Origin of the sequence: Lactococcus sp. (assembly GCF_036648155.1) — a bacterium.
GTDB classification, from domain to species: Bacteria; Bacillota; Bacilli; order Lactobacillales; family Streptococcaceae; genus Lactococcus; species Lactococcus cremoris.
On record NZ_JAVXIY010000007.1, the window covers coordinates 115,343 to 172,798 of the forward strand.

Consider the following 57,456-nt stretch of genomic DNA (forward strand, 5'->3'; position numbering starts at 1 on the left):
AAAATATTATGAAGATTATTCAATCAGAAAATATGGGGCACATGGGACTTCACATATGTATGTGGCGCAAGAAGCAGCAAAGGTCTTAGGAAAACCACTGGAAGAATTGAAGATGATTACGGCCCACATTGGAAATGGAGCTTCAATTACAGCGATTGAAGGTGGTAAATCTGTTGATACTTCAATGGGATTTACACCACTTGCTGGTGTAATGATGGGAACGCGTGCGGGGGAAATGGATGCTTCAGTCATTCCTTATATGTTGGAGAGCGATCCGAGTCTTAGAAATGCTCAAGATGTGATTGACATTCTCAACAAAGAGTCTGGAGTGCTTGGGGTATCTGAACTTTCTAGTGATATGCGTGACCTTTCAGAAGCAGTAGCCAAAGGAAATCCTAAAGCGATTCTTGCCTATGAAATGTACGTTGACCGTCTCAAAAAATTTATTGCCCAATATTTTGGCGTATTAAATGGAGCTGATGCACTTATTTTCACTGCAGGTGTCGGAGAAAATGATACGGCTGTTCGGACGGATGTAGTTAATGGACTTTCGTGGTTTGGAATGGAAATTGATGAAAGTAAAAATGTTCGTGGAGCTTTTGGCATCATTTCTAAGCCAGAGTCTAAAGTGAAAGTACTTGTTGTGCCAACAAACGAAGAATTGGTTATTGCTCGTGATGTCGAAGCGGCTAAATAATGAAATAAAAATTACTGACAAGGCTGTCAGTAATTTTTTATTTAAGAAAAAGCTGTCAGTAAAATTTGTCCAAAAGCTTGTCATCTATAAAAGAAAGCGCTATAATTATTGTGAGTAGAGGTGGAAATTATGGAGAATTTACCAAAAGTTATAAAGGCTGAAATGTTGCCGGGAGTGCGTTTACGCTTAGAATTTGATAACGGACAAGTTCGATATTATCCTGTTCATGAGCAAATTGATCTGTTGATGAACCCTTTTGACGTGAGCAAATTAAAAAAGACTTACGGAGCAAACTTGTTTCTTGGTGGAATGGTTTCATGGATAGGAAATGAAATTAAGATTGAACCTAATGGGGATTTATTACTCAATGATTCAGTGATTCCTGCTGAGCTTCTTTGGGAACATAGTTTAAAACATATAGATAGTATGGACCCTGAAAAATTGAAAGAATTGGAAGAAATTAAGCATCCTTTTTGGCAAGGGGTAAAAAGTCTTAATTTGATTTTTTGGATTGCCGGAATTCTTTTTGTGATTTACTTGCTTATTCAATTATTGGGGCATCTTGGTTTATTGACATCTTAACAGTTTTTATAAAGGCTTTTATTAGTCTTTTTTTCGTGAGCATTTTATGGTAAAATAGAGAAAATATAATAGAATAGGTGCAATATGGCTGAAATTAAATATAAACGCGTACTATTAAAACTTTCGGGAGAAGCTCTCTCAGGCGAAAAGGGATTCGGATTCGACCCTGAAACAGCAAAAGCTGTTGCTGAAGAACTTAAAGAAGTCCATGATTTGGGTGCAGAACTTGCGATTGTTTGCGGTGGTGGTAATGTTTGGCGTGGAGTTACTGGTGAAAAAGCCGGGATGGAACGTGCTCAGGCAGATTACATGGGAATGCTTGCAACAATCCAAAATGGATTGTTCATTCAAAGCGCACTTGAAAACATTGGAGTTGACACACGAGTGATGACGGCCATTGAGATGAAAGCCGTTGCTGAACCTTATATTCGTCGTCGTGCTGAACGTCATTTAGAAAAAGGGCGTGTTGTTATTTTTGCTGGTGGAACTGGCTCACCTTACTTCTCAACTGATACAACCTCTGCTTTACGTGCTGCGGAAATTAATGCTGATGTCATTTTGATGGCTAAAAATGGTGTTGATGGTGTTTATAACGCAGACCCTAAATTAGTTGCTGATGCTATTAAATTTGAACATTTGACACATATGGATGTTATTACTAAAGGCTTGCAAGTTATGGACAGTACAGCTTCAACAATGTCAATGGATAATCATATTCCACTTGTTGTTTTCAACATGAATGAAGCTGGAAATATTACACGCGTCGTTCGCGGTGAAGAAATCGGAACAACTGTTGAATAAGATTTACTTACAAAGCTGTCAGTAAATCTATCTATTCAAGAAATACTGATGGGAATACTAGTGTATTCGTAAACGTCAAAGGGGCAATGGCTAGCCTTTGATAGAATTTCTGTCAGTAAAAATAAAAGAATTAATAAAGTAGAAAAAGGAAATAAAATGGCAAACGAAATTGTTACAACAGCTCAAGAACGGATGAAACACTCATTAGCAAGTTTACAACGTGATTTGGGACACCTCCGAGCTGGTCGTGCCAATGCAAGTCTTCTTGACCGTGTTCAAGTTGTTTACTATGGTGCACCAACACCACTTAATCAGTTAGCGTCAATCACAATTCCAGAGGCTCGTGTCTTGATGGTCACTCCTTTTGATAAATCAATTTTGAAAGACATTGAAAAATCATTGTATGAATCAGACCTTGGAATTACGCCAGCGAATGACGGTTCTGTCATTCGTTTAGTTATCCCAATGTTGACAGAAGAACGTCGTCGTGAACTTGTCAAAGAAATGGGTAAATATATTGAATCAGCAAAAGTAGCGATCCGTAATATCCGCCGTGATGCAATGGATACTGCTAAAAAATCAGAAAAAGCAAAAGAAATCACAGAAGATGATCTTAAAGATCTTGAAAATGAGATTCAAAAAGTGACTGATGATGCTGTAAAAGAAGCTGACAGATTGGCGTCAGTTAAAGAAAAAGAATTGTTGGATATCTAAGTAGACTAATCTAACAAAAATATAATCTGAAAAGCATTGACGGCTCCATTGAGCCGTTTTTACATCAAAAAGCTGTCAGGATGGATAAAATTGAGAGAACTAATCAAACTTAGAGAGCAACCGTCTTATTTAAAGAAGCAATTCGTTTTTTTCAGGAAAAGTGGGGGAGTGCTGAGAGTAATTCTGTTTATGAAGACTGTTTGAAGCACAGTTTGGATAGTCAAAATTCTATTCCTCAGTGGTACCTGATTGTTGATGAAGGAAAAATTATTGCGGGTTGCGGACTGATTAGCAATGATTTTATTAGTCGAATGGATTTATATCCTTGGCTCTGTGCACTTTATGTCGAAGAAGAATTTCGTCAGCAAGGGCTCGCTCGTTTGCTGATTGAAGCTGTCAAAGAAGAATGCAAAGCTTTTAGTTTAAAAAAACTTTACTTAGCAACAGATTTTATTGATTTTTATGAACAGTTTGATTTTCATTATCTAGCTGACGGATATCATCCTTGGGGTGACAAGTCACGGATTTACGAAGGAAATATTAATTAAGAGAGACTAGAAGTCTCTAAATTACATTTAATAAAGAGGAACAAATGAGTATTATTGGACAAACAATCTCTGCGATTATCGTGGAAGAAAGTGAACGTTTCTATTTTCTCCAAAAAGGAGAAGATTTATTACGATTAGACAAAACAGAAGGTGAACATGCTATTGGCGATGTGGTGACTGGTTTTGTTTATGTGGATAAAGATGAACATCGTCGTCTGACGACTTTGGAACAAAAAGCAACAAATGAGCAATATGGTTGGGGAACAGTAACAGCTGTTCGTAAGGACCTCGGTGCCTTTGTTGACACAGGTTTACCAGGGAAAGACGTGGTTGTCTCTCTTGATGATTTGCCACTTGAAAAAGACCAATGGCCAAAAGTTGGCGATCAACTTTATGTGAAATTAATTGTTGACAGAAAAGAACGGATTTGGGGTCATTTGGCTTGGCATGAAGATTTTTGGAACCTTGCTGGACCTGGTTATGACAATATGCAAAACCAAGATTTACGTGCTATTGTTTACCGAAATAAAGAATCAGGAACTTTTGTGTACTTGCCTGACAACAATATGCTAGGGTTTATTCATCCTAGTGAACGCTTTGCTATTCCACGCGTTGGTCAAGAACTGCAAGTTCGTGTTATCGGATTTAGAAAAGAAGACCGTAGTCTAAATCTGTCAGCAAAACCACGTGCTTATGAAATGCTTGATGCTGATAGTCAAATGATTTTGGCCTATCTTCAATCAATGGGTGGTAAAATGGCTTTTAATGATAAATCAAATCCAGATGAAATCAAAGCCACATTTGGTATTTCAAAAGGACAATTTAAAAAAGCGCTCGGTGGCCTGATGAAAGCAAAAAAAATCAAACAAAGTCCAGAAGGCACAGAATTAATTGGAGAATAATTTACTGACAGCTTTACTCAAAGAGAGAAGCTAAGTTTAAAGACTTTGTCAGCAAATTCTATCAGTAAAGACGACTTATAAAAATTTCTGTCAGTAAAAAAAGGTAGCTCTAAAAGCTACTTTTTTTTGAGCTATGCTATAATATTTCACAAGACAACTAAAGCAAAGGAGAAATAATGGCAACAGAAAGAGCAATATTTGCAGGTGGATGTTTTTGGTGTATGGTACAACCATTTGAAGAACGTGAAGGAATTTTATCGGTCACGAGTGGTTATACAGGTGGAAATGTTGAAAATCCAACTTACGAACAAGTAAAAATGCACCTGACCGGCCACACAGAAGCAGTAGAAATTATTTTTGATAATAGTAAAATTAATTATCAGACACTTGTTGAACTTTACTGGACACTGACAGACCCCACAGATGCTTTTGGTCAATTTGAAGATCGAGGGGACAACTATCGTCCAGTTATTTTCGTTGAAAATAATGAACAAGAAAAGATTGCCAAAGAAAGTAAAGCACAATTGCAAGCCAGTGGAAACTTCGACTCTCCAATTGTGACAAGTATTGAGAAGACTCAAAAATTTTGGCCAGCAGAAGACTATCATCAAGGATTTTACAGAAAAAATCCAGAAGATTATGCCCAATCAAGCAAAATCCGCCATGATTTTTTGGAAAAACAATGGGAAGACAAATAAAAAATCCTGTGAATTACTAGATAGAAAGAGAAAATGACATTTTATAATTACCTCATGCGCCATCGCGCACCAGTAGAGAAAGACGATGCGACTCGTCTTGCAAATCTTGTTTTTCAAGATCCACTTTTTCCGAAACAATCGAAAGATTTCGATGAAATTTCGACCTATTTAGAAACAGAAGCACCTTTTTATTTTAATCTCACCCTTTTTGACAATGTTTGGCTAAGTTATTTGGAAGCCTAATGATTATCATAAATTTTTCTTAAAAAAAGACAATAAAATGATATAATAGACGCAAAGGAGAGATTTATGCAAATTAAAGTAGAAAAACTTAAATTCTCATATCAAGCTAGACAAATTTTGTCTATTAGTGAAGGGGTCTTTGAATCAGGTCAAATTTATGGAATTGTTGGGAATAATGGTGTGGGGAAAACCACCTTTTTCAAAACTTTGACCAATATTATCACAAACTATGGAGGACATCTCCAACTTGATGGTCAAGAAATCAAAGAAAATCCGAACCTGCTCACCAAAGTTGGCATCATGCTTGATGATATGGAACTTTACAAAAGTTACACGGGGCTATTCAATCTACACTATTTTGGTGGTTTACGTGGAGAATTTGATGAGGACAAAGCACTCAGTATAGCCGAAAAGCTGGATTTAACCCCAGAAATGTTATCCAAAAAAGTCGCTACTTATTCACTTGGAATGAAGAAAAAGCTGATTCTACTCATTTCGGTTATGAATGATGCAGAAATTTTGATTTTCGATGAGCCTTTCCGTGGAATTGATGCAAAATCTGTTGAGTGGTTTAGAGATTATTTGCTTGAACTCAAAGGAAGAGGACGATTGATTCTCATTTCAAGCCATGTCCAAGAAGATATTGAAACAATTTGCGATAAAGTTTATCTTCTGGCTAATGGCGATTTCACAGCTACTTTTGATTTGAAAAATCAACAAGAAGTCTTGACTTATACGGTTTCTGTGACTGATGTCCAAGTCTTAGCCGACTTCTTGACAAAGGCAGGTGTTCAAGTAGAGATTAAAGAAAATACAATTAAGTTTGACAGTAACCCTGAAGACTTCCAAATTGCTTTCCGTCATGCTGTTGAAGAAGGTGTAAACTTTGATAGTATTAAAAAAGAATCGAAATTTGCTGAATTTATCAAGAAAGGGGTCAACTGATGAACGCAAAAAATATATTTAAAATGGAGTTTTACCGAAATTTTCGTGATAAAAGCTGGTTGATTGTCATCGGAGTTATGGCGATTCTAGCCTTAATTGATTCAATTTTAATCATCAATCTTATCGGACAAACAGTTTCTGGATACAGCCATAATAGTGCCGGAACAGCAGTCTTAGCAGCTTTAACGATTTTCTTCACTTTGGCTTTAGGGCTTGGAATTTGGGCTTTTCAAATCATTTATCCATTCCATCTATTGTCAGTGGATTATAGTAATAAAGTTTTAGGCTTAATGATTGCTTCTGGAGTAAATCGAATGACTTATTATTTTATTAAATTAATTTCGACAATTCTTTCGACTTTACTGGCCCTATTTACAATTTTGATTATTCCATTTTTCCTAATTTTAGGCGTTTATGCCCGACAACTAAGTGAATTTTTGAGTATGGTTTCCCGCTCTCTTTCTCTTAGCAGTGTTTGGATGGTCTTGCTTAATTCATTTGCAGGTGCTTTGGCCTCTATTGTTGTTTTATTTTTCGTTGTCATTATGACCCGAGGCAAATTCTGGGGAGTTTTCGTTTATTTAGGGATTACAATGGCAGTAGGAATTGTTCTCACCATCTTTACTAGCTCAATAAATGTAGTATCCACTGAGAGTCAAAATATGATGTCAAATAGTAGTTTGATTGGGATTCTCTTCTCAGTAGTTGAAATCGTTGCTTTTGGATTACTCGGACTCTCTCTCATCAGAAAACAAGATTTATAAACTAAAGAGTACTTGACAGAGTGCTCTTTTTTTGATAGAATACTCGGGTATGTGAATTTTCACATATAAGGCGTGGAAGCTGTAAAATACAGCATCATACCACATCACGAAAACAAAATATAAGGAGAATTTATCGTGGCTAAACAAGTAGAAAAACTCGTTAAATTACAAATCCCTGCCGGTAAAGCAACACCAGCTCCACCAGTTGGTCCAGCTTTGGGTCAAGCAGGTGTTAACATCATGGGATTCACAAAAGAATTCAACGCTCGTACAGCTGACCAAGCTGGTATGATCATCCCAGTTGTTATCTCAGTTTATGATGACAAATCATTTACATTCATCACAAAAACTCCTCCAGCAGCAGTTCTTTTGAAAAAAGCAGCAGGTGTTCAAAAAGGTTCTGGTGAACCTAATAAAACAAAAGTTGCTTCAGTTACAAAAGCACAAATCAAAGAAATTGCAGAACTTAAGATGCCTGACCTTAATGCAGCATCAGTTGAAACTGCAATGTCAATGATTGAAGGTACTGCAAAATCTATGGGATTCACTGTTACTGACTAAAAATTTAGACGAATTACTTCGTTGACAGAACCCTCACCTACTTAGGTAGGCTTCGGAACCTGTCACCTCGTACTTCGACTAAATTTTCGAGATTTATATTTTGTAAATTCAGAAAAAGTCACACATGCAATCCACACATTTAGTGGAAGGCTGTTACGCTTGTTGTTATAAAAAAAAATCTATTGGCTCAACTGAGCGGTGCGGAACGTGGCTTGAAACACTGTTTAAAGGTTGCAAATGAGGAAAGCAGAGCTTTCTTCTTCGCCCGACGTTTAGTGTAAAGACCGCGTTTTGAGGAAAAGTTTTTCCTTTAAGTGAAGCAAAGCGAATATTCAAAGACAACAAGGAAGACAGACAACCGATATTACCACAAGGAGAAAATAGAAATGGCTAAAAAAAGTAAAGCATTGCGCGCAGCGATTGAAAAAATCGACGCAACTAAAGCATACAGCGTAGAAGAAGCTGTAGCACTTGCAAAAGAAACTTCATTTGCAAAATTTGACGCAACTGTAGAAGTTGCTTACAACCTTAACATCGACGTTAAAAAATCTGACCAACAAATCCGTGGAGCAATGGTATTGCCAAACGGTACTGGTAAAACTGCTCGTGTTCTTGTTTTCGCTAAAGGTGCGAAAGCTGAAGAAGCTACAGCAGCTGGTGCAGATTTCGTAGGTTCTGACGAACTCGTTGCTAAAATCAACGGTGGTTGGTTAGACTTCGACGTTGTTATTGCAACACCTGACATGATGGCAGTTGTTGGACGTCTTGGACGTGTCCTTGGACCACGTAACTTGATGCCTAACCCTAAAACTGGTACAGTTACTATGGATGTAACTAAAGCAGTTGGTGAATCAAAAGCTGGTAAAGTTAACTACCGTGCTGACAAAGCTGGTAACGTTCATGTTCCAATCGGTAAAGTTTCATTCGACACAGAAAAACTTGTTGAAAACTTTAAAGCTTTGAACACTGTAATCGCTGCTGCTAAACCTGCTGCATCTAAAGGTGCTTACATCACAAACCTTTCTGTTACAACAACAATGGGTCCTGGTGTTAAAGTTGATTCAGCTTCATTCTAAGAAAAATAAAAAGAGAAAATTAATTTTCTCTTTTTTTATTTATTGTAGAATCTAAAAAAACATGCTAGAATTAGGTATGTTATTATTTCTATGGGCTTACACAACAATTATCTTTGCAATTGCCTACCTTTTTCAAGTCCTAAATCTTACTCTAATTGGGTTAGAAGTTATTACCGTTATTCTCCTTTTTATTAGTTTTTGGGAAAGTACAAAGGGAAGGTATCGACGAATTATTGGCATGAATATCATTCATATTTTCTTTATTCTTGTCTTATATTTTTCACAACATGTCTTTACTTATATTCAACATCACGATGTCGAAAAGGTTTCAGTAATCATCGTTGGTTTCGTATTGGCTCAATTATTGGGGATTTTTTGGGGGCGACAATTTTATAAACATCAAGAAAAATCAAATAAATAAAAGGGCTGATATTATTCAACCCTTTTATTTATTTGCTCTACAAGTTCATTAATTTTTTCCACTCTTGGTTGAATGGATACTTGAAATTCATTAACTTTCTTTTGTATATCTTGACCGACACGTTCTGCTTTGATACTTTCTTCTTGCACTCTCTCAAGATTTGTTTTCATTGTGTTGACTTCCTCAGATAAGTCAGTCATTAACTTCTTTAAGTCTTTAAATAATTCAAACATAGACACGTCCTTTATCAGCCATTAATTTGTTTGGCTATTTCGGCTAAATCATAATCATGGGCTGTGAATTTTGCAATGAAACCATCATTTTCATCATAACGAGGAATCAAATGAATATGAGTATGAAAAACAGTTTGCCCAGCGATTTCTTCATTATTTTGTAAGATATTCATACCTTTAGCATGAAGTTTATCCACAAGTTTACTGGCGATTTGAGGGACTTTACTAAAAAGTTCAGCAGATTCCTCAGCTGTCATCGCAAGAATGTTGCGGTAGTGTTTTTTGGGGACAACTAATGTGTGGCCCTTAGTGGTTTGAGTAATATCAAGGAAAGCAACAACATCATCATCTTCATAAACTTTGGTGCTTGGAATTTCACCAGCAATAATTTTGCAAAAAATACAATCTTCCATTTCGATAATTCCTCCAGCATTATTCGGTAACTTCTGATAAAGAAGTCTAAAACTTTATAATCTACTATAGATTATAGTATAAAAAGTAGAAAAAACCCAGTAATAATAACGGGAGTTTCAAAAGTAAGAGCGATTATTGAAAAGAGGAAATTTAAATTATGCTATAATGAATAAAACTTGTATTTATTATAAATTGAAATTTAAGCACTTTTTATTTTATAAATTTGATATAATGTAATAAAATTTATTCCACCTAGATAGAGGTGGGGAAGGATATAAAGGATGGGAGTTAAAAGTAATGGTGAGAAAAAAAGCTAATCGACCATTCGGTTTGATTTTTAAATATTTACGAGAGTTTTCAAAATTTTGGTTTGAATATATCTCGGTTTTTATAGGAACAACTTTAGCAATTACTTTTGTGATTATTCCTCTGTTAGAATCAATCTCGGGCCTTGTTATGCGTCTGTCAGGAATTCCCTATGTTTCTTATAATAATCTGGGGAATTTGATTCAAAATCATTTCTTAGGCGTTCTGGGACTTCTAATCATTTTATTTTTATTAATTTTTCTGGTCTATGTTCAATTTATTGTCCAATTTAAAGGAATTCGATTGATTCAGTCAAGAAGTTTGACTTTGAAAAATTTGTTTAAGGAAGTTGTCTCTTCTGCGAAAAAGGTTAAAATTCAACAGTTAGGCTTTTTCTTATTTTATTTTCTACTAATTATTCCTTTTGGGAGATATGTTTTTAGTACACCGCTTTTGTCAAAAATCAAGATTCCGGTTTTTACACTTGAATTTTTCCTAAAAAGTTGGCAAAATATGCTGATTTTAGTGTTATTTTATGCTATTACTTTCTGGATTAGCACGCGTTTGATTTTAACTCTTCCGCTTATGATTCTAAAAGGTCAACCCTTGAAATTGGCGATAAAAGAGAGTTTGAAACGGACCAAGGGAGTTAGAAAATTCTTTAGACTTTCTGTTTATTTTGGACTTATCGGTTTATTTAGTATAATAATGCAGGGGCTTCTTTTTATGGGGGGCTACTTTGCGCAAGATTATCTTGATAAAACTTCCTTTGCTTTGATTGGGGCAGTTTCTATATTGGATTTGATTTGGTTGGGAAGCTTGATTATTTCTACTTTGAGTTTGATGATGCTTTTTAGTTATTTGATTAATGAAGCTCAAATGGAAAGCTTTGAAGTTCCTAAAAAAGCGCCTAAAGGCCGCATGAAGTATAAGGTGATTTTTTCTAGTTTGACGATTTTACTTTTTGCTTTAGTGAGTTGGACTTATGTAGAAGGATTTATGGATACTGTTCCGCTGACAATTTCTCATCGAGGAGTTGATGAGGAAAATGGTGTGCAAAATACTATCCCAGCATTAGAAGCGACAGCAAAAGCAAAACCAGATTATGTTGAAATTGATATTCAAGAAACGAAAGATCATCAATTTGTCGTCTTTCATGACCCAACATTAAAAGATTTAGCTGGAATTGATAGCCCGCCGCAAAAACTTACCTTGGCAGAATTGACAAATACGGTCGTTTCTGAAAATGGTAAAAAAGCTTTAATTCCAAGTTTTGATGATTATTTATCGGCCGCTGAAAAAATAAATCAAAAATTATTGGTTGAGATTAAAGTATCTCCATTAGACTCTCCGAAGATGGTTGAAAACTTTAGTAAAAGATATGGTGCAAGACTTTTAAAGGATAAAGCAATGATTCATTCTTTAGATTATAATGCGCTCTTGATTGAACAAAAAATTAATCCGAAGATTAAAGTCAGTTTTATCCTTCCTTTCAATCTTCTTTTTCCACAAACTAAAATGTCTGCTTATACAATGGAAGCGACGACACTTACCAGTAGTTTTGTGGATAAAGCACAGGCTAGACATCAAATGGTTTTCGCTTGGACAGTTAACGATGAAACGGATATGAGAGAACAAATGTTTAATGGAGTGAACGGGATTATCACTGATAATCTTGATGACTTAAAAGGCGTCATTGCCGAAGATGATGAAAGTCCAAGTTATGCACAACGTATTTTAAGAATGACTTCACTAATGGAAATAGAATAGAATTTAAAAGAGGAATATATGTTAAAAGTAACAAATTTAACGGGTGGATATTTGGGACACCCTGTCTTAAAAGAACTTAATTTTGAAATTAAAGAAGGAGAGCTTGTTGGACTTATTGGTTTAAATGGCGCAGGAAAATCAACAACGATTCAAGAAATTATTGGACTATTAACTCCATATTCTGGACAGATTGAATTGGATGGTTTGACTTTACAGCAAGATTTAGAAGGTTACCGCAGAAAAATTGGTTTCATTCCAGAAACACCAAGTTTGTATGAAGAGTTGACTTTGCGTGAACATATTGAGGTGACAGCCTTGGCTTATGGGATTTCTGTTGACCTTGCCTTCAAACGAGCAGAGAAGTTGCTTGAAACCTTTCGTTTGAGTGATAAGTTGGATTGGTTCCCAGTGAATTTTTCAAAAGGAATGAAGCAAAAAGTCATGATTATCTGCGCATTTTTGGTTGAACCTTCCCTTTATATTGTGGATGAGCCCTTTATGGGACTTGACCCTCTTGCCATTCAGGATTTAATTGATTTGATGATGGAGATGAAAAAAACGGGGAGTTCGATTTTGATGAGTACCCACATCCTAGCAACTGCCGAAAAATTCTGTGATAAATTCATTGTTCTGCATGAAGGGCAAGTTGTTGCTTTTGGGACAGTAGAGGAGTTACGGAGTCAATTTAATCAACCCAAAGCAAGCTTAGATGAGATTTATCTTGCTTTAACAAAGGGGAATATTCCAAACTCTAAAGAAGTTGTAGAGGCAGGAAAGACGCATGAATGAAATTTTTAAAAAACGTCGTAACCTTTGGTACCAACAAAATATAAAGTATCTTCGCTATGTTTTTAATGATCATTTTGTTTTGTTCTTAATGATTTTATTGGGCGCTTTAGTGGTGCAATATGTTAATTTTTTACAAGTTCATCATTTGAATTTGTGGGGTAAGATTATTTTGGTGGTTTTTGTCAGTTTGCTTAGCCAAGTTTTAGGACGCTTAGCAACGTTTATCGAAGCCCCCGATAAGGTTTTTTTACTGACAAAAGAATTGGAAGTTCGAGCTTATTTAATTAAATGTTTGATTCGTTCATTAATTCTTCCAGCAATTGTATCAGGGCTTTTGGTTCTGATTGCGGCACCTTTATTAAAATTTAATCCTATTTTCTTGATTCTCTGGTTTTTGATTCTTGTTGGGATTAAAGCTGGCTTACTGGCTTATCAAATTTGGCGCTTTCAAAATAGTGGACTTTTAGATTGGTCGGGATTGATTGATTTAGAGGAAGCGCGAAAAACGGGAACTTTGCGACTATTTTCATTATTTACAAATGTTAAAGGGCTCAAATCGCACAGTCATCGTCGAAAATACCTTGATTTTTTACTGACAAAAACAAAAAGAACTTACGAATATCTATTTACACGAAGTTTTTTACGGTCAGGAGATTATCTGGGCTTAACGATTCGGCTCCTTATTTTGTCAATTTTATCAATGATTTTTGTCAAAAATGGCATTGTTGCTATTGTTATGGTGGTCGTCTTTAATTACTTGCTTATTTTTCAGCTTTTATCTTTACAAACGGCTTTTGATTATCAACTTTTGACGAGAATCTATCCATTGAAAAAAGCGGCAAAAACGGCCGGCTTACGCATGATTATTTTTAGAGTAATGATGTTTGTGACGATTGTTGAATTAGTGCTATCATTAATTTTTGTTCGACCGTTTTTCTTGACACTTGTGATTTTATTGGTGAACTTTTTGCTGACGAAGTTCTATGTCAGATTCCGATTAAAAAATAAATAAAAAATGCTGACAGAAATTCTGTCAGTATTTTTTTATAAATTAATAATTTTTGTACCGTGAACATAGTTTGTTCCAGTCAATTGAGCAAGTTCTTCAAAGTTTTCAGCATTGACACCTCCACCAATGATAATATTAATTTTTCCTTGGGCGTAATCAATGAGTGATTTGATTTTGTCAGTATCTAATGGTTGGTCAAGTGGCCCACCATGCATCAAAATTTTATCTATTCCAAATTCAACAAGTTGGTCAATGGCTTCTTTTTGATCAGTAATTTCGTCAAAGGCCATGTGAAATGTAATAGGAAGTCCTTGGGCAGCAATGCTCACTGTTTCGAGTGCATCACTATCTATTTTATTGTCAGTCGTGAGGGCACCAAATACAATGTTTTGAGCACCAGCTTCGACAGCTTTGAGTGTATCAGTCTCAATAATTTTAAGTTCATGAGAATTATAAACAAAATTGCCGCCTCTTGGACGAATCATGACTGCCAGAGTTGTTTTGCTCTCGGCAACATATTCGGCAGCTTCTTGAATGACGCCGTAAGAAGGTGTTGTACCTCCAACAGCAAGATTGTCACAAAGCTCAATTCGTTCAATACCAGCTTGGAGCGCTTGTGGGACTTTTGTGAAGTTTTCAAGGCAAAGTTCTCGGATAATCATAATTTTTCCTTTCAAATGTACTAGAATTATTATAACATGATTCTTCTATTTAACTTAAAAAAATTACAATAATTAATTTGAATAAAAAGAATGAAAGTGATTGTGGTATAGTAGAACTATGTTAAAAAAAATCGAAAAAGCTTATTTATTTTTAGAGAAGAATTTAGAAGTGCTAAGATGCCCAATTTGTCAGGAAAAATTTCAATTGGAAACCAATGCCTTGAAATGTCAAAATAATCATACCTATAATTTAAATAAGAAAGGTTATGTGAATTTTCTACAAACAAAAGCCGATACAGAACATTACACGCGAAAAATGTTTGAGCCTCGCAGACGTCTGATTCAAGCTGGGATGTATCAACATTTACTGACAGAAATTCAAAAATATTTTGTCAGTGGAAATTTGCTTGATGTTGGGACTGGGGAAGGGTCATTTTTGGAACTCCTTAAGGTAGATGGAGCAAAATTTGCTTTTGATATTGCTAAAGATGGGATTGAAATGGCGACTGAACTAGAGATGGAAAGTTTTTTAAGTTTAGCTGACTTGACTAATCTCCCTTTTGCTGATGAAAGCCTGTCAGTAATTTTGAATATCTTCACTCCGTCAAATTATGCAGAATTTCACCGTGTATTAGCAGAAAGTGGTTTAGTCATCAAAATTATTCCTGATAAAAATTATCTGCGAGAATTGCGTGAAGTTTATCAACTCCCCGTTGATTATAATAATCAGCCAGTTCTTGAACGTTTTAGAGAAGAATTTCCTAATGCCAGTCAAGAAGAAATTGAATACCAATTCGAGATTCCGAAAAATTTGCGTCATGATTTTTTACTGATGAGCCCTTTGGAATGGTCTGTTTCTGATGAAAGAAAAAAATTTGCTAAAGAAAACCCACCAAAAACGGCCACAATTCATGTCCAGATTCTAGTGGGGAGAAAATAAAAAAGCTGTCAATCAGACAGCTTTTATTTTTATTTCATTAATAATTTAATTGCTTTAGCAATTCCTTTTTTGACAGAAATATAAAGAACAAGCGAAAGAACAAAAGAAACTGGTACAGCAATCCAACTTGTCAATAAACTTACAAGAATATAAGTGATAAAGACGAGAAAAATTGAAAAAATAGCAATATTTGCAAAGAAGTTTAATTCTTCAATTCGTTTATTAACTTGTCTTTGTTCACGTCCTTGAGTTTCGCTATAATCATAATACTCTTGTTTTTCGTAAAAATCTTTGAGGTTTTTTAATTCCATAGTTTTCTAGCACTTTCCGATATTATGTAATTAATTATAGTATAAAAAGCAAAGGTTTACGTTGCTGTAGCTTTAATGAGGTTACCCTTTCGTTACTAAATGATTAAAATAAAATTAATCTATAATTTTTAATGAATAAATATCCTTTTTACTTATCATTTTTATCAGAGAATGAATTTGAAAAAACCTGAGCGGGAACATTATGATATAATTATCACTATGATTACTATTACTTCTACGGCAGAAAGTTTGGAGCAAGCCAAAGCGTTGCTCGAAGCTGGAGTTGACCGTTTATACATTGGTGAAAAAAATTATGGTTTACGCGTTCCAACTGCGTTGACCAATGAAGAAATTCAAAAAATTACAGAACTTGCACATGAAGCAGGAAAAACAGTGACTGTCGCAGTCAATGCTTTGATGCACACAGAGATGATGGCAAAAATAAAAGAATTTTTAGATTTCTTAGTGGAAATTAAAGCTGACCGAATCGCAGTAGGTGATGCAGGTGTGATTTTTGTTTTACAGCGTGACAAATATGAGCTTCCTTTTACTTATGATGCCTCAACCATGGTTGCTTCTGCCCGTCAGGTTAATTTTTGGGCCAATCAAGGAGCGATTGAAGCAGTTCTTGCTCGTGAATTACCAAAAGAAGAACTAGCGGATATGACCAATGAATTAGCTGTACCAGGCGAAATACTGGTTTACGGTGCTACTGTGATTCATCATAGCAAACGTCCTTTGGTACAGAATTATTACAATTTTATCAAGACAGAAGAAAATGGGAAAGATAGAGAACGAAATCTTTTTGTTTCTGAACCTAAGAAAGTCGATACTCATTATTCAATCTTTGAAGACAATCATGGGACCCATATTTTTGCTAATGATGATTTAGATATGATGACTGAACTTTCAGATTTGGTGGCAATGGGCTATGATCATTGGAAATTGGATGGAATTTTTACACGTGGTGAAGATTTTGTTGCCATTACGAAGTTGTTTGTAGAAGCGAAAAAGGCCATTGAAGCAGGAAATTTCACTGCAGATAAGGCCTTTCAGCTTGAAGAAGAAGTGCGTAAACTTCATCCAGTAGGACGTACTTTATCACATGGTTTCTATGACTTAGACCCAGGTAAAATTAAATGATGAAAGCTTTGTATTTCGAAGAATTTGGGGATAGTGATGTCCTTAAATATGGCAAAGTTAACCTGCCGCAAGTGCGAGAAGATGAAGTTTTAGTCAAAACGGCATATATTGGTCTCAATTTTGCAGATATTTATCGCCGCCGAGGAGGCTATCATATCGAGGAAAACCATCCTTATATTAATGGATACGAAGGTTCTGGTGAAATTGTCGAAGGGAAGCAGAAAGGAAGAAAAGTTCTTTTTGTCGATGTTCCCTTTGCTAATGCTGAATTTGTCGCTGTGCCTAAAGAAAAGCTGATTTATTTGCCTGATAATATTGATTTAAAGTTAGCCGCCAGTATTGGTCTTCAAGGTTTGACTGCAGATTTCTTAGCGCATGATTTAGGGGAAAATCAAATAGGGGACAAAGTATTTGTTACAGGAATTAGCGGTGGTGTCGGGCAGATCTTGTCTCAAATTCTTGTGGCAGATGGTATGGAAGTATATGGTACGGCATCAAATGCAGAAAAACAAGCTTTGGCTCTTTCTCGTGGTGTGCGTCAAGTCTATCCAAGTCGAACGGATGAGTGGCGACAATCGTTGTCTATTAAATTTGATACGGTTTATGATGGCGTAGGCAGCACTGTGAATAAAAATTTAGAGCTTTTGAGGAACAGAGGGAGCCTGATTTTCTTTGGTATGGCGGGAGGCAATCCACCACAAATTGATCTCGTGAAGATAATGTCTCAATCCAAAAATATCCTAACGGGTGACTTATGGGATTTTTTGACCAGCTTTTCTGAAAGGGAAAGCCGAAGTCAGCGTCTCTTTGATTACTTTGAAAGAGGAGAAGTTGAAACAGCCGAAGCAATTGTATTTCCCTTATCTGAAGGCAAGGAAGCTCATCAGTATTTAGAGTCTGGAAAAAATATTGGCAAAGTTTTATTAAAACCATAGTTTATTATTAAAGAAGTTTTGGTCGGCAGACCTTATCAAAAATCTTATCTTGAAAATAGGAGAAAAAATGCAAGAAAATTATACAAGACCAGAGGTTCTTGCACCAGCAGGAACGCTCGAAAAACTAAAAGTCGCTATTGATTATGGCGCAGACGCAGTATATATTGGTGGACAAGCCTACGGCTTACGTTCACGCGCAGGTAACTTTACTTTTGAAGAAATGGCTGAAGGGGTCGCTTATGCAAGTGCCCACAATGCTAAAGTTTATGTGGCAGCCAATATGGTGACACATGAAGGAAATGAAAAAGGGGCGGGCGAATGGTTCCGCACATTACGTGACTTAGGAATTTCAGCAGTCATTGTTTCTGACCCTGCTTTGATTGCCATCTGTGCTGCTGAAGCACCAGGTTTGGCTATTCACTTGTCAACACAAGCGTCTGCTACTAACTATGAAACCTTAGAATTCTGGAAAAATCTTGGGCTTGAACGAGTCGTTTTGGCGCGTGAAGTCTCTGTAGAAGAATTAAGAGAAATCCGTCAACATACTGATGTTGAAATTGAAGCCTTTGTTCATGGAGCTATGTGTATTTCTTACTCAGGACGCTGTGTCCTGTCAAATTATATGAGTATGCGTGATGCCAACCGCGGGGGATGTTCACAATCTTGCCGTTGGAAATATGATTTATATGATATGCCATTTGCTGGCGAACGCAAATCCATTACTGGTGAAGTCGCAGAAGAATTTTCAATGTCAGCCGTTGATATGTCTATGATTGAACATATTCCTGATATGATTGAAAATGGAGTTAATTCGCTCAAAATCGAAGGAAGAATGAAATCAATTCACTACGTTTCAACAGTTTCTAATGTTTATAAAGCAGCTATTGATGCCTATTTGGAATCACCAGAACGTTTTGAAGAAATAAAACCAGCTTTAGTTGATGAATTATGGAAAGTTGCTCAACGTGAATTAGATACTGGTTTTTATTATGGAACACCTGATGAAAATAAACAACTCTTTGGGGCCCGTCGTAAAATTCCTGAGTACAAATTCGTCGGAGAAGTTGTTGACTTTGATGCTGAAACAATGGTAGCTACGATTCGCCAACGAAATGTCATCACAGAAGGGGATCAAATTGAATTTTATGGTCCAGGATTCCGCCATGTTGAAACAATGGTCAAAAATCTTCGTTTGGCAGAAACTGACGAACATATTGACCGTGCCCCAAACCCAATGACCCTTTTGCATATTGATGTTCCTTTTGCAGTTAAAGCTGGAGATATGATTCGTAAAAATGGTTCAGGGTTGATTAACCTTTATGATAAAAAAACAGGTCTTGCTAAAACAGTGAGAGCTTAATAAAAATTAAAAGAGAATTTTTGCTAAAATTCTCTTTTATATCTTTTGGGGACTGATAATTTCAGAATTGTCAAACTTCTATTTTTAATAAAATTAAGGCAAAGTGCTATAATCAAAGAAAGAAGATAAAGAAAACAAGGCTTGTCTTTATTTTCTTTAAGTAGTCTTTAAAATTCATTTTATACAAAGGAGTCCCGATGATAAAAGCAATTGCCTTAGAAAATGTTTGGTTAAATTTTTCAGATGAAACAAAAGCAGCTTTCAAGAAAAATAAAGCTTATCAGTTTCAATTTAAAAAAGAAGAAGAGCTGACAGAATCAGATTTTCTGGAAACAGAAGTCTTAGTTGGTCTGCCAAAGCCTGATTTATTAGCAAAATATAAAAATTTAAAATGGCTCCAACTTTTATCAGCTGGAACCAATGGATACACGCAGGGAGCTGATTTTCCTGAAGATGTAACTTTGACAAATGCAACAGGAACTTATGGACTTACGATTTCTGAGCATTTACTGACAATGGCTTTGATACTTCTAAGAAAATTTGACCTTTATGAAAAACAACAAGAAAAAGAAATCTGGGAAAATATTGGTCAGATTCAATCTATTTATGGCTCAACAGTGTTGGTTCATGGTTTAGGTGATATTGGAAGTCATTTTGCACAGAAAATTCAAGCTTTGGGAGGTCATGTCATTGCAGTCAAACGAACTGTTTATGGTGATGAAGAATTTGCTGACGAAGTTTATGCTGAGTCTGACCTAGACAAAGTTTTACCAAGAGCTGATATTATTGCTTCCAGTGTTCCTGGGACTCATGAAACTTATAAATTATTTAATCAAGAAAAATTTGATTTAATGAAAGAAAATGCTATTTTCCTAAATGTTGGTCGGGGAACAAATGTTGATTTAGAAGCCTTATGTGATGCACTTGAGTCAAAAAAAATTGCTGGGGCAGGAATTGACGTGACCGACCCAGAACCATTGCCTAAAGGTCACCGGGCTTGGCATACAGAAAGACTATTAATCACTCCTCATGCTTCTGGCGGTTATACTCTTCCTGAAACATGGCGTCGCTTTATGAAAATATTGGAAAAAAATCTCGATGCCTATGCAAATGGGAAGGATTTAACAAATATTGTTGATATGAAAACAGGATATAAACGAAATGCTCACAAATAATATTTCAAAATCAAAATTAAGTGGAAAAAATATTGGTATTTATTTTGGAACTTTTGCTCCTCTACATACGGGGCATCAGCAACAAATCTATAAATGTGCAAGTTTGAACGACGGAGTATTGCTTGTCGTTTCTGGTTATGATAATGACCGTGGGGCCCAAATTGGCTTACCTCTTGAGAAACGATTTCGTTATTTGCGTGAAGCTTTTAATGATGAAGAAAATATTAAAGTCTCGATGCTTAATGAAAATGATTTACCAGAAATGCCTAATGGTTGGGATGAATGGGCAAATCGTTTATTTGAATTGATTCATCATAATACATTGGAAAACGATTTATCAGTCACTTTTTATGTGGGTGAATTAGAATACGCCGCAGAATTGAAGAAACGATTTCCAGCTGACGGGAATCAATATGCTGTTGAAATTGCTGACAGACAGGATATTTCACTATCAGCCACGCAAATCAGAGAAAATCCACAAGAACATTGGACTCACATTAATCGGGTCTTTAGACGACATTTTTCCAAAGTTGTGACTGTCATGGGTTCTGCTTCAACGGGAAAAACAACTCTTGTTAGACGGTTAGCTCGTTCCATTAATGCCCCATTTTCAGAAGAATATGCAAGAGAATACGAAGAAGCCTTCAATATTGACGATGATGAATTGAGAATGGATGATTATGCTCGAATGATTACTGGTCAATACGATGCCAATTCTCGCGAAGTCAATTCTCCTGCCAATCAAGGAATTGTCTTTTTAGATACTGACGCCATTGTGACCAGAGTTTACGCTAAATTATACTTACCTAAAGAAGATTTTGAACAACTTGAACCTTTGTTTAGAAAAACTATTGCAGATGAACGAATGGATTTAATTTTAGTTATTCCACCAATTACCGAGTATATTGATGACGGTTTTCGCCATATGGAGTGGGAAGAGTCACGTCATGAATTCCATGAAGAATTGATGCGTCAATTAGCTGAGTTTGGCCTGTTGGACAAAGTGGTAATTTTAGATGATGAAGGAGACCATCGAGACCAAGAGGGTTACTTAACACGTTATCATCATGCGATTGATGCTGTTCACGAATATACCGGTGTAAAAATTGAACGATTGAGTTATTAATTTTACTGACAGCTTTATTTAGAAAATAAAAAGTTACTGACCAATCTATCAGTAACTTTTTTAGTTTTTATAAGAGATTTTCAATCTTAATTAATTCTTCGTCAGTAAATTCCAGACGTTCTAAAGCTGCAACATTTTCAATGATTTGTTGCGGACGACTTGCTCCAATCAAAGCTGATGTAACAGCTTGAATTTTGCCAGCTCTTTCCCGTAAAACCCAAGCTAAGGCCATTTGAGCTAGAGATTGTCCACGACTTTGAGCTAAATCATTAAGGGCTTGAAGTTGTTCCAATCTTTCTGTGGTAAGACTGTCATCATGCAAAGTCGCATAATGAGTATCACGCATTCGCGAATTTTCAGGAATTCCATGCAAATATTTTCCTGTTAAGAGTCCTTGATACAAAGGCTTAAAGGCAATTGTTCCTATCCCCGCCTCTGTCAAAGTTTCTTGTAAATCATCTTCAATCCATCGATCTAACATTGAATAACGAGGCTGATGAATCAAGAGTTTAAAGCCTAACTTTTCAGCCGCTAAGACCGCAGCTTCGGTTTCTTTGGCAGAATAATTAGACAAACCCACATAAAGTGCTTTTCCACTATCCAGAGCAGTTTTCAAAGCGCCCATGGTTTCTTCAATGGGTGTATTTGGGTCAGGACGATGTGAATAAAAAATATCAACGTAGTCAAGTCCTAAACGTTCAAGCGATTGGTCAAGACTTGCAAGTAAACTTTTTCGACTCCCCCAATTTCCATAAGGACCAGGCCACATCACATAACCTGCCTTAGTTGAGATAATTAACTCATCACGTAATCCTTGAAAGTCCTCTTTCAAAATTCGCCCGAAATTACGCTCTGCCGAACCGGGTTCTGGACCATAGTTATTTGCTAAATCAAAATGCGTAATCCCCAAATCAAAAGCAGTATGAATCATAGCACGCGCGTTTTCAAAATCATCAACTGAGCCAAAATTATGCCATAAACCAAGTGAAAGGGCTGGTAGTAGTAAGCCAGAATTTCCAGCTGGCCGATAAATCATTTGGTCATAACGAGAGGGGTTAGGAATATAAGTCATTATTTTCTCCTTAAGAACTTTTAATTATGAAGCGATTTCATAGCTATTATAGCAAATGTAAGCGCCAAATGTTATAATTTTATAATAGATAACATTTTTTGATAACAAAAAAGAAATCAATGGAGTAAAAAAACATGTCCAATTTAACCAATGCAGAATCCTATACTTGGCAAATTATTCAGGAAAATTATGAAAAAATCCCTCAATTATCGATATCAGAGTTGGCGGAACTGGCTCATGTTTCTTTATCAACTGTAAATCGAACCGTCAGAAAAAAAGGCTTTGAAGGTTATGGGGAGTTTAGATATTCAATTCGTGAGAAAAAACTCCCTGAAATTAATGGATTTTCAAAAGAAGTTTTAGGAGCGATTGCTAAAAATCAAGAAGAACTTTTAAAAACCATTGAAAATATCTCGGCTGAAGAAATTGAAAAAGCTGTTGAATTAATTCAAGAATCAGAAGAAATATTAATATTTTCTCGAGGTTTGTCTACGAATGTTGCTGACGAACTAATGAAAAAATTACAACTTTTTCGTAAAAGAGTCAGCTTACACGATGATTCAAAATACATGGCTTACTATGCTCAATTTGTTAATGAAAAAAGTTTGATTATTGTTTTATCTCTTTCGGGAGAAACGGTGGAAATTTTAAATGCTTTAAGAATTTCCAAAGCTCAGAATCCCAAAATCTTATCCTTGACTGTCAATGCCAATACTAATCTGACCAATCTTTCTGATATTAGTTTGATAGGTTATAAAAGCAGTCTTGAAGTCAATTATTTTGATTTAGATGTTCACAGTCGACTCTCATTATCAATTTTATCGCGGGTATTAATTGATGCCTATTCTATTTATACTTTAAAACAAGGTCGCTCTGATATTAGATAATGTCAGAGTTTTTCTTTCACTAAATAAAAATAGAAAGGGTTTCCAAAAGATAAGTCGGAATTGGAAACCCTTTCTTAAACCAAAGTGTTATACTCTAAATGTGAGCGATTTCAAAATGAAATCTACTACTGTTTCGCTTTTGAAAATTATCAAAAATAAAGTTTTACAATCACAGTATTTCTTCATACCAGACTACTAAATGGGTGATAGAAATGAGTGATGTAAATCACTTCTTACTCAAAAACAAGGCAGTATCTCTGCAGTTTTACTCAAAAATGAGTAGATCTAGTATAAAGGAGGATTCCCATGAAAGAGGGAAAAATGAAACAACGTTTATCGTACGCTTTTGGTGCACTAGGACATGATGTTTACTACTATTCAATTAGTACATTCTTCATTGCCTTTGTAACGGCACAAATGTTTGCCGGTTCACCTCATGAGGATGCAATGATTGCTTTAGTGACAGGCTTGGTTGTTATTATTCGTTTGGTTGAAATTATTTTTGACCCAATTATTGGTTCAATTATTGATAATACACATACAAGATGGGGCAAATTTAAACCTTGGTTGGTCGTTGGTGGGATTATGTCATCTCTGATGATTATGCTCATGTTTTCAGACTTCTTCGGATTAGCCAAAAGTGGAAATCGGACATTGTTTGCCATCGTCTTCATCATTGCCTTTATTATTCTTGACGCCTTTTATTCATTCAAAGACATTGCCTTTTGGTCAATGATTCCAGCGCTATCAGAAAAAAATTCTGAACGGGAAACACTTGGAACATTCGCTCGTTTTGGTTCAGCAATTGGGGCACAAGGAGCAACAATTTTAGCAATACCAATTACAATTTTCTTCACTAAAGGTGGACATGCACAAGGTGCAAGAGGTTTCTTCGCTTTCGGTGTCATTGCCGCTTTGGTTCAAGGGATTTCTGCTCTAGTGACTGCATGGGGGACTAAAGAACAAAAATCAGTGATTCGTCAAGAAGGAACAAAAACAAATACCTTAGATGTTTTCAAAGCCCTTCTCAAAAATGACCAATTGATGTGGTTGTCACTCTCATATATTTTATTTGCCATTGCTTATGTAGCAACAACAGCAACTTTGATTTTGAACTTTACTTTTGTTATTGGAAATGCTAGTCTTTATTCAATCACAGGGATTGTCGGATTTATCGGTTCAATCATTTTAGTGCCAATGTTCCCAACCTTGGCTAAAAAATTTGGACGACGTAAAGTTTTGACTGGAGCAATCATTTCAATGCTTCTTGGTTACCTCTTATTTGTTTTAGGAAGTTCAGTAGCAATGACTGTTGCCGGATTAATCTTCTTAACTGCGCCCTATCAACTTGTTTTCTTGTCAGTATTAATGACAATTACTGACTCGGTAGAATATGGTCAATGGAAAAATGGAGTACGTAATGAAGCCGTAACGCTTGCCATGCGTCCATTGCTTGATAAAATTGCCGGTGCTTTCTCAAATGGTATCTATGGATTTGTTGCAATTTCAGCAGGAATGACAGGTTCAAAATATATCGCTGGTCATACTTACGGTGTGGCAACATTTAAACTTTACTCATTTGTAGTTCCAGCCATTTTGATGATTATCGCTTTAGCAGTCTATTTATTCAAAGTTAAATTGACTGAAAAACGTCACGAAGAGATTGTTGCAGAACTCGAAGAACGTTTGAAATAGGAAAATAATTTACTGACAGATTTATAAGATAGAGAACAAAAAGATGAAATCTGCTTAAAATGTCATCAGTAAATCTGTCAGTAAAATTTAAAAAATTTGATTAAAGGTCAATTTTAGTTAGGAAATATCATGGAAATTACAAGAAGAGATTTTGGCTTAGGAAGTGACTTAATTAGTTTAACCAATAAAGCAGGTGTCACAATTTCTTTTACAAATCTGGGCGCTCGGATTGTTGACTGGCAAAAAGACGGGAAGCATCTGATTCTAGGCTTTGATTCAGCTAAAGAATATTTAGAAAAAGATGCCTACCCTGGTGCAACAGTTGGGCCTACAGCAGGAAGAATCAAGGATGGTTTGGTCAAAATTTCTGGAAAAGATTATATCCTAAATCAAAATGAAGGCCCTCAAACCTTACATGGTGGCGAAGAAAGCATTCATACAAAACTTTGGACATATGAAATTACTGATTTAGGAGCTGAAGTTCAAGTCAAATTTTCCTTAGTTTCTAATGATGGAACAAATGGCTATCCTGGTAAAATAGAAATGTCAGTGACTCATTCTTTTGATGATGAGAACAATTGGAAAATTAATTATGAGGCTGTTTCTGACAAAGATACAGTATTTAATCCAACTGGACATGTCTATTTCAATTTGAACGGTGATGCAAGTGAAGCTGTTGAAAATCATCAACTCAAGCTTGCTGCTTCAAGATTTGTACCTTTAAAAGATCAAACAGAAATTGTCCGTGGCGATATCGTTGATATAAAAAATACTGACTTAGACTTCCGTCAGGAAAAACAAATATCAAAAGCCTTAGAGTCTAGCATGGAACAAGTTCAACTGGTTGGTGGAATTGACCACCCCTTCTTATTAGATGAACAAAGCCTTGAGAAAGAACAAGCGCGTTTATCTTTAGATGACTTGTCAGTTTCCGTTTATACTGACCAACCAAGTATTGTAATTTTTACAGCAAACTTTGGAGATTTGGGGACCGTTTATCACGGGAAAAATCAAGTTCATCATGGTGGTATTACCTTTGAATGTCAAGTTTCACCCGGGTCACAACAGATTCCAGAACTTGGAGACATTAGTTTAAAGGCGGGAGATGAATATCAAGCCACCACCATTTATAGTTTACATACAAATTAAGGAAATGAATTTAGAGGAGAGAAGAAATGTCAATAGTTGTCGAAAATAGTACTGTATTATCAGCGTTAACAGAAAAATTTGCAGAAGTTTTTGGAGATACAAAAGAAGTTGAATACTTCTTTAGCCCAGGACGAATTAATTTGATTGGTGAACATACTGATTACAATGGGGGATATGTTTTCCCAGCATCAATTACAATCGGAACGACAGGACTTGCTCGTTTGCGAGAAGATAATAAAGTCAAACTTTATTCAGAAAACTTTCCTAAATTGGGCGTCATCGAATTTGACTTAGATGATGTTGAAAATAAGGATGGTGAACTTTGGTCTAACTATGTCAAAGGAATGATTGTCATGCTCAAAGGAGCAGGATATGAAATTGACAAAGGTTTTGAATTGTTGATAAAAGGAGAAATTCCTACAGCATCAGGCCTTTCGTCATCAGCTTCACTTGAGCTTTTAGTGGGCGTTGTTTTGGATGATTTATTTAAGCTAAGTGTTCCTCGTCTTGAACTGGTTCAATTGGGACAAAAAACAGAAAATGATTATATTGGTGTCAACTCTGGAATTTTGGACCAATTCGCCATTGGTTTTGGTGAAGTCAAAAAGGCAATCTTGTTGGATTGCAACACTTTAAAATATGAAATGGTTCCTGTTGAACTTCGTGATTATGACATTGTCATCATGAACACTAACAAACCGCGGGCATTGACTGAATCAAAATACAACGAACGTTTTGCCGAAACACGTGAAGCACTCAAAAGAATGCAAACTAAATTGGACATTCAATCACTTGGAGAACTATCAAATGAAGAATTTGATGCCAATACCGATTTGATAGGTGATGAAACATTAATTAAACGTGCACGTCATGCCGTTTATGAAAATAATCGGACGAAAATTGCCCAAAAGGCATTTGTTGCTGGAAATCTAACAAAATTTGGAGAACTTCTTAATGCTTCACACGCTTCTTTGAAAAATGATTACGAAGTCACTGGACTTGAACTTGATACCTTAGCAGAAACTGCTCAAAAACAAGCCGGCGTATTAGGGGCTCGAATGACTGGAGCTGGATTTGGTGGTTGTGCAATCGCTCTTGTTGCTCATGACAATGTTTCAGCCTTTGAAAAAGCTGTCGGTGAAGTTTACGAAGAAGTTGTCGGTTATCCAGCAAGCTTCTATGTTGCTCAAATTGGTTCTGGCTCAACAAAGCTAGATGTTGAATAACACCAAATAATATTTAAAACTTTAATGAGTGATTTAAGTGAGTTAACATTAAATTAGTGATAGCAAATTCAAGCACTCAAAATTAAGTGCTTGAATTTTGTATTCATTCCCAAAACTCATTAATAAAGAAAAGCAAGAACTTTACTTACAGAAGTAAATTAGAAAGTATTTTATGTCAATTTATCAATCAATTCAAGATTTCATTAGTCTTGCTTTACAAAATGGAACGATTGAGCCACTTGATGAGCTCTATCATAGAAATCAACTTCTTCATTTTCTTGGTCTAAATGATTGGGCAGAAGTTGATAAAGAGGCTCATGAAACTAATTCATTAATTTTGATGGACCAACTTCTGGCGATTGCAAATGAAAATAATGTGATTGCGAAAGGACAAGATGAGTTTTATGAAGCCGCTCTGATGAATTTTATGACACCACGTCCAAGTAAAATTAATCATGATTTCTGGGAAAAATATCAGGCTTCTCCAGATGCTGCAACTCAATATTTTTATGAATTGGCGCAGCAAGTGAATCAAGTAAAAACTCGGGATATTGCACGCAATATAGCTTTTAGTCATTTGACAAAATATGGAAAACTTGAAATAACAATTAATCTCTCAAAACCAGAAAAAGACCCCAAAGCGATTGCAGCAGCCAAATTAGTAAAGGCTTCCTCTTATCCGGCTTGTCAACTTTGCTTGGAAAATGAAGGGTTTTATGGCCTAGGAAATAAGCCTGCTCGTTCCAATCATCGAATTATTCAAGTTTCAATTAACGGCGAGGACTGGGGCTTTCAATATTCTCCATACGCCTATTTTAATGAACACTCTATTTTATTAAATGCTAAACATCAACCAATGGAGATTAATAAACGAGCTTTTGATAATCTTCTAGGATTCTTGGATAAATTTCCTAACTATATGATTGGTTCAAATGCAGATTTACCAATTGTGGGTGGTTCAATTTTGACACATGATCATTATCAAGCAGGTCGTCATGATTTTCCAATGGCAAAGGCTGAACTTCGTGAAACTATTGAACTCGCTCATTTTCCAGAAGTTTCTTGTGGAATAGTCAATTGGCCAATGTCAGTTCTAAGATTAGCAAGTGAAAATCAAGTAGAACTTTCAAAAGCTGCGGATGACTTTTTAAAAAAATGGCAAGTTTATAGTGATGAAAGTCTTCAGATTAAAGCAAAAAGTACAGATGGAACACCTCATCATACCATTACGCCGATTGCTCGAATTCGAGAGGGGAAATATGAATTAGATTTGGTCTTACGCGATAATAATACTAATGAAAAATATCCAGATGGTATTTTTCATCCACATCCAGCCCTACACCATATTAAAAAAGAAAATATTGGTTTGATTGAAGTGATGGGACTTGCAATTTTGCCTGCTCGTTTGGAAACGGAACTTTTGGAGGTTGAAAAGTATCTTCTTAATCAGGACAACCAAATGGACGAAATTCATAAAGCTTGGGCTGAACAGCTTAAAAATGAGGAACATTTTACTAGAGAAACGGTTCATGCCACTGTTCAAGAGGCAGTAGGAGAAGTGTTTGAAGAAGTCCTAAAAGACGCAGGTGTATTTAAGGATACTCAAGAAGGACATGAAGGTTTTCGTAAATTTATTGATTTTGTGAATCAATAAGAGATATTATGAAGCATTATTTAGTGGAGAAATTCTTTGATTATGAAATAAGAATGATGAGAAGTTGATACAAACTTAAAAAAATCTGATATAATAAATAGAAAATGGAGGATCTTATGACAGTTTTAGTACTTGGTGGTGCAGGATATGTAGGAAGTCATGCGGTAGATATGCTTGTTAATCGTGGTTACGATGTGGCGGTTGTTGATAATTTAGTAACAGGTCATCGCGAGGCTGTGTCAGAAAAAGTACGTTTTTATGAAGGAGATGTGCGGGACCATGCTTTCTTAGCTAGTGTTTTTGAAAAAGAAAATATTGAAGGAATTATGCATTTTTGCGCTTATTCATTAGTGGGTGAGTCAATGCAAAAACCATTGATGTATTTCAATAACAATGTCGGCGGAGCTCAGGTGATTCTAGAAACAATGGAAGAATTTGGTGTTAAGCATATTGTTTTCTCAAGTACCGCAGCTACTTTTGGTATTCCTGAGGAAAGTCCAATTTCTGAAAAAACACCACAAAAACCAATTAATCCTTACGGCGAAAGTAAATTAATCATGGAAAAAATGATGAAATGGCAATCGCAAGCCACAGATATGACTTATGTTGCTCTGCGCTATTTCAATGTTGCTGGTGCCAAAGATGATGGGTCAATTGGCGAAGCCCATAAAAATGAAACACATTTAATTCCAATTATCCTACAAACTGCACTTGGACAAAGAGAATTTATTACCATTTATGGTGATGATTATCAGACTTCTGATGGAACATGTATCCGTGATTATATTGATATGGAAGATTTGATTGAAGCACATATCAAAGCACTTGAATATCTTAAATCTGGTGGAAAATCTGACCAATTTAATCTTGGCTCAAGTAAAGGTTATTCAAATCTTGAAGTGCTTGAAACAGCACGAAAAGTAACAGGAAAAGAAATTCCAAGTCAAATGGGTGAGCGTCGTCCTGGCGATCCAGATGAACTTGTAGCGGACTCAACAAAAGCCGGCGAAATTTTAGGATGGAAAGTAAAAAATGATTTGGAACATATCATTACAAATGCTTGGAAATGGCATCAAAGTCATCCAAAAGGTTACTAATTAATTATCTAAAATTCGAAAAAAAGCTCAATTTTTTGAGCTTTTTTGTATGAAATCGTCATGAAAATGTAAATAAAATTGTGATAACTATTAATAAAAAAATTGATATAATGAAGTGGATGAAAAAAAGACAGTTAAGAAGAAATAAAAATAAATTTAAGATAGTTTTCTTTACTTTGGCAGGCTTAATTATCTTATTTGGTGTAGGAATGTTCATATTTCATATAAAGGGGACAACTACTGATAGTAAAAATAAGAATACAAAAACAAGTTTAGTGGCGGCATCTAGTAAAAAGACATCCTCAGGCAAGCCTGTAATTTATCCAACAATATATATCACAGGATCATCAGGTGGCTTGAAGCCACCTGATACGATAGTTCAAAAGATTTTGCCTATAAAAAATATGGCTGCGGATAAATCTTTGGGAATGATATCAAATGTTGCTAATAATTATGAATTAACAGTTGAAGGAGAAATATCAAAAGACAATCAGTATCCTCTAATTGAATTTGGAACAGGCAAGGGAACTGGATCAGGAGAACTTTATTCTTTAGGATTACAAAAAGCTATCAGCTATTTGACTGAGCGCTATGATATTCCTTGGGTCAATATGGTAGGCTATTCTTCCGGTGGTACTGGAGCTATTTACTATATGATTGATACTGTTGATAATCCTCATTTTCCACCAGTAAATAAATTTGTTTCTTTGGATGGTGAGTACAATGAAGGAACAAAATTGCAATATGGTGAGAGCCTGGCAAGTGTTTTGGCCAATGGACCTTGGGTTAAAACAAAAATGTATCAATATATTGAAGATAATTATGAGAAAATATCTTCAAAAACTGAGATGATGTTTCTTGAAGGGGATTTTGACACTGAAAATCAAACAGATAGTGCGATTCCTTGGGCTGATAGTTTTTCAGTTTATCATCTTATCAAAAAGAATGGGAATGAAGTAACGGCAACTTTATATCCGACAAAAACTAGCCATGCGCATGCAACCCAAAACTCAACAGCTATAAAATACATCAAAAATTTTATTTATAATACACCATAAATAAAAAAAACTCGGATTTAATTTTCCGAGTTTTTTTGTAGACTTTCATAGTAATGATGCTTTTTTTGTAAAATAAAATCTAAATGAGCTTCTAGGCCAGTGATTTGTGCGCGTAAAATTCGTTCTTGCTCAACTAAAAGTGAAATTCTTTGGATAATTGTTGAATCGCCTTGCTCTCTTAAATTTGAGTATTCTTGGATTTTTGTGAGCGGCATGCCAGTTGCCTTGGCTCTTTTGATAAATTCAATCCAAGCAAGATCAGCTTCTGTGAATTCTCGGTAATTACTGGAATTACGTTGGGGTTTTAGAAGTTCAAGTTCTTCATAATAGCGTAAAGTAGGGACTGATAGACCTGTCAGTAAAGATATTTCTGAAATTTTATAAGTTTTTTTCATTTTCTACCTCTTTTTACTTGCTCTCAAGTTAACTTGAGGGTTTATACTGATTTTACCATAGAAAGGTGGAAATAAAATGAACAAAAAAGAAATTGGCTTAGAAAATTTAGCAAAAATTGACGGGGCAGCGGCAAAACCTGTTGAAGAAGCACTCAAAGATATTGCCCCTGATTTGAATGATATGATGATCAAATTTGCCTTTGGAACAATTTATAACCGAGGAGTGCTTGATTTTAAGCAGCGTGAAATGATTACAATCACAAGTTTGTTGAGTCAGGGAGGTTTAGAAAATCAATTACGCGTGCATATTCAGGCTTCACTGAATGTTGGATTGACCCAAGAAGAAATCGTTGAAACATTTATTCATTGCATTCCCTATGTCGGCTTTCCTAAAGTTTTAAATGCCATCTTTATTGCCAAAGAAATATTTACTGACGAAAAGTAAAATTTACTGACAGATACAAAAAATTACTGACAAAATTTCCATCATAGGATAGTCGTTGACGCTTAAGCTTTTACGAATATGCTAGTGGTTTCATCAGTAATTTTTTATTCTTTCTCTTTCTCTTTCTCAATTGTCCCATCAGTAACATGGAAAATACTCAAATTTTCCGGTAAATTTTTGAGATGGTCAAGAGTGGTTGTGGTAATAAAAGTCTGGGTTTTACCTAAACTTGTTTCAATCAAATCCAGCTGACGATGATTGTCAAGTTCACTCATGACATCGTCTAAAAGTAAAATAGGATACTCACCCGTTTCCTCAAAAATCAAATCAATTTCGGCCAATTTAATCGAAAGAGCAACGGTTCGTTGTTGTCCCTGACTACCAAAATCAGCAACATTGATCTCATTGATAAAGAATTGTAAATCATCTCGATGGGGACCGACGGTAGTCTGATGTCTAAAAATATCATGATCTTGTCGACTCAATAATTCTTTTGAAAAATCAGTTTTTACATTTTGATTATAAGTGATTTTTAATGTTTCCAAACCATGAGTTAACTGTTCATGAATTTTTTTTGCATGGCTTTCAAGCTTTTCAATGAAAGTTTTACGTTCAAACATGATTTTATTGCCGTGTTCAGCCAATTGTTCATCAAGAACCGTCAAAAAGTTTTTGTCAATCTTTGCTTGGTCAAATTTCAAATAAGCATTTCGCTCTTTTAAAGCACGATTATAACGCATGGAATCATAAAGATAAACAGCGTGAATTTGTCCGAGTTCAATATCCATAAATCGTCTGCGAGTGGCTGGCGAACCTTTGACCAATTCTAAATTTTCAGGCGCAAACATCAAGATTTTTAGTTGTCCGATATAGTCAGCCAAGCGATTTTCCTTCAGATGATTAGCCTTAGCAATTCGTCCTTTGGAACTTAATTGAACTTCAAGAGGAACGGTTGCATGAGCCTTTTCAACCAATCCTGAAACTTTCATTTCTTGCCCAGACCAACGAATTAACTCTTTGTCATGACTCGTTCTGTGACTACGAGTAAGGGCTAAAAAGTGAATAGCTTCAAGAATATTTGTCTTTCCTTGAGCATTTTGACCCAAGAAGATATTGAGATTGGGATGGAAGTCGAGTTTTAAATCTTCATAATTCCGAAAATTTTTAAGTTCAATTTGCTTGAGTTTCATTATTTTCTACCAGGAAAACGAGGGGGTGTTTTTTTAGTAGGCTTCGTGCTTTTGTTTTCTGCATTCATTTTTTTAACAATGGCTTTGACACGAGCTTCCTCAGCTTTTTCAGCCTCGTGTTCGGCAATCGCTTTAGCGTCGGCTTGTTCAAAAGTAACCTTTAAGTCAAAAGTTGGGAACTCAAGTAAGTCTCCATCGCGGAGTTTTTTTCCGCGACGATTTTCAACTTCACCATTGTAGAAAATATTTCCTTCATTTTCGGCAAGGAAAATTTTTGCTTGTCCTCCTGTTGAGATTAAACCAAGTTCTTTCAAAACTTGTCCGAGTGTAATGTATTCTTCAAATAAAATGTATTTTTTCATAGTCTTATTTTAACATAAATCTGAAGTTTATTTCATTGAAAATTTAGAAATAAGCTTAATAAAATAAGATGCCTTTAAGTTAACTTTTATTCCTAATTTTTGTTAGGAAATCTCACAAAATCGCCTCAGATTTTGGTATAATAAGGGTTGCATTAAGAACTAGTAAAAGCTTGATAAAATAGGAAAGTGATAGTCAATTGACAGAAATAAAAATGGCAGATGGAGTTATGCTCCATGTAATTAAAGAAACGAAATTTAAAACAGTAAGGCTGATGGTTCGTTTTCGAGAAGAATTATCAGCTGATAGACTCGGAAAACGGGTCCTCCTATCTAATATGCTTGAAAGCACAAATGCTGTCTATCAAACAGGAAAAGATTTTAGCCGTAAACTCTCAGAGATGTTTGGCGCCTCATTTACGACAGGGGTTGCCAAAAAAGGAAAGCAACATTTACTTTCACTTAACATGAGTTTTGTAAATCCACGATTAGTAGATTTTGATACCTTAGGAGCAGCAGTTGATTTTTTGAAAATTGCTATTTTTCAACCTGATGCAAGTCAAGGGCAATTTAATCCTGAAATTTTCAAAAGAGAGCAAAGAAATTTATTGCATTACCTAGCTTCCATGAATGATGATCGGGCTTATTATGCCAGTCGTCAATTGGCTAATTTGTTTTTTGATAATGTCAATCAGGCTCTGCCAAGTGTTGGAACAAGTGAGCTAATCGCCAAAGAAAATCCTCAAGACCTTTTTGAGTACTATCAAAAAATGTTAGCTGAGAATGCGATTGATATTTTTGTCTTGGGTGATGTGGATGAAAAACGAGTGATTGACTTATTTTCAGACTTTAATTTTACTGACAGAGCGGTCAGTAAAGAAATTTTTTATCAACAATCACTGACAGAATTGTCAGTTCTGACCGAGGAAAAAGAGGTGGCGCAATCCATTTTGCAGCTCGCTTACCAAATGCCAGTGGCTTACGGAGATGAGAATTATCTTGCGCTTCAAGTGATGAATGGACTTTTGGGTGGTTTTGCTCATTCAAAATTATTTACCAATGTCCGTGAAAAGGCAAGTTTAGCTTATTCAATTTCATCAACTTTTGATTCCTTCACAGGCTTTTTAAAAATTGCAGCTGGAATTGATGCTGAAAATTTTGAAGAAGCAAGAGGTTTAATATTTGAACAACTTGAAGCAATTAAAAGAGGGGATTTTACAGAGTTAGAAGTTGAGCAAACGAAAACAATGTTAAGAAATGCTTATTTTATAGGTCAAGATTCTCCATCAAATAATATTGAATTAGAATACGTAAAAGCGCTCATTCCAGAACAGTTTTTACCGATGTCTGAATTTTTAAACGCACTTGAATCAGTTTCAAAAGCAGATTTGATAAGAGTTGCCAAATTACTAAGTCTACAGGCAGAATATTTTATGAAAGGATTTACTGTGAATCAGGAAAATATGGAGGTCAGCCTTGAAAAGTAAGTTTTATGAAAAAACAGGGGAAAGATTATATATAGATACTTTACCCAATGGTTTGACTGTTTATTATCTGCCAAAGGCAGACTATAACCGAACTTATGGCTTATTTACCACAAATTTTGGTTCCCTCGATACAAGTTTTGTCCCCTTAGGTGAGCAAGATTTCCAAACTTTCCCAGAAGGTATTGCACATTTTTTAGAGCACAAACTTTTTGAAAAAGAAGAGGGCGACGTGATGTATAAATTTGGAGCATTAGGGGCTCAAACTAATGCTTTCACAAGTTTTTCGCGTACTTCATATCTCTTTTCTACTCGAGAAAATTCTTACGAATGTACCGAACTTTTACTTGATTTTGTTCAAAAACCTTATTTCACTAAGGAAAATGTTGAAAAAGAACAAGGAATTATCCAACAAGAAATTCAAATGTATCAAGATGACAGTGATTGGCGTCTTTTTGCAGGACTTTTGGAAAAAATGTATCCTGATTCACCACTAGCGGCTGATATCGCTGGAACGCCAGCAACGATTAATGCGATTACGGCTGATGACTTGTATAAAAATTATGAAGTTTTTTATCATCCTAAAAACATGAATTTGTTTTTGACTGGTCCCTTTGATATTGAAATGATGGCTGATTTTGTACGCAATAATCAAGCGAAAAAAGATTTTGCTGATTTAAGTGAAATTAAAAGAAAAGAAATCAAAGCCAGCGAACCCGTGACTGGGGAAACTTTAGAACTTGAAGTTGCAATGCCAAAATTCTCTTTGGGTTTAAGAGGTGAAGACGCACTTGCACAAGATTCAAAGACATTATTTAAGTACAAACTCGCCAATCAACTTTTTCTGGATTTGCTTTTTGGCAGGACCAGTCAGCGCTATGAAGAACTTTATAACGCTGGTTTAATCGATGATTCCTTTGGCTTTTCCTTTGATTTGGATAAGAGATTTCACTTTGCGGTGCTGACAGCTGACACAGAAAATCCTAAAAAATTAGGTCAAACTTTGCAAGAAGCCATAAAAAGTTATAAAATAGATAGAGATTTTAGTGAAGAGCATCTCGATTTACTCAAAAGAGAAATGCTGGGTGATTATTTTAGCTCATTAAATTCGCTTGAATATATTGCCAATCAATTTTCATCTGAAATTTATGATGATATAAATTTCTTTGATTTTCCTGAAATCTTGAAAGAATTAAGCCTATCAGAAATTGAAAAATTTGCTGACCAATTTATTTCTAAAATGAAGAAAGTAGAATTTACTATTCTACCTAAATAAAGTTATTCTGTCAGTAAGACAGAAACTGAAAAATTTACTGACAGAAATTTTAGTTGATTCGGATAAAACGAGTCAGTAAATTAAAAGCCGCTCCAAGTTTTCTATAAACTTAATCAGCGCAATACCCAAGGTGAGATGATGAAAATCTCCAAACATATTAAAGAACAGTGATAATTAACAACCGATGTGCAGTACAAAAATGAAGGGAGGATATGTTGACAATCAAAACAATCGGACAAGTCTTAAAAGAAAAGCGAACTTCGCTTGGGCTTGGTCTTTCTGAAGCAGAACAATTAACTCAAGTACAAAAATTATATATCGTCGCACTGGAGACAGACGACTACAAAGCCTTGCCGGGTGACTTTTACATCAAGGCTTATCTTAAACAGTACGCAGAAAAATTAGGGTTGAATGCAGATAGAATCATTCAAGCTTATGATGAAGGCAAGGGAATCACAGTAGAGGATAAGGAGGATATATTAGAGACTTATCATTTTGTGAAACCTAGTGAGCGGGTTGAACCCGAGGAAGAAGAGCCAAAAACTTGGCGTCATTATGTCCCAATTATTTCTTTATCAGCAGCGGCATTATTAATTGTAGTAGGTGTTTTTGCGGCAGTGATTATGAATAAACCTGAAACACCTGATTTAATAACCAATGATTATTCTTATTCAAAGAGTGTAGCCAGTACCTCTAAGGCTGCAACAAGTGCTACAAAACCACCAGAAAGTAGTACACAAGCAAGTAGTAGTGTGCTTGAGCCAACGATTGCTATCACAGGTTCAAGTTCAGCAATGGTTGCAACCATCAGCAATATTTCTGACCCTGTAAAAGTTGATTTCTCAGCTGCTGCAGGACGGACAATTTGGATTGGCATGACAAATTCAAATGTTGCGGCTAATGGTCAAACCTTAACTGATGGGGCCAATACTTTGTCTGGTTTAGTGACAACAGGTGCAGAAAATTCAGTAATTACACTTGGAAGTGTTCAAGGACTTACTCTTACAGTCAATGGTAAAGCCTTAGACCTATCTTCGCTGACAACAACTGGACCGGCCAAAATTACTCTACAAATTAATCGAACAACAACAAATTCAGCTGCTCAGTAAAGAAAAACTGATGGCTTGTTTTTGGCTGTAAAAGGAGAACTATGAAACAGAAATTACCTAATCAATTAACGATGGCAAGGATTTTTATGATTCCAATCTTTGTGATTTTATTTTATTTACCACAGGGAGCTCATTTTAATGGTTTTGTTTCCCAAGATCACAGCTCAGTAATGTGGGTTGTTGCAGCAATTGTTTTTGCGATAGCTTCTTTTACTGACTGGCTTGATGGCTATCTTGCCCGCAAATGGCATGTGGTCAGTAACTTTGGTAAATTTGCGGACCCGTTAGCTGATAAAATGCTTAACATGGTTGCCTTTGTTGTCCTTGTTGGATTACATGTTGTTCCAATGTGGGCCGTTGCCATTATCATTTGCCGTGAACTTGCTGTCACAGGTTTACGTCTATTGCTTGTCGAACAAGGTGGAGTCGTTATGGCGGCAGCAATGCCTGGTAAAATCAAGACAGCTACACAAATGTTAAGCGTCATCTTCCTTTTCATTGGAAATCCTTTATATATTGGAACAATCCTCTTTTATGTCTGTGTTTTCTTTACCATTTATAGTGGTTATGACTATTTTGCTAAAAATATGCAAGTTTTTAGAAACGCTGACTAATTCTTTTAAAAAATATGAAATCCGAGTAAAAATACTTGGATTTTTTATTTAGTTAGAAAAAGTAAAGTGTCCTAAAGGGTTCGAAAAAGAAAAATAGAAAAAATTAGTTGTTATTTTAGATTATAGGAAGGGGAAAAAAGAAATCCTTAAAGTGATTGATTTATTTGACTTTTTTGGAGTTCCCCTTAGTTGAGATTTTATCCAAAGATACTATAATTGCCATGTCCTTGCTTTGGCTGATTAAATATTTTTAAAATCATACAAAACTTGCTTGCTTTGCCTCACTTTTTGCGTTACAATAATAGAAAAGAGAGTGAGTAGTGGTGAAAGCTCATAGGGTTTGTGACAGTGATTATCGGTGATAACGTTATAATCAATTTGAGGCTCTGATTTTCTAGGAGCAAATTTAGGTGGTACCGTGCAATAATGCACCCTAGAGCGAGAGGCTTTGGGGTGCTTTCTTATGTAAACGGTATCTTATTAGATAAGTACCACATATAATGATTTTTTACAAAGACTCCCACTCCCAGTGAATCGAAAGGAAAAAAATGAAACTTCAAAAACCAAAAGGAACAGCAGATTTATTACCTGCTGAAACTGCAAAATGGCAGTATATCGAAGAAATTGCTCGTGGCGTTTTTAATGATTATAATTTCAAAGAGATTCGTACCCCGATGTTTGAAAGCTATGAACTCTTTAGTCGTGCCACTGGTGAAACCAGTGATATTGTTACTAAAGAAATGTATGATTTCGAGGATAAAGGTGGACGTCATATTGCCCTTCGTCCAGAGGGAACAGCATCAGCCGTTCGTGCTTACATCGAAAATAAACTCTATGCTCCAGAAGTTGTGAAACCAGTAAAACTTTGGTATGATGCTCCAATGTTTCGTTATGAACGTCCACAATCAGGACGTTTACGTCAATTCCACCAATTTGGTGTAGAATGCTTAGGCTTGAAAAATCCAGCGGTCGATGTAGAAATTATTGCGATGGCTGATACGCTTTTCCGTCAATTAGGCATTTCTGGGGTGAAGCTTTCGCTCAACACATTAGGGGATATGGAAAGCCGTAAGGCATATCGACAAGCTTTGATTGATTATTTGACTCCGTTTGAAAATCAACTTTCAGAAGATAGCCGTCGTCGTTTAAATGAAAATCCTTTACGAGTGTTGGATAGTAAAGAATCAGAAGATATCGCAATTGTGAAAAATGCCCCTGCTATCTTGGACTATCTCAATGAAACTTCAAAAGCTTATTTTGAAGAAGTAAAAGCCTTACTCGAAGCTTTGAACATCGAATATACCATTGACTCAAATATGGTTCGTGGTTTAGATTACTATAATGATACAATTTTTGAATTCATTGTTAATTTTGATGGTAAAGAACTAACTGTTTGTGGTGGTGGACGTTATGACGGTCTAGTAGAGTATTTTGATGGTCCAGCCACTCCAGCCTTCGGTTTTGGTTTAGGTATCGAAAGACTCCTAATGATTGCCGAAAAACAAGAAATTAACTTTATTCCTGAGGAAACTTTGGATGTTTACATTGCTGTAATGGGTGAAAAAGCTAATCTTGAAGCAACAAAATTGGCTGAGAGTTTACGCGAACAAGCCTTCAAAGTAGAACGTGATTTTTCAAATCGTAAACTTGGAGCACAATTTAAAACTGCCGAAAAATTGGGAGCAGAATTGATTATTACACTTGGAGAAGATGAAGTTCGCACAGGACAAATCAAAGTGAAACATAATCAAACACGTAAACAAATCGAAACAACACTCCAAGCGGTTCACGAATCATTTGCCCCAATTTTTGAAGAAATTTACGCTGACGAGATAAACTAAGTCAAGAAAAGGCTCAGGTGAAGAGATGAAAGATTGTCCATTTTGTGAGGAGAAGGATAAGGTCTTTGAAAATGAACTGGCACAGGCATTTTATGATGCTTATCCTGTCAGTGAAGGTCATATTTTGATTACCCCCAAACGACATGTCGCCTCGTATTTTGAACTGACTAAATCTGAAAGAGAAGCAATCGAAGCACTTTTAGAACTTTCTAAAAGTCACTTAGATGAAAATTTTCATGCAAATGCTTATAATATTGGCATCAATGTTGGTCAAGCAGCCGGACAAACTGTTTTTCATTGTCATGTTCACCTGATTCCACGATATCAGGGAGATGTAAAAAATCCGACAGGTGGCGTTCGTGGCGTGATTCCTGAAAAACAAAATTATCGATAATAAGAAGAAAGAGGTCTTAAATTTTACCTGTTTGCACTAGAGAACAGTGAAATTTACATTTATATGAAACGTACAAATTACGCGGGAAATATTACAGAAGAATATTTAAATCAAACAGTCACAGTTAAAGGTTGGGTGGCTAAACGCCGTAACCTTGGAGGATTGATTTTCATTGATTTACGTGACCGAGAAGGAATTGTCCAAATTGTGGTCAATCCTGAAACAGCAGCAACCGAAGTGGCTGAAGCCGCGGATAAAGCACGTAATGAATTTGTCCTTGAAGTAACGGGTAAAGTGGTTGAGCGTGCAAGTAAGAATGACAAAATCAAAACCGGTGGTATTGAAATCGAAGCGACTGCCATTGAAATTTTGTCTACTTCTAAAACAACACCTTTTGAAATCAAAGATGATGTTGAAGTACTTGATGATACACGTTTAAAATATCGCTATCTTGATTTGCGTCGTCCAGAGATGCTTAAAAATATTACAATGCGTCATGCGACGACTCGTTCCATTCGTGAATATTTAGATGGAGCAGGCTTTATCGATGTTGAAACGCCATTTTTGAACAAATCAACACCCGAAGGAGCGCGTGATTATCTTGTCCCTTCTCGAGTTAATAAAGGCGAATTTTACGCTTTACCGCAATCACCACAATTGATGAAACAACTTTTAATGACTGCTGGTCTTGACCGTTATTATCAAATTGTGAAATGTTTCCGTGATGAAGATTTACGTGGTGACCGTCAGCCAGAATTCACACAAGTCGATTTAGAAACTTCATTTTTGGGTGAAGAAGAAATTCAAGAGTTGACTGAAGAATTGATTGCTAAAGTCATGAAAGATGTCAAAGGAATTGATGTCACTTTACCATTCCCAAGAATGAACTATGATGATGCCATGAATTTTTACGGTTCTGACAAACCTGACACACGTTTTGAATTGTTACTGACAGACTTGTCAGCACTTGCTAAAACAGTTGATTTCAAAGTTTTCCAAGAAGCTGAAGTTGTTAAAGCAATTGTTGTCAAAAACGCTGCTGACAAATATTCTCGTAAGTCAATTGATAAACTGACAGAACAAGCCAAACAAAATGGAGCTAAAGGTCTTGCCTGGGTCAAATTTGAAAAAGGTGAATTCGCCGGTGGTGTTTCAAAATTCTTAGCTGAATCTACTGACAGCTTTGTTAATGAATTAAAATTGACTGACAATGACTTGGTACTTTTTGTTGCTGACAGCCTTGATGTAGCGAATTCTGCTCTTGGTGCCCTTCGTTTAACAATTGGCAAACAACAAGGTTTGATTGATTTCCGTAAGTTCAATTTCCTTTGGGTCATTGATTGGCCAATGTTTGAATGGTCAGATGAAGAAGACCGTTACATGTCTGCTCACCATCCATTTACTTTACCAACGAAAGAAACTCAAGCTTTCTTATCTGCTGACGGACATCGGAAAGATTCTGATTTGAAAAAAGTTCGTGCGCATGCTTATGATATTGTCCTTAATGGTTATGAACTTGGCGGAGGTTCTTTGAGAATTAATAGTCGTGACCTTCAAGAAGAAATGCTGAGTGCTCTTGGCTTTAAACTAGAAGATGCCAATGAACAATTTGGCTTCTTACTTGAAGCACTTGACTATGGTTTCCCACCACATGGTGGATTGGCCCTTGGTCTTGACCGTTTTGTAATGTTACTTGCTGGTAAAGATAATATCCGTGAAGTAATTGCGTTCCCTAAAAACAATAAAGCCTCTGATCCAATGACTCAGGCTCCATCTATAGTAGCTGACAAACAGCTGGAAGAATTGAGTATTAAACTTGCAAACAAAGATCAATAAAATTCTCGGTGGCCTTTTAGATAAAATTGGACTTTACCAAGTATTAAAATCTATTGGCGCTGAAAAAATGGCAAATAAATTTTCGGCAGCAGTTGTATATGCGGTCTTCTCATCATTCGCGTTGAACTTTTTCTATCAGCCAGGGCATGTCTATGCTTCTGGTGCGACTGGTGCGGCCCAAGTTGTTTCAGAGTTGGTGACAAGAATTAGTGGTCATGATATTTTACCCATTTCGGCTTCGCTGATTTTGGTAAATGCTCCACTTTTCATTCTAGCTTGGCGAGGAATTGGGAAACAGTTTACTGTCTATACAGTAATTACTGTTGTCATGAGTTCTGTTTTCATTCACTTTATTCCTGTGACTCCTTTAACTCATGAGCCAGTCATTAATGCTGTCTTCGGGGGAGCAATTATGGGATTTGGTGTTGGAAATGCAATGAAATCAGGAATTTCTTCTGGTGGGACTGATATTGTTAGTCTCTATATGCGTAAAAAGACCGGAAGAAGTGTTGGAACATTATCATTTATTGTTAATGGAGTGATTATTTTCACAGCTGGAGTTCTCTTTGGTTGGGAATATATGCTTTATAGTTTAATCGCTATTTTCGTCAATTCTCGAGTGCAAGACGCAATCTTTACAAGACAAAAACGTTTGCAAGTAATGATTGTTACTAAAAATCCAGAATTACTGACAGAAAAATTAGTTAATCGTTTTAAACACGGAGTTACAATTTTACATGATGCGGAAGGTGGTTATACGCATACCAGTCAAACCGTTCTTATGACTGTGATTACCATGTATGAATATCAAGAATTCAAAGATATTATCCAAAAATACGATGAACATGCTTTTGTATCAATATCGGAAAATGTTCGAGTACTTGGAAAATTTGCAGAAGTAGAAGATTAAGAACTTGATATTCTATTGAAAAAAGTAAAATAATAAAAGGGAGAAAGCCAAAAGGAGGACTTTCTCCCCTTATTATATGTGAAAAAATAAAGGAGGAAATAAAATGAAAAAATTAGCAAAAGTACATTTTCTGTACTTACTTGCCATTGCAATTGGTACAGGAATCTATGCTTTTGGCTTTGTTGCCTTTAACATGGCAAACCACTTGGCTCAGGGAGGAGTCGCAGGGCTTTCCTTAATCTCCTATGCGCTATGGCATATTGACCCCTCTTATGTTCAACTTTTAATAAATATTCCCCTTTTAATTTTAGGATATCGTTTTTTAGGAAGAAGAACATTTATTTACACCATTTGGGGGATTGTGAGTCTGGCTGTTTGGATTTGGATTATTCAAAGAATTAGTTTCACAATCAATATTGGAAATGATACCCTTATTGCTGCTTTATTAGCCGGAGTATTTTCAGGTTCAGGAATTGGATTAGTTTTTCGATTTGGAGGAACAACGGGAGGAACAGATATCCTTGCTAAACTCTTTCAAATAAAAAAAGGAATTCCAGTTGGTCGAATGCTTTTTATCTTTGACTCTTGTATCTTGGCTCTTTCTTTGAGTTATGTTGACCTTAAACATATGATGTATACTTTGATTGCCAGCTTTATATCAATGCAAATGATTAATTTGATTCAAAATGGTGGTTATACTGTTCGTGGAATGCTTATTATCACGAACCATCATGTAGAAGTTGCTAAAACAATTATCGAAGAAATTGGTCGAAGTGCAACTTATTTGCATGGTGAGGGTGCCTATTCAGGAACTGAAAAAGAAGTCCTTTACGTTGTACTCAATCCGAGTGAGATACAAGAAGTAAAGCAAATTCTATCTATTATTGACCCGAATGCCTTTGCCTCAGTTATTAATGTCCACGAAGTTGTGGGAGATTTCGCACCAAAACGTGGTAGATTTAAAGATTTGAAAAAATAAATAGCTCAATGAGCTATTTTTTTGAGTATTCTTAAGTTAAAAAGGGAGAAGTTTTCAAAAGTTGACTAAATTCTAAATTTAAACTACAATAGATTTAAACGTCCTTGCCTTTGGCAAGGATATTTCATCGAAATTTTTGAGGGATATTATGAAAAAATTATCTAAGGTGCATTTTTTGCAACTTCTTGCTGTTACAATTGGGACAGCAATCTATGCCTTTGGTTTTGTTGAGTTCAACATGGGAAATCACTTGGCTGAAGGTGGAGTCGCTGGGCTTTCATTGATTGGTTATGCTTTGTTGCATATTGACCCGTCATATACTCAGCTTATCTTAAATATTCCACTTTTAATTCTTGGCTATCGCTTTCTTGGACGACGAACTTTTGTCTATACGATTTGGGGTATCGTGAGTCTCTCAATTTGGATGTGGATTTTCCAACGGATTCCAGTAACAATCAATGTCGGTCATGATTATTTAATTGCTGCTTTATTAGCCGGTGTTTTTGCCGGAACAGGGATTGGTTTAGTTTTTCGATTTGGAGGAACGACTGGTGGAGCCGACATCATTGCCAAGCTTTTACAAATAAAAGCTGGGGTTGCTGTTGGACGAACTTTCTTCATATTTGATGCTTGTGTGATGCTGTTATCATTAAGTTATATTGATTTACGTCACATGATGTACACTTTGATTGCAAGTTTTGTAGCAGCTCAAGTAATTAATGTGGTTCAATCGGGTGGTTATACTGTTAGAGGAATGTTAATTATCACGAACAATCATGCCGAAATTGCCAAAGCAATTATTGAAGAGATTGGTCGTAGCGCGACTTACTTACATGGTGAAGGAGCCTATTCTGGAAATTCAAAAGAAATTCTCTATGTGGTTTTAAATCCGGGGGAAATTCAAGAAGTCAAACAAATTTTGTCTATTCTTGACCCGAATGCTTTCACATCCATTATAAATGTTCATGAAGTCATTGGTGACTTCACTTATCCACGCAGTCGCTATAAAGTGGCTAAAAAAGGAAAAAAATAGCTCAAAAGAGCTATTTTTTATTTTTATCAGTGAAAGAAATTATCTTGAAAGACGTGCCCCTTCGATTTCACCTGTAGATTTTACTCCTTCAACAGAAAAACTATCTGCATTGATTCCAGTTTTGATATTTTCCAACTGTTTAATTGTCTTGTCTAATTGAATTAAGTTTTGAACATTGTATTCAAAAGTATAGTTACTAATTTCTCTTTTGGCTTTCTTCAGGTGAATAATAGCTTTTTCGATTTCTTCAGTGGCTTTTGTTGTACGCATATAGAAAACCCTTTCTATTTTTGGAATTGTGTGACTATTTATCTATTCCTATTATAACACAGGCTGCGAGTCAAAACAACGTTTCGACTTTTGTCTCTTTCAAAGATTAGGACCTGATAAAAAGTTAAATTTATTTTTAAAGACTAGATGTTAACAATTATGATTTAACGGGGTGATGACGAATTTTTTCACTGAGAAAGTAGTAAAGACCAGCTATTTCACATCGAAATTAGAGTCTGTATATTATCATTTTTCAGATGAGGGACTGTGAGAATGATAAGAAAAAAATCTGGAAATATCCAGATTTCTTTTTATTTATTTAATTCCACTTACAAAATTATCAAGAATCGTGATAATTTCTGCTTGTGATTCAGCTTGATTGACTGCAACTTTTACTTTTGCTGCACGAGAAGCTCCTTTAAGATAGTAAGCTGCATGCTGACGGAATTCTCGACTAGCAAGATTGTCCCCTTTTAATTCGACGAGACGGGCCAAATGTAATTTTGCAATTTCCATCTTTTCAGCAACCGTAGGTTCAGCAAGAAGTTCGCCTGTACGCAAGTAGTGTTCTGTACGATGAAGAATCCACGGATTTCCAAGAGCAGCACGTCCCATCATGACTGCAGTCACGCCTGTTTCATCAATCATACGTTTCGCATCTTCTGGAGTTTTGACATCACCATTTCCGATGACTGGAATATTGACATTGTCAGTCAATTTTTTGAGCCAGTGCCAGTTTTCTTGGGCATTTCCTGTGTAGGCTTGAGCTTTAGTTCGGGCATGCATGGAAACTGCTGCTCCACCACCCGCTTCAATTGCTTTAGCATTTTCAACGGCAAAAAGGTGGTCATCGTCCCAACCGATTCGGATTTTTACTGTCAATGGTCTTGAAATGGCTTTACTGACTGCGCTAACCACATCGTAAACTTTATCAGGGTCAAGCAAAAGTCGAGAACCTGCTTCATTTTTTGTTACTTTAGGTACTGGGCAACCCATGTTGATATCAATAATATCAGCAACTGTATTTGCTTCAACAAATTTAGCAGCTTCAACTAAAGTATCAATTTCTCCACCAAAAATTTGCATCGATAGTGGATGTGGAACGCCTTCAAAATCCATCATTTCCAAAGTTTTCTTGTTGCGATGTTCGATTCCTTTATCAGAAATCATCTCGGTTACAACAAGTCCAGCTCCGAATTCTTTGGCAGTAGTCAGAAAAGCTTTATTTGTAATTCCAGCCATTGGTGCCAGTACAATTTTATTTTTTATTTCGATATCGCCAATTTTCCACGATTCGTTGTAAATTTTGTCCATAGTCATAAAGAATATTATAGCAATTTTTTGAGATTTCACAAGGTCTTAAGGTTTAGAAAATTTACTGACGAGAACTCTGTCAGTAAATTTATTGAACTTATACTACTGGATTAAAACTTACATTGATTTGTCAAAGTTATTGAAAGTGAGCAGATTGAAAAGCTAACTGACAAGAGCAATGAAAATTATGCCCAAAAAGTAAACTTTTTTATAGTTTTTCCATTGAGTGATTAAGAGGTAGATGGCGCTTATGAAAAGGATAGTTGGAGAATACATGGCGAAAATTCCTGTTAATTCTGCCCAGAAACTTAAAAAAGAATTATTCCAAACATTTTCATCATTAGCAAATGGTCCAAACAAGTAAACGGCGCCAAGGACATTGAAACCGCCAATAATCCGTAGATAAATGACAAAAAAACGGGTTAGGTTTTCATGAGAAATAAACGTGACAAGCCAACACAAAAGCGCCAAAATAATGCTGACAATTAAAAATACAGAAGTTTCGATCATTTGACCACCTGCCCCAATTTTTGTAATTTAAAAATCAATTATTCAAGGAGTAAATGAAACAACTTTATCGTTATAAAGTACAATTCCATAGACTTTTTTGGAATCGCCCAACTGAAAAGTAAGGTTCAAATGATGAACTCTGTCAATATATTGGAGATAAGTTGTAGATTGCTCTGCCCCACGAATAATATAATGCTTACCAAAGACCGCGCTCAACTCAGAAATGCTTTTTCCATTAAAATTTTCGCCATTTAGGGTTAGATATTGAACGAGGTATCCATTCGTTACGGAAATAGCAGCAACTTTCTTTTGGTAGCTGATGGCATTGAAAGATTGATTATCTAAATTTCCTTTGTACCACCAGGTCTTAAAAGCGCCATGTGTGGGAATGAGATTGAGTCCGATAATACCGTATTCTGTGTTGGGGACGAGTTCTTTATGTTCTTGTTTGATTGTATCTTCTGGCGCATTGATTTTAAGATTTGCTAAAGTCACATGACTCAAATCAGTCGATTTTTGCCAAGGGGCATTTCCATAAATAAACCAGAGGGCGACAAGTAAAAATGGAAGGAGGACGATAGACCCAATGATGATTTTTTTCTTCATGATTATCTCCTTAAGCTCCGCTATTGAGAACCAATAGATTAAATAGCAAGTTATCAAGTAGAATAGAGATTATTCCAAAAAAGTATATTTTTGTCATAGAATAACCTCACTTTTTAATTTTGTTTCTTTCTATCAAAACGATAACTACACATACTACGAGTAGAATTCCGAAGTATAAGCTTGTCCAAAGCCAAGAAAGTTGAGTAAATTTATTGTTTATGGGATTGAACACCCATGTATTAAAAGCTACAACAATTGCTACCCAAAAATAAGGTGATAAATGTATTTTTTTCATCATATTATCTCCTTTGCATAGAATTCATTTATATTATTTTAGGGATGTAAATATAGAATTAATAACAAGATTCAGTAGAAAAATAACCAAAAGGATAGTATCTATTTTTGTGATATTTTCTTTAGATTTCTGGGGAATAAAAGCCAGGACTAAACAAGCACCTATAATGACCCAGTCAAGTGACCCGAAGATACTAGGAAGTTTGAGGAAGAAGTCAAGCCAAATATAGATGGAAGTTAGGATTAACATGAAATATAAAATAGATTTTTTCTTCATGGCTGTCTCCTTGTTACTTTATATCCATTTGGAAGCATTGAATTATCAATTTGAACTTTCAAACCATTCTTGGCCGTACCATTAAGAACGAACTTATTAAGTACCCCCAGAGCATTTTCCCGTTGAGTTGCCGCTGATTTTAGAATTACAGCGCCACCAGCAAGAATAATTTTTGCTGGAACTCCCCAAGGTCCTGCAAAAGTAGCAGCAAAGCTCCCTACTCCAGCACCTAAAGCTGCATTTCTAGCTAGTTTTGCTGAACTTATAAGTCCATTACCTATTTTTCTTGAACCAGATATAGAGTAAGATGTGCCAACAGTTCCCCACCATTCATATCTATAATCCACCTTATCTTTAGATACTTTTTTTGCAGCCAATGTTTGAACGACAACATGGCCAGCATAGAATGCTTGCTGTTTGATACTAGCCATATTGAGATTTTGAGCGTCAGGTTCAGTATCTGAAAATTCTTCCGTAATGACAACTGCTTTTGTATTAATATTGACATTGTCACCTTCAGTTTCGGCCTCTTTGATGCTAGCTTGAATTATCGAAGTCGAATTTTTAGTTAGGATATTAAACTCTTTTAATTCGGCTGTAGTTGCATTTTTAGGTACTTTACTTTGGTCTATTATAAACTTATCATTTTTTAATATAACAGCCCCATTGAAACGTTGAACAAAACTTTGATTCATTTCCCCATTTACCACAGGTTGGGTTGGATTGCCATAAACAATCTGTTCCGCCTTTGCTGGCAAATGTCCAACACTAAAGATAATCAATACAAGCAGACCAATCGTTACAATAAGCGAGCCTCTAATCTGCGAGTCTGGTTTGATTTTATCTGGCTTACTTGGCAAAAGCGTGAATATTAGATAGACAATGGCTAGTACACCTGAAATAATCATTGCCCAAATTTGTGTGAATTCGCCGAGAATGAGGCTTGCTGGGAAAACCAACCAGAAAAATGGACTCAAACCTGTATCACGAATTCGACGCATAGCGAGCGCCGACATTGGAACAATCGAGGCAAGTCCCCAGACGAAGAGCAAAATAAGCGCAAGCCAAGTGACTGCTGAAAAATGGTCAACATCGGCCGTCAAAGCTGCTGAAAATCCTGACGAAAATAAAAATGTCGTCATAAGAACAAGATAAATGATGAGATTAATCAAAAAGACCCACCAATAGGCTGACCGACTCGAACGATTTTTGAAATCAAAGGACTGGCGCCAAAAATTTTGGTAAGCAACGAGCATAAGAAACCTCCCTATTTAGTTATTTTAGTTTTATTATACTCCTTCGTCGTAAGCGTTACCATAGTGTTTTTATTTTAATACAAAGTGATTAATTTTAGTGAATCATGTCCTATTTTATGGCTACAAATGCAGAAAAATTAACTTCTTTATTTTTGTCAGTAACTTTTATCAACAAAAAAATACTGACAAATCGTCAGTATTTATTTTTTTACTAAATAATGTAATTCAACAAATTGCCCGTAAGTTCTAGTATCAATCAGTTGAAGTTTCTCTTCATAATTTCCTGACGGAAAAAGTGGGATTCCATCTCCTAGTAAAACTGGGGCAATGGTAACTTGTAATTCATCGACCCAATGATTTTCAAGAAAAAGTTTGATGACCTCCCCGCCGCCAACAACCCAGATGTTTTTGTCATTATCCGCAAAAGTTACTGACAGCTCTGTCAGTTTTTCTTTGTCAATAAAAATGATGTTGTCAGTAACGGAGATTTCTTGATGAGTTAAAATATAAGAAGTTTTGTCAGCATAAGGCCACTGACCGGCTTGCTCTTTTTCTAACCAATCATAAGTCTTTTTCCCCATAATGATTGTATCAATCCCACTATAAAAAGCACCATAGCCGTTATCTCCCTCACCCTCAACATCAAAAAGCCATTGAAGACTTTCTTCTTTGGTGGCAATATAGCCGTCTAATGTAGAAGCAATAAAAAGTTTTACAGTCATTTTTCTCAATCCTATTTACTGACAGAAGTCTTGTCAGTAAAATAAATTATTATATTAGTTAATTAGTGCTTTTAATTCTTCTTCGGAATACTCATATTTATTTTCACAGAATTGACAAATAATTTCAGCTCCATGATCTTCAGCAATCATTTCTTCAATCGGTTCTCTTCCCAAAGATTTGATGCCCTCAAGAAAACGTTCCTTACTGCAGTCACATTTGAATGCCAAAGGAAATTCGCCAAGATTTTTGTATTCCATATCACCATAAATATTATCCAACATGGTTTTTAATGGTTCGTCACTGGTCAACATTGTTGCAATGGAAGGCATACTTTTGATATTGTGTTCGATTTCAGTGATTTCTTCATCGGTGGCATCAGGAAGGGCTTGTAGCATAAATCCGCCAGCGATTTTAACAGTATCAGAGTCTTCATTAAGCAAGACATTGACCCCAACAGAAGAAGGAGTTTGTTCAGAACTTAAGAAGTACCAAGCTAAGTCTTCGCCAATTTCACCAGTAATTAAATCTACTTGACCACTATAAGGCTGTTTGAGGCCCATATCTTTGACAACAACTAAAAAGCCATTGCCAACGAAAGGAGCAACTAAAACTTCGCCAGTAGAGGCTTTTTTATAGTCAAGTTCCCGATTTTTCACATAGCCTTTGACATGACCTTTACTGTCAGCAACAGCAATAATTGGGCCCATTGCGCCATCACCTAATACCTTTACGGTGATTTTAGTATCTCCTTTTTCATTAGCCCCCAGGATTTGGGCAGCAATTAGGGTACGTCCTAAAGCAACAGTAGAAGTAGGCCAAGTTTGATGCCGTTCTTGTGCTTCTCGCACAGTTAGGGTTGAATCTAAAGCAAAAGCTCTGAAATGCCCATTTTTTGAGATTGATTTGATAATTTTATCCATATCATTATTATAACATGCCCTATCTATCGACCGCAATAGAATCTAATTAAATTTAATAAGAAGTTTTTAATAGCAAACTTAAATATTTTTATATTAGACATTTATTTAGTAAAATGAATAAAAGCTTGCTCCTCATTAGCTTTAAGAGGTTAGAAGAGGTTACTATGTTTTCAATTATCATCAATTCTACGATTATCTATTGGGCAACGGCTTTAGACTTACTGATACTATTAGCTATTTTGTATGTGCGATTTGATAAGAAAAGTCATTTATCGATTACTCTTGGTCAAATTATTGGTTCAACGGCCCTTGTAGTAGTTAGTTTGTTCTTTGCTGTCATTTTAAAGCTCGTTCCAGAAGAGTGGATTTTGGGCTTGCTTGGGTTAATTCCCTTGGGACTGGGGATTAAGTACTTGTTTTGGGGAGATGATGACGACGATGAAGAATTAGATGAGTTACTACAAAAGAGAAAAAATAAAAGTTTACTAGGAACTGCTATTATTATTTCTTTTGCAAGTTGCGGTGCTGATAATATTGCTTTATTTACTCCATTTTTCATGACACTTTCGCCAAGTAATTTGATATTGTCAATCTTCATTTTTATTCTAAATATTTTAATACTAGGACTACTCGGAAAAACAATTTCTAAAATCCCACATCTCCATGAAATTTTAGAAAGATATAGTCGTTGGATTTTGGCTTTTGTTTATATCGTACTTGGAATCATGGTTTTGATAGAAAGTGGAACGCTCTCTAAAATCATCAGCCTTTTGTAAGAAATCTATTGATTAAATAAAAAGTTCATTATTTCCGAACGATAAATTCATTTTAATCAAAATCATCAGGATTTCCAATGCAAATCTTGGTGTTTTTTGATAAAATAAAAAATAGTGCGATAGGAGCTTTCAGAAAAACATTCAACTTTTATTCTGATAAAATAAGTCAAAAAGTCGAAGAAAATTTTTAGAAATGCCAGCCAAGCGAACTTGGAGCGTGCAAAATATTTTAAAATGAAATTGAGTTCGCCCTCCTAACTTCTACGAAAATAGATAAAAATGGGAATCTGCCTCAGGCAGAACCACCATCTTTCCTAATTTTCTAGGAAGCTAAGCAGTGGGGCTCACATCTTAAGGAGAATATTATGCCATCAGTAGTAGTTGTCGGAACGCAATGGGGAGACGAAGGAAAAGGTAAAATTACAGATTTCCTAAGCTCAAACGCAGAAGTTATTGCCCGTTATCAAGGGGGAGACAATGCAGGTCATACCATCGTCATCGACGGCAAAAAGTTCAAACTTCACCTCATTCCATCAGGGATTTTCTTTCCTGAAAAAATTTCCGTTATCGGAAATGGTGTCGTTGTTAACCCAAAATCTCTGATTGAAGAAATCGCTTATCTTGCTGAAAATGGAGTTTCTGCAGAGAGTTTACGTATTTCAGACCGTGCACACGTTATCTTGCCATATCATAAAAAATTAGACTTCCTTCAAGAAGAAGCTAAAGGTGATAAAAAGATTGGGACAACCATTAAAGGGATTGGTCCAGCCTATATGGATAAAGCGGCTCGTGTCGGAATTCGTATTGCAGACTTACTTGACAAAGAAATCTTCGAGGAACGTTTACGTACAAACCTCGAAGTTAAAAACCGTGAATTTGTAAAAATGTATGATTCAGAACCTCTTGAATTTGAAGAAATTTTTGAAGAATACTATGAGTATGGTCAACAACTTAAAAAATACGTGACAGATACTTCGGTTATCTTGAACGATGCCCTTGATGCAGGGAAACGTGTGCTTTTTGAAGGGGCACAAGGGGTCATGCTTGATATTGACCAAGGAACATATCCATTTGTCACTTCATCAAATCCAGTAGCAGGTGGGGTAACAATCGGTTCTGGTGTTGGTCCATCAAAAATTTCAAAAGTTGTTGGTGTATGTAAAGCCTATACTTCACGTGTAGGTGATGGTCCATTCCCAACAGAACTTTTTGATGAAGTGGGACATCAAATTCGTGAAGTTGGACATGAATATGGAACAACAACTGGACGACCACGTCGTGTGGGTTGGTTTGATTCAGTCGTAATGCGTCACGCAAAACGTGTTTCAGGTTTAACAAATCTTAGTTTGAACTCAATCGACGTTCTTTCAGGTCTTGAAACAGTAAAAATCTGTGTGGCTTACGAACGTAGCAATGGTGAACAAATTACCCACTATCCAGCCTCACTTAAGGAATTGGCAGATTGTAAGCCAATTTATGAAGAATTACCAGGTTGGTCAGAAGACATTACTTCATGCCGTACTTTGGAAGAATTACCAGAAGCTGCTCGTAACTATGTTCGTCGTGTTGGCGAATTAGTTGGTGTACGTATCTCAACTTTCTCAGTAGGACCAGGTCGTGAACAAACTAACGTTTTAGAATCAGTTTGGGGCGTATAAAGTTAAAATAAAAAAGTCAGAGTATGCTCTGACTTTTTTTGTTTACATGAAGGGCCCAAAGACTTGTGGACTAGAATTTTTATTATTGACATTGACATCAATTACATTGTAAAAGGCATTAGAAGTGTCAGCAACATCCCAGACGGCCAAAACGATGTGGTAACCTGAACGATCATTTGGAACATTGATTGTATGTGAGAGATTGTTTGTTGCAGGAGAACCATCGTGGTTGATTGTCCCTATAAGTTCCAATTCTGAACGTTTTAAGGGTGCATTTTGATCCCAACCTGTCTTGGTCATATAGTAGTGCCACTTCGTTGTTTTATGAGGGGCAGTATATTTCCAAGTGAAAATGTTAGAACCGGTACTAATAGATGTTTTTTTCCAGCGTGAACTAGTTTGGTTGTCTAGAACAAAGTCGCCTATTTGCCCCAAACCTCCATTTGCAGAAGCAATTCGACCATCAGCGGGGCCAGACTCTGGGAAGCCTTTTGGTGCTTCTAAAGATTGTGGATTACTAATAACATTTCCATAGATATTAAAAGCATCAGTCCACCCTAAATTTTGATAATCTAACTGTCCTTGGTATCCTCTGGCTGGTGGAGATTGAACATATCCGTGAGCAGAAACAGAATCTGTTTTAATGAAAAGTGAGACGCTGAGTAGACCAGCAGTAACTAATAAACCAGTAAGTAGTTTTTTCATAAATTTTATCCTTTTCTATTTTAGAGTTTTTTCCATGGACCAAAATCTCCTGATTGATCAGGCTGTTGACCAGTATTCCACCATTTTGCTTCATAATCTACTCCATTAAAAGTAACACGATCCCCTTGAACATAAATTTTATCTTTTTGCCAAGTATTATTTTTCTCTGATGTATCATGAGTTATAAATGTGGCCTTTGCAGTATCAGAACGATTACCTGAAGGGTCAACTGCTACAACTTCGACATTGTATTCAGTTTTTGGGGATAGTCCAGTCACGTTTTGTAAGCCAGAAGTGCTTTTAAAAAATTGGGTACCAATCTTAATTTCATAGTAATCAATGCGAACATTATCTGTAGATTTTCCTTGAATCGTGGCAGTTGAAGCAGTCACATTATTAATGGAAATTGTGGGTAAGGTTGGCTTTTCAGTATCTTCAATCGGTTGATTGTTAAAGAGCATGGGGGCGTAAGTATTTACAAAAGTATTATTATATTTTTCACCAGTTGAATTGCTTCCAGCGTCCCAATTTACTGACCAAGTCATCAAACCTTTTATTTCATTACCAGAAGCTTTCAAACGATTCAAAGCATTTTTAACGGCATTAGGGTCTTTCACATAACCTGTTGCGGCAGCGTCATTATTAGATGGGAGGCCAATGACGAATTTACTAGCTGGAATTTTAATAAACCCATCCGTCCCTGTGACAAGACGTTTAGTTAAACCATACAGAAAGTCTTCCTTTTTTTCGTCATTTGATTGAGAAATCCACATATTTAAATCACTATCCCAAAAACCATCCCCTCCTTGATTATAGTATTGAGGATTGATGAAATCATAGTATGAATCTAAATTGTTGATATACGGAGCATATTTTCCTGAACTTGTTAAGTAAGGAAATTCGGGAGCCATCGTAATCATAAAGTTTTTACCATCTTTTCGATAATGGTCTTTAACTGTTTTTAAAGCAGAGGGGATAACAGTTTGATTATCTGCTGCTTCAATTGCAGCCTGTTCTAAATCAATATCTAATCCATCAAAGCCGTAAGTATCTACAAGACGAATGATTTCATTAACAAAATCAGTTTCTTGACTTTTCTTTAATTCAATATGAGCGTCAGCTCCTCCTAAAGCGATTAAGACGCTCTTACCTTCAGCATTTAATTTTGAAACTTCGGCTCTGAATTCAGCATCAGTTTTGTTGTAAGGCTTAAATGTGGGAAGTGTTTGTCCTTCAGGTGTCTTCATAAAGGAAACATTAATTACATTATATCCTTCTTGTGTATTTGAAAGATTGAAGTCAGCAGAACTACCTCCTTTATAACCATCTTTTCCTGTGGATTTCCAATTGTGCCAATAACCTACAAGTACTTTATCTTTTGGATTGACCATTTCACTCGCTGCATCTGCTAAGACTCGCTGCCCTCCTAACGCAACAATTCCTATAGACGCTGTTATCAAAAAAACTTTAATGTTTTTTCGTTTTTTCACTGAAATCATAAATATCTCCTAAATAGTAGTGATTTTAAAGATTCCGGAATCTTGTTCTGTAAGCGCTAACTTCATTCTAACAATTTTTTTCCTTAACTTAAAATAAAAAGGTTCGTAAAAAGATTTATTTACGAGAAATAAAAAACACTAATATTTTGAAAATATTAGTGTTTTTTTTATTTCAAATCTTTAAGCAATGAGTCTAACCATTCTTTTTTGAAGGTTTCTCTTTTTATAGCAAAATCTAAAACGAGATAATGACCACTTTTTTTATTTTCTTCATCACCACCGAAAAGATCGTTTTGACGTTTAATGAGATACTCTAATTTTTTCTGATGAACAATACTTTCTTCTTCAATTAATTTTTTGAGATTTTCTTCATTTTTATCATCAAGGAAATAAAGTCGAAGCATAAACTCATCTTTTTGAATAGGGTAACGGTCAACAGGGTGTTTTAACCACTCGTTAAAAAGCTGGATTCCTTTTGGAGTAATTTGATAAGTTTTTTTCTCTAATTTTTCACCTACGATATGGACGTCGAAAGTAACAGCTTGGTCATTTAATAATACTCTTAGTGAAGGATAAATTTGCCCTGTGTTGGCTTGCCAAAATTCACCCACTTCACTTTCAAACTTTTTTTTAAGGTCGTAACCACTTAAGGGTTCTGTCTTTAAAAGTCCCAATATAATATAAGATAATTTATCTCTATGGCTCATATTTTTTCTCCTTTATTTCCATGATACACAAAAAATGGTAAATTGTAAATTTTTGACGTAGAATTTAAACTTCATTTTTAAAAAACGTTCTAATCCATTATATATAACGAAATTTAAAGGAAACTAAAGCAATAAGTTTATTTTAAGAAAAGCTAGAGTATTCTATTGAATGATTATTTTTTAAAAAAAATAATGAAATTTTCGCTGTCTTTCGTAATATGTCTCTGAAAGATAAAACTATTTATTAATTCTCTTGTAATCTGAATCATAATATTTTCCGTTGCGAATATCAGTAGTCATTGTTTGGTAGGGTGCTTGAGCAACCACATCATCATTATTTTTTCCTGCTACGCCAATATATGTTATTTTAGCAAATTCTGGTACCAAATATTTAGGATATGTTTCGAATTTTTCACGTGATTGGTGCATCAATTCGATAAAATCATTTTGGAAACAAACAGTAATTTCTGGATGCTCTTCCACCCATTTTGGAAAGAAAATCATTCCATGCATTTTTTCTTCATTTGGCAAGAAATCTAAAGCAACGTCGGTTCCGGTAGGCTCTGTCCAAGCAATTTTATAAATTCCTTCTGTTAACATCACTAATGAAACTTCTTGATTTTTAACCCAACGACCTGCAACCATGCCACCGTGAATCCGATAATCAATAGTGTTCTCATTTTTGACATAAAGTTCATATTCCCATCCATTGTCATAAGTATAGATAAAATGTGTTCCGATAAAATCATCTAAGTTAGTAAATTTTTTCATTTATTATTCTCTTTTCTATAAACATGTTTTAAAAACATGTTTTAAATATATATTTATTATAAAAAAGAAGCAGAAATTTGTCAAGCATAAAAAATACATTTTTAAAGTTGACAAATTGAATGAAAGTGATAAAATTAAGCTTATAAGTAAGAAGAGTAAATTATTTACGAAATTTAAGGGAGTTATGGTCACCGACTGAAAGCCATAATATGGAGTGATAATTGAAGTTCACCTTACGAATAAAAGCTATTTTTGAGAGGAATTCTTTAGAAGGATAATCTTAAAAAAGTTTTATGGTAATTAAATAAAAAAATTAAGTGATAAAATAGGATGGTACCGCGG

At 35.7% G+C, this 57,456-nt stretch carries 60 protein-coding genes and 1 pseudogene (1 of these 61 running past the window's edge); 42 read left to right on the forward strand and 19 right to left on the reverse strand.

Annotated features, from left to right (window positions below; all coding sequences use genetic code 11):
- The 13 genes and pseudogenes from RSC39_RS08395 to RSC39_RS08455 form a co-directional block, all read left to right on the forward strand.
- Positions 1–697: the 3' portion of an acetate kinase gene (locus tag RSC39_RS08395; protein ID WP_021037892.1), read on the forward strand. Its footprint begins 491 nt before the window's first position; only the last 697 of its 1,188 coding nucleotides appear in the window; the start codon falls outside the window, past its left edge; it ends in the stop codon at positions 695–697.
- A gap of 129 nt (positions 698–826) precedes the next feature.
- On the forward strand, positions 827–1,279 hold the full coding sequence (locus RSC39_RS08400; protein ID WP_231722347.1) for a hypothetical protein: 453 nt from the start codon (positions 827–829) through the stop codon (positions 1,277–1,279).
- An 84-nt stretch (positions 1,280–1,363) separates the two neighbouring features.
- Positions 1,364–2,080, forward strand: coding sequence for a UMP kinase (gene pyrH, locus RSC39_RS08405; RefSeq protein WP_004254608.1), 717 nt, complete (start codon positions 1,364–1,366; stop codon positions 2,078–2,080).
- A gap of 156 nt (positions 2,081–2,236) precedes the next feature.
- Positions 2,237–2,794: a ribosome recycling factor gene (gene frr, locus RSC39_RS08410; RefSeq protein WP_011677081.1), complete on the forward strand. Its 558-nt coding sequence runs from the start codon at positions 2,237–2,239 to the stop codon at positions 2,792–2,794.
- 90 nt (positions 2,795–2,884) lie between these two features.
- Positions 2,885–3,342, forward strand: a pseudogene (locus RSC39_RS08415) (GNAT family N-acetyltransferase).
- Between the two features lie 44 nt (positions 3,343–3,386).
- Positions 3,387–4,244 (forward strand): S1 RNA-binding domain-containing protein, encoded by an 858-nt coding sequence (locus RSC39_RS08420; RefSeq protein WP_011835963.1) that lies wholly within the window; start codon positions 3,387–3,389, stop codon positions 4,242–4,244.
- 176 nt (positions 4,245–4,420) lie between these two features.
- Entirely contained in the window at positions 4,421–4,942 is a 522-nt protein-coding gene (msrA, locus tag RSC39_RS08425; RefSeq protein WP_011677078.1) for a peptide-methionine (S)-S-oxide reductase MsrA, read from the forward strand.
- A gap of 33 nt (positions 4,943–4,975) precedes the next feature.
- Positions 4,976–5,185 carry a YozE family protein gene (locus RSC39_RS08430; RefSeq protein WP_011677077.1) on the forward strand — a complete coding sequence of 70 codons (210 nt, stop codon included), beginning with the start codon at positions 4,976–4,978 and terminating at the stop codon, positions 5,183–5,185.
- A gap of 66 nt (positions 5,186–5,251) precedes the next feature.
- Positions 5,252–6,130, forward strand: coding sequence for an ATP-binding cassette domain-containing protein (locus tag RSC39_RS08435; RefSeq protein ID WP_332536461.1), 879 nt, complete (start codon positions 5,252–5,254; stop codon positions 6,128–6,130).
- The gene (locus tag RSC39_RS08440) at positions 6,130–6,894 is read left to right on the forward strand and encodes a hypothetical protein (RefSeq protein WP_063281204.1); all 765 of its coding nucleotides are present in this window, start codon (positions 6,130–6,132) and stop codon (positions 6,892–6,894) included. Before RSC39_RS08435 ends, RSC39_RS08440 begins: the two co-directional genes overlap by 1 nt.
- A gap of 135 nt (positions 6,895–7,029) precedes the next feature.
- Positions 7,030–7,455 (forward strand): 50S ribosomal protein L11, encoded by a 426-nt coding sequence (gene rplK, locus RSC39_RS08445; RefSeq protein ID WP_011677074.1) that lies wholly within the window; start codon positions 7,030–7,032, stop codon positions 7,453–7,455.
- Positions 7,456–7,841: 386 nt separating this feature from the next.
- Complete coding sequence (rplA, locus tag RSC39_RS08450; RefSeq protein ID WP_011677073.1) at positions 7,842–8,531, forward strand: 50S ribosomal protein L1; 690 nt, start codon at positions 7,842–7,844, stop codon at positions 8,529–8,531.
- Between the two features lie 76 nt (positions 8,532–8,607).
- A complete protein-coding gene (locus tag RSC39_RS08455; protein WP_063281203.1) occupies positions 8,608–8,952 on the forward strand; it encodes a hypothetical protein in 345 nt (114 codons plus the stop codon).
- 11 nt (positions 8,953–8,963) lie between these two features.
- Here the strand turns inward: RSC39_RS08455 and RSC39_RS08460 are convergent, their stop codons facing one another.
- Positions 8,964–9,185, reverse strand: a complete 222-nt coding sequence (locus RSC39_RS08460; RefSeq protein WP_063281202.1) for a hypothetical protein — start codon at positions 9,183–9,185, stop codon at positions 8,964–8,966.
- A 14-nt stretch (positions 9,186–9,199) separates the two neighbouring features.
- Positions 9,200–9,598 carry an HIT family protein gene (locus RSC39_RS08465; protein WP_011677070.1) on the reverse strand — a complete coding sequence of 133 codons (399 nt, stop codon included), beginning with the start codon at positions 9,596–9,598 and terminating at the stop codon, positions 9,200–9,202.
- A gap of 298 nt (positions 9,599–9,896) precedes the next feature.
- On the opposite strand from RSC39_RS08465, the gene RSC39_RS08470 reads away from it, so the two are divergent.
- Genes RSC39_RS08470 through RSC39_RS08480 form a run of 3 tightly spaced genes read left to right on the forward strand, consistent with a single transcriptional unit; the run spans position 9,897 to position 13,476 of the window.
- A complete protein-coding gene (locus tag RSC39_RS08470) occupies positions 9,897–11,675 on the forward strand; it encodes a glycerophosphodiester phosphodiesterase (RefSeq protein ID WP_332536465.1) in 1,779 nt (592 codons plus the stop codon).
- An 18-nt stretch (positions 11,676–11,693) separates the two neighbouring features.
- Entirely contained in the window at positions 11,694–12,464 is a 771-nt protein-coding gene (locus RSC39_RS08475) for an ABC transporter ATP-binding protein (RefSeq protein ID WP_011835957.1), read from the forward strand.
- Complete coding sequence (locus tag RSC39_RS08480; protein ID WP_332536467.1) at positions 12,457–13,476, forward strand: ABC transporter permease; 1,020 nt, start codon at positions 12,457–12,459, stop codon at positions 13,474–13,476. The genes RSC39_RS08475 and RSC39_RS08480 overlap by 8 nt, the downstream gene beginning before the upstream one ends.
- Positions 13,477–13,508: 32 nt before the next feature.
- Here the strand turns inward: RSC39_RS08480 and RSC39_RS08485 are convergent, their stop codons facing one another.
- Positions 13,509–14,135, reverse strand: a complete 627-nt coding sequence (locus RSC39_RS08485; protein WP_011677066.1) for a copper homeostasis protein CutC — start codon at positions 14,133–14,135, stop codon at positions 13,509–13,511.
- A 118-nt stretch (positions 14,136–14,253) separates the two neighbouring features.
- On the opposite strand from RSC39_RS08485, the gene RSC39_RS08490 reads away from it, so the two are divergent.
- Positions 14,254–15,075: a methyltransferase domain-containing protein gene (locus RSC39_RS08490; protein WP_231722342.1), complete on the forward strand. Its 822-nt coding sequence runs from the start codon at positions 14,254–14,256 to the stop codon at positions 15,073–15,075.
- A gap of 29 nt (positions 15,076–15,104) precedes the next feature.
- Here RSC39_RS08490 and RSC39_RS08495 read toward each other — a convergent pair whose 3' ends face one another.
- On the reverse strand, positions 15,105–15,386 hold the full coding sequence (locus RSC39_RS08495) for a DUF3270 family protein (protein WP_332536471.1): 282 nt from the start codon (positions 15,384–15,386) through the stop codon (positions 15,105–15,107).
- A 219-nt stretch (positions 15,387–15,605) separates the two neighbouring features.
- Between RSC39_RS08495 and RSC39_RS08500 the strand changes: the two genes are divergently transcribed.
- The 5 genes from RSC39_RS08500 (at position 15,606) to RSC39_RS08520 (ending at position 21,125) form a co-directional block, all read left to right on the forward strand.
- Positions 15,606–16,529 carry a peptidase U32 family protein gene (locus RSC39_RS08500; protein WP_332536473.1) on the forward strand — a complete coding sequence of 308 codons (924 nt, stop codon included), beginning with the start codon at positions 15,606–15,608 and terminating at the stop codon, positions 16,527–16,529.
- Positions 16,526–17,464, forward strand: a complete 939-nt coding sequence (locus RSC39_RS08505) for a zinc-binding dehydrogenase (RefSeq protein WP_332536475.1) — start codon at positions 16,526–16,528, stop codon at positions 17,462–17,464. The genes RSC39_RS08500 and RSC39_RS08505 overlap by 4 nt, the downstream gene beginning before the upstream one ends.
- A 67-nt stretch (positions 17,465–17,531) precedes the next feature.
- The gene (locus RSC39_RS08510; protein ID WP_332536477.1) at positions 17,532–18,824 is read left to right on the forward strand and encodes a U32 family peptidase; all 1,293 of its coding nucleotides are present in this window, start codon (positions 17,532–17,534) and stop codon (positions 18,822–18,824) included.
- Positions 18,825–19,021: 197 nt separating this feature from the next.
- Positions 19,022–19,999, forward strand: a complete 978-nt coding sequence (locus RSC39_RS08515) for a D-2-hydroxyacid dehydrogenase (protein ID WP_332536479.1) — start codon at positions 19,022–19,024, stop codon at positions 19,997–19,999.
- Positions 19,986–21,125, forward strand: a complete 1,140-nt coding sequence (locus tag RSC39_RS08520; RefSeq protein WP_332536481.1) for a nicotinamide-nucleotide adenylyltransferase — start codon at positions 19,986–19,988, stop codon at positions 21,123–21,125. The genes RSC39_RS08515 and RSC39_RS08520 overlap by 14 nt, the downstream gene beginning before the upstream one ends.
- A gap of 67 nt (positions 21,126–21,192) precedes the next feature.
- Here the strand turns inward: RSC39_RS08520 and mgrA are convergent, their stop codons facing one another.
- The gene (gene mgrA / locus RSC39_RS08525) at positions 21,193–22,197 is read right to left on the reverse strand and encodes an L-glyceraldehyde 3-phosphate reductase (RefSeq protein WP_332536483.1); all 1,005 of its coding nucleotides are present in this window, start codon (positions 22,195–22,197) and stop codon (positions 21,193–21,195) included.
- 134 nt (positions 22,198–22,331) lie between these two features.
- Here mgrA and RSC39_RS08530 point away from each other — a divergent pair, with 134 nt between their 5' ends.
- From RSC39_RS08530 to RSC39_RS08560, 7 genes are all read left to right on the forward strand, one after another.
- Entirely contained in the window at positions 22,332–23,084 is a 753-nt protein-coding gene (locus tag RSC39_RS08530) for a MurR/RpiR family transcriptional regulator (RefSeq protein WP_043736288.1), read from the forward strand.
- 306 nt (positions 23,085–23,390) lie between these two features.
- Positions 23,391–24,779 carry a glycoside-pentoside-hexuronide (GPH):cation symporter gene (locus RSC39_RS08535; protein ID WP_332536487.1) on the forward strand — a complete coding sequence of 463 codons (1,389 nt, stop codon included), beginning with the start codon at positions 23,391–23,393 and terminating at the stop codon, positions 24,777–24,779.
- Positions 24,780–24,908: 129 nt separating this feature from the next.
- Positions 24,909–25,928 (forward strand): galactose-1-epimerase, encoded by a 1,020-nt coding sequence (gene galM, locus RSC39_RS08540; protein ID WP_332536489.1) that lies wholly within the window; start codon positions 24,909–24,911, stop codon positions 25,926–25,928.
- Positions 25,929–25,954: 26 nt separating this feature from the next.
- Entirely contained in the window at positions 25,955–27,154 is a 1,200-nt protein-coding gene (locus RSC39_RS08545) for a galactokinase (protein WP_063281192.1), read from the forward strand.
- Positions 27,155–27,326: 172 nt separating this feature from the next.
- Positions 27,327–28,808 carry a UDP-glucose--hexose-1-phosphate uridylyltransferase gene (locus tag RSC39_RS08550; RefSeq protein ID WP_332536492.1) on the forward strand — a complete coding sequence of 494 codons (1,482 nt, stop codon included), beginning with the start codon at positions 27,327–27,329 and terminating at the stop codon, positions 28,806–28,808.
- Between the two features lie 116 nt (positions 28,809–28,924).
- Positions 28,925–29,905: a UDP-glucose 4-epimerase GalE gene (gene galE / locus RSC39_RS08555; protein ID WP_332536494.1), complete on the forward strand. Its 981-nt coding sequence runs from the start codon at positions 28,925–28,927 to the stop codon at positions 29,903–29,905.
- Positions 29,906–30,024: 119 nt separating this feature from the next.
- Positions 30,025–30,963, forward strand: a complete 939-nt coding sequence (locus RSC39_RS08560) for an alpha/beta hydrolase (protein ID WP_332536496.1) — start codon at positions 30,025–30,027, stop codon at positions 30,961–30,963.
- A gap of 17 nt (positions 30,964–30,980) precedes the next feature.
- Here RSC39_RS08560 and RSC39_RS08565 read toward each other — a convergent pair whose 3' ends face one another.
- A complete protein-coding gene (locus RSC39_RS08565; protein ID WP_332536498.1) occupies positions 30,981–31,358 on the reverse strand; it encodes a MerR family transcriptional regulator in 378 nt (125 codons plus the stop codon).
- A 76-nt stretch (positions 31,359–31,434) separates the two neighbouring features.
- Between RSC39_RS08565 and RSC39_RS08570 the strand changes: the two genes are divergently transcribed.
- A complete protein-coding gene (locus RSC39_RS08570; RefSeq protein WP_011835921.1) occupies positions 31,435–31,803 on the forward strand; it encodes a carboxymuconolactone decarboxylase family protein in 369 nt (122 codons plus the stop codon).
- 104 nt (positions 31,804–31,907) lie between these two features.
- On the opposite strand, the gene recF is transcribed toward RSC39_RS08570, so the two are convergent.
- Complete coding sequence (gene recF, locus RSC39_RS08575) at positions 31,908–32,993, reverse strand: DNA replication/repair protein RecF (RefSeq protein ID WP_332536501.1); 1,086 nt, start codon at positions 32,991–32,993, stop codon at positions 31,908–31,910.
- Positions 32,993–33,355, reverse strand: coding sequence for a S4 domain-containing protein YaaA (gene yaaA, locus RSC39_RS08580; RefSeq protein ID WP_046124308.1), 363 nt, complete (start codon positions 33,353–33,355; stop codon positions 32,993–32,995). The genes recF and yaaA overlap by 1 nt, the downstream gene beginning before the upstream one ends.
- A 197-nt stretch (positions 33,356–33,552) precedes the next feature.
- On the opposite strand from yaaA, the gene RSC39_RS08585 reads away from it, so the two are divergent.
- The 10 genes from RSC39_RS08585 (at position 33,553) to RSC39_RS08630 (ending at position 44,828) form a co-directional block, all read left to right on the forward strand.
- Positions 33,553–34,839 (forward strand): pitrilysin family protein, encoded by a 1,287-nt coding sequence (locus RSC39_RS08585; protein ID WP_196756654.1) that lies wholly within the window; start codon positions 33,553–33,555, stop codon positions 34,837–34,839.
- A complete protein-coding gene (locus RSC39_RS08590) occupies positions 34,829–36,112 on the forward strand; it encodes a pitrilysin family protein (RefSeq protein ID WP_332536506.1) in 1,284 nt (427 codons plus the stop codon). The genes RSC39_RS08585 and RSC39_RS08590 overlap by 11 nt, the downstream gene beginning before the upstream one ends.
- A 212-nt stretch (positions 36,113–36,324) precedes the next feature.
- Complete coding sequence (locus tag RSC39_RS08595; protein WP_011677025.1) at positions 36,325–37,221, forward strand: RodZ family helix-turn-helix domain-containing protein; 897 nt, start codon at positions 36,325–36,327, stop codon at positions 37,219–37,221.
- A 41-nt stretch (positions 37,222–37,262) separates the two neighbouring features.
- Entirely contained in the window at positions 37,263–37,835 is a 573-nt protein-coding gene (gene pgsA / locus RSC39_RS08600) for a CDP-diacylglycerol--glycerol-3-phosphate 3-phosphatidyltransferase (protein ID WP_011835915.1), read from the forward strand.
- Positions 37,836–38,383: 548 nt separating this feature from the next.
- Entirely contained in the window at positions 38,384–39,676 is a 1,293-nt protein-coding gene (gene hisS, locus RSC39_RS08605; RefSeq protein WP_332536509.1) for a histidine--tRNA ligase, read from the forward strand.
- Between the two features lie 25 nt (positions 39,677–39,701).
- Complete coding sequence (locus RSC39_RS08610; RefSeq protein ID WP_332536511.1) at positions 39,702–40,070, forward strand: HIT family protein; 369 nt, start codon at positions 39,702–39,704, stop codon at positions 40,068–40,070.
- Between the two features lie 63 nt (positions 40,071–40,133).
- On the forward strand, positions 40,134–41,906 hold the full coding sequence (gene aspS, locus RSC39_RS08615; RefSeq protein WP_332536513.1) for an aspartate--tRNA ligase: 1,773 nt from the start codon (positions 40,134–40,136) through the stop codon (positions 41,904–41,906).
- Positions 41,887–42,816 (forward strand): YitT family protein, encoded by a 930-nt coding sequence (locus RSC39_RS08620; protein ID WP_011677016.1) that lies wholly within the window; start codon positions 41,887–41,889, stop codon positions 42,814–42,816. Before aspS ends, RSC39_RS08620 begins: the two co-directional genes overlap by 20 nt.
- Before the next feature lie 103 nt (positions 42,817–42,919).
- A complete protein-coding gene (locus RSC39_RS08625) occupies positions 42,920–43,795 on the forward strand; it encodes a YitT family protein (protein ID WP_011677015.1) in 876 nt (291 codons plus the stop codon).
- A 148-nt stretch (positions 43,796–43,943) separates the two neighbouring features.
- A complete protein-coding gene (locus RSC39_RS08630; RefSeq protein WP_011835903.1) occupies positions 43,944–44,828 on the forward strand; it encodes a YitT family protein in 885 nt (294 codons plus the stop codon).
- Positions 44,829–44,867: 39 nt separating this feature from the next.
- Here RSC39_RS08630 and RSC39_RS08635 read toward each other — a convergent pair whose 3' ends face one another.
- The 7 genes from RSC39_RS08635 to hslO form a co-directional block, all read right to left on the reverse strand.
- A complete protein-coding gene (locus tag RSC39_RS08635; protein ID WP_004254795.1) occupies positions 44,868–45,098 on the reverse strand; it encodes a hypothetical protein in 231 nt (76 codons plus the stop codon).
- Positions 45,099–45,413: 315 nt separating this feature from the next.
- Positions 45,414–46,418 carry a tRNA dihydrouridine synthase DusB gene (gene dusB / locus RSC39_RS08640; RefSeq protein ID WP_332536516.1) on the reverse strand — a complete coding sequence of 335 codons (1,005 nt, stop codon included), beginning with the start codon at positions 46,416–46,418 and terminating at the stop codon, positions 45,414–45,416.
- Positions 46,419–46,574: 156 nt separating this feature from the next.
- Positions 46,575–46,922 (reverse strand): hypothetical protein, encoded by a 348-nt coding sequence (locus RSC39_RS08645; protein ID WP_332536518.1) that lies wholly within the window; start codon positions 46,920–46,922, stop codon positions 46,575–46,577.
- A 42-nt stretch (positions 46,923–46,964) separates the two neighbouring features.
- On the reverse strand, positions 46,965–47,528 hold the full coding sequence (locus RSC39_RS08650; protein WP_332536520.1) for a hypothetical protein: 564 nt from the start codon (positions 47,526–47,528) through the stop codon (positions 46,965–46,967).
- A gap of 567 nt (positions 47,529–48,095) precedes the next feature.
- Positions 48,096–49,355 (reverse strand): DUF805 domain-containing protein, encoded by a 1,260-nt coding sequence (locus tag RSC39_RS08655; protein ID WP_332536522.1) that lies wholly within the window; start codon positions 49,353–49,355, stop codon positions 48,096–48,098.
- Between the two features lie 200 nt (positions 49,356–49,555).
- Positions 49,556–50,077 carry a dihydrofolate reductase family protein gene (locus RSC39_RS08660; RefSeq protein ID WP_332536524.1) on the reverse strand — a complete coding sequence of 174 codons (522 nt, stop codon included), beginning with the start codon at positions 50,075–50,077 and terminating at the stop codon, positions 49,556–49,558.
- 54 nt (positions 50,078–50,131) lie between these two features.
- On the reverse strand, positions 50,132–50,998 hold the full coding sequence (hslO, locus tag RSC39_RS08665; protein WP_096816215.1) for an Hsp33 family molecular chaperone HslO: 867 nt from the start codon (positions 50,996–50,998) through the stop codon (positions 50,132–50,134).
- A 164-nt stretch (positions 50,999–51,162) separates the two neighbouring features.
- On the opposite strand from hslO, the gene RSC39_RS08670 reads away from it, so the two are divergent.
- The gene (locus tag RSC39_RS08670) at positions 51,163–51,774 is read left to right on the forward strand and encodes a cadmium resistance transporter (RefSeq protein WP_063281179.1); all 612 of its coding nucleotides are present in this window, start codon (positions 51,163–51,165) and stop codon (positions 51,772–51,774) included.
- 365 nt (positions 51,775–52,139) lie between these two features.
- On the forward strand, positions 52,140–53,432 hold the full coding sequence (locus RSC39_RS08675; RefSeq protein ID WP_063281178.1) for an adenylosuccinate synthase: 1,293 nt from the start codon (positions 52,140–52,142) through the stop codon (positions 53,430–53,432).
- A gap of 42 nt (positions 53,433–53,474) precedes the next feature.
- Here the strand turns inward: RSC39_RS08675 and RSC39_RS08680 are convergent, their stop codons facing one another.
- The 4 genes from RSC39_RS08680 to RSC39_RS08695 form a co-directional block, all read right to left on the reverse strand.
- Complete coding sequence (locus RSC39_RS08680; RefSeq protein ID WP_332536528.1) at positions 53,475–54,137, reverse strand: lytic polysaccharide monooxygenase; 663 nt, start codon at positions 54,135–54,137, stop codon at positions 53,475–53,477.
- Between the two features lie 20 nt (positions 54,138–54,157).
- On the reverse strand, positions 54,158–55,636 hold the full coding sequence (locus RSC39_RS08685) for a glycosyl hydrolase family 18 protein (RefSeq protein WP_332536530.1): 1,479 nt from the start codon (positions 55,634–55,636) through the stop codon (positions 54,158–54,160).
- A gap of 167 nt (positions 55,637–55,803) precedes the next feature.
- The gene (locus RSC39_RS08690) at positions 55,804–56,343 is read right to left on the reverse strand and encodes a PadR family transcriptional regulator (protein WP_063281176.1); all 540 of its coding nucleotides are present in this window, start codon (positions 56,341–56,343) and stop codon (positions 55,804–55,806) included.
- A 237-nt stretch (positions 56,344–56,580) separates the two neighbouring features.
- Positions 56,581–57,114, reverse strand: a complete 534-nt coding sequence (locus tag RSC39_RS08695; protein WP_332536533.1) for a phenolic acid decarboxylase — start codon at positions 57,112–57,114, stop codon at positions 56,581–56,583.
- Positions 57,115–57,456 lie beyond the last annotated feature (342 nt).

Excerpts from the sequence above, each read along its gene's own strand:
- RSC39_RS08520 (WP_332536481.1), top strand. The coding sequence starts at position 19,986 with ATGCTCACAAATAATATTTCAAAATCAAAATTAAGTGGAAAAAATATT.
- RSC39_RS08480 (WP_332536467.1), top strand. The coding sequence starts at position 12,457 with ATGAATGAAATTTTTAAAAAACGTCGTAACCTTTGGTACCAACAAAAT.
- RSC39_RS08505 (WP_332536475.1), top strand. The coding sequence starts at position 16,526 with ATGATGAAAGCTTTGTATTTCGAAGAATTTGGGGATAGTGATGTCCTT.
- RSC39_RS08655 (WP_332536522.1), bottom strand. The coding sequence starts at position 49,355 with ATGCTCGTTGCTTACCAAAATTTTTGGCGCCAGTCCTTTGATTTCAAA.
- RSC39_RS08550 (WP_332536492.1), top strand. The coding sequence starts at position 27,327 with ATGTCAATTTATCAATCAATTCAAGATTTCATTAGTCTTGCTTTACAA.
- RSC39_RS08455 (WP_063281203.1), top strand. The coding sequence starts at position 8,608 with ATGTTATTATTTCTATGGGCTTACACAACAATTATCTTTGCAATTGCC.
- RSC39_RS08610 (WP_332536511.1), top strand. The coding sequence starts at position 39,702 with ATGAAAGATTGTCCATTTTGTGAGGAGAAGGATAAGGTCTTTGAAAAT.
- RSC39_RS08660 (WP_332536524.1), bottom strand. The coding sequence starts at position 50,077 with ATGACTGTAAAACTTTTTATTGCTTCTACATTAGACGGCTATATTGCC.
- RSC39_RS08495 (WP_332536471.1), bottom strand. The coding sequence starts at position 15,386 with ATGGAATTAAAAAACCTCAAAGATTTTTACGAAAAACAAGAGTATTAT.
- RSC39_RS08420 (WP_011835963.1), top strand. The coding sequence starts at position 3,387 with ATGAGTATTATTGGACAAACAATCTCTGCGATTATCGTGGAAGAAAGT.
- RSC39_RS08545 (WP_063281192.1), top strand. The coding sequence starts at position 25,955 with ATGTCAATAGTTGTCGAAAATAGTACTGTATTATCAGCGTTAACAGAA.
- RSC39_RS08675 (WP_063281178.1), top strand. The coding sequence starts at position 52,140 with ATGCCATCAGTAGTAGTTGTCGGAACGCAATGGGGAGACGAAGGAAAA.
- RSC39_RS08560 (WP_332536496.1), top strand. The coding sequence starts at position 30,025 with ATGAAAAAAAGACAGTTAAGAAGAAATAAAAATAAATTTAAGATAGTT.
- rplA (WP_011677073.1), top strand. The coding sequence starts at position 7,842 with ATGGCTAAAAAAAGTAAAGCATTGCGCGCAGCGATTGAAAAAATCGAC.
- frr (WP_011677081.1), top strand. The coding sequence starts at position 2,237 with ATGGCAAACGAAATTGTTACAACAGCTCAAGAACGGATGAAACACTCA.
- RSC39_RS08650 (WP_332536520.1), bottom strand. The coding sequence starts at position 47,528 with ATGAAGAAAAAAATCATCATTGGGTCTATCGTCCTCCTTCCATTTTTA.
- RSC39_RS08625 (WP_011677015.1), top strand. The coding sequence starts at position 42,920 with ATGAAAAAATTAGCAAAAGTACATTTTCTGTACTTACTTGCCATTGCA.
- pyrH (WP_004254608.1), top strand. The coding sequence starts at position 1,364 with ATGGCTGAAATTAAATATAAACGCGTACTATTAAAACTTTCGGGAGAA.
- RSC39_RS08630 (WP_011835903.1), top strand. The coding sequence starts at position 43,944 with ATGAAAAAATTATCTAAGGTGCATTTTTTGCAACTTCTTGCTGTTACA.
- RSC39_RS08510 (WP_332536477.1), top strand. The coding sequence starts at position 17,532 with ATGCAAGAAAATTATACAAGACCAGAGGTTCTTGCACCAGCAGGAACG.
- recF (WP_332536501.1), bottom strand. The coding sequence starts at position 32,993 with ATGAAACTCAAGCAAATTGAACTTAAAAATTTTCGGAATTATGAAGAT.
- RSC39_RS08680 (WP_332536528.1), bottom strand. The coding sequence starts at position 54,137 with ATGAAAAAACTACTTACTGGTTTATTAGTTACTGCTGGTCTACTCAGC.
- RSC39_RS08515 (WP_332536479.1), top strand. The coding sequence starts at position 19,022 with ATGATAAAAGCAATTGCCTTAGAAAATGTTTGGTTAAATTTTTCAGAT.
- RSC39_RS08635 (WP_004254795.1), bottom strand. The coding sequence starts at position 45,098 with ATGCGTACAACAAAAGCCACTGAAGAAATCGAAAAAGCTATTATTCAC.
- RSC39_RS08465 (WP_011677070.1), bottom strand. The coding sequence starts at position 9,598 with ATGGAAGATTGTATTTTTTGCAAAATTATTGCTGGTGAAATTCCAAGC.
- hisS (WP_332536509.1), top strand. The coding sequence starts at position 38,384 with ATGAAACTTCAAAAACCAAAAGGAACAGCAGATTTATTACCTGCTGAA.
- RSC39_RS08690 (WP_063281176.1), bottom strand. The coding sequence starts at position 56,343 with ATGAGCCATAGAGATAAATTATCTTATATTATATTGGGACTTTTAAAG.
- aspS (WP_332536513.1), top strand. The coding sequence starts at position 40,134 with ATGAAACGTACAAATTACGCGGGAAATATTACAGAAGAATATTTAAAT.
- RSC39_RS08670 (WP_063281179.1), top strand. The coding sequence starts at position 51,163 with ATGTTTTCAATTATCATCAATTCTACGATTATCTATTGGGCAACGGCT.
- RSC39_RS08440 (WP_063281204.1), top strand. The coding sequence starts at position 6,130 with ATGAACGCAAAAAATATATTTAAAATGGAGTTTTACCGAAATTTTCGT.
- RSC39_RS08485 (WP_011677066.1), bottom strand. The coding sequence starts at position 14,135 with ATGATTATCCGAGAACTTTGCCTTGAAAACTTCACAAAAGTCCCACAA.
- RSC39_RS08460 (WP_063281202.1), bottom strand. The coding sequence starts at position 9,185 with ATGTTTGAATTATTTAAAGACTTAAAGAAGTTAATGACTGACTTATCT.
- RSC39_RS08695 (WP_332536533.1), bottom strand. The coding sequence starts at position 57,114 with ATGAAAAAATTTACTAACTTAGATGATTTTATCGGAACACATTTTATC.
- RSC39_RS08685 (WP_332536530.1), bottom strand. The coding sequence starts at position 55,636 with ATGATTTCAGTGAAAAAACGAAAAAACATTAAAGTTTTTTTGATAACA.
- RSC39_RS08470 (WP_332536465.1), top strand. The coding sequence starts at position 9,897 with ATGGTGAGAAAAAAAGCTAATCGACCATTCGGTTTGATTTTTAAATAT.
- mgrA (WP_332536483.1), bottom strand. The coding sequence starts at position 22,197 with ATGACTTATATTCCTAACCCCTCTCGTTATGACCAAATGATTTATCGG.
- RSC39_RS08400 (WP_231722347.1), top strand. The coding sequence starts at position 827 with ATGGAGAATTTACCAAAAGTTATAAAGGCTGAAATGTTGCCGGGAGTG.
- RSC39_RS08570 (WP_011835921.1), top strand. The coding sequence starts at position 31,435 with ATGAACAAAAAAGAAATTGGCTTAGAAAATTTAGCAAAAATTGACGGG.
- yaaA (WP_046124308.1), bottom strand. The coding sequence starts at position 33,355 with ATGAAAAAATACATTTTATTTGAAGAATACATTACACTCGGACAAGTT.
- dusB (WP_332536516.1), bottom strand. The coding sequence starts at position 46,418 with ATGACTATGGACAAAATTTACAACGAATCGTGGAAAATTGGCGATATC.
- galM (WP_332536489.1), top strand. The coding sequence starts at position 24,909 with ATGGAAATTACAAGAAGAGATTTTGGCTTAGGAAGTGACTTAATTAGT.
- RSC39_RS08645 (WP_332536518.1), bottom strand. The coding sequence starts at position 46,922 with ATGATCGAAACTTCTGTATTTTTAATTGTCAGCATTATTTTGGCGCTT.
- RSC39_RS08565 (WP_332536498.1), bottom strand. The coding sequence starts at position 31,358 with ATGAAAAAAACTTATAAAATTTCAGAAATATCTTTACTGACAGGTCTA.
- RSC39_RS08430 (WP_011677077.1), top strand. The coding sequence starts at position 4,976 with ATGACATTTTATAATTACCTCATGCGCCATCGCGCACCAGTAGAGAAA.
- RSC39_RS08500 (WP_332536473.1), top strand. The coding sequence starts at position 15,606 with ATGATTACTATTACTTCTACGGCAGAAAGTTTGGAGCAAGCCAAAGCG.
- RSC39_RS08530 (WP_043736288.1), top strand. The coding sequence starts at position 22,332 with ATGTCCAATTTAACCAATGCAGAATCCTATACTTGGCAAATTATTCAG.
- RSC39_RS08475 (WP_011835957.1), top strand. The coding sequence starts at position 11,694 with ATGTTAAAAGTAACAAATTTAACGGGTGGATATTTGGGACACCCTGTC.
- hslO (WP_096816215.1), bottom strand. The coding sequence starts at position 50,998 with ATGGATAAAATTATCAAATCAATCTCAAAAAATGGGCATTTCAGAGCT.
- pgsA (WP_011835915.1), top strand. The coding sequence starts at position 37,263 with ATGAAACAGAAATTACCTAATCAATTAACGATGGCAAGGATTTTTATG.
- RSC39_RS08490 (WP_231722342.1), top strand. The coding sequence starts at position 14,254 with ATGTTAAAAAAAATCGAAAAAGCTTATTTATTTTTAGAGAAGAATTTA.
- msrA (WP_011677078.1), top strand. The coding sequence starts at position 4,421 with ATGGCAACAGAAAGAGCAATATTTGCAGGTGGATGTTTTTGGTGTATG.
- RSC39_RS08435 (WP_332536461.1), top strand. The coding sequence starts at position 5,252 with ATGCAAATTAAAGTAGAAAAACTTAAATTCTCATATCAAGCTAGACAA.
- galE (WP_332536494.1), top strand. The coding sequence starts at position 28,925 with ATGACAGTTTTAGTACTTGGTGGTGCAGGATATGTAGGAAGTCATGCG.
- RSC39_RS08595 (WP_011677025.1), top strand. The coding sequence starts at position 36,325 with ATGTTGACAATCAAAACAATCGGACAAGTCTTAAAAGAAAAGCGAACT.
- RSC39_RS08535 (WP_332536487.1), top strand. The coding sequence starts at position 23,391 with ATGAAAGAGGGAAAAATGAAACAACGTTTATCGTACGCTTTTGGTGCA.